Annotated in this window: 52 protein-coding genes and 3 tRNA genes (2 of these 55 only partly in view); 20 read left to right on the forward strand and 35 right to left on the reverse strand. The window is 61.2% G+C overall.

Annotated features, from left to right (window positions below; genetic code table 11):
• The 7 genes in view from NAT49_RS05600 to ccmA are tightly spaced (at most 37 nt apart) and all read right to left on the reverse strand, a layout consistent with a single transcriptional unit that may run on beyond the window.
• Positions 1-174: the beginning of a DsbE family thiol:disulfide interchange protein gene (locus tag NAT49_RS05600; RefSeq protein ID WP_251591609.1), read on the reverse strand. Its footprint begins 360 nt before the window's first position; 174 of the gene's 534 nt are visible here — the first part of the coding sequence; it begins with the start codon at positions 172-174; the stop codon falls past the left edge of the window.
• Complete coding sequence (locus NAT49_RS05605; protein ID WP_251591611.1) at positions 171-2,138, reverse strand: heme lyase CcmF/NrfE family subunit; 1,968 nt, start codon at positions 2,136-2,138, stop codon at positions 171-173. The genes NAT49_RS05600 and NAT49_RS05605 overlap by 4 nt, the downstream gene beginning before the upstream one ends.
• 31 nt (positions 2,139-2,169) lie before the next feature.
• A complete protein-coding gene (gene ccmE / locus NAT49_RS05610; RefSeq protein WP_251591613.1) occupies positions 2,170-2,664 on the reverse strand; it encodes a cytochrome c maturation protein CcmE in 495 nt (164 codons plus the stop codon).
• The gene (ccmD, locus tag NAT49_RS05615; RefSeq protein ID WP_251591614.1) at positions 2,661-2,837 is read right to left on the reverse strand and encodes a heme exporter protein CcmD; all 177 of its coding nucleotides are present in this window, start codon (positions 2,835-2,837) and stop codon (positions 2,661-2,663) included. The genes ccmE and ccmD overlap by 4 nt, the downstream gene beginning before the upstream one ends.
• A gap of 2 nt (positions 2,838-2,839) precedes the next feature.
• Positions 2,840-3,592 carry a heme ABC transporter permease gene (locus NAT49_RS05620; protein ID WP_251591616.1) on the reverse strand — a complete coding sequence of 251 codons (753 nt, stop codon included), beginning with the start codon at positions 3,590-3,592 and terminating at the stop codon, positions 2,840-2,842.
• A 37-nt stretch (positions 3,593-3,629) separates the two neighbouring features.
• The gene (gene ccmB, locus NAT49_RS05625) at positions 3,630-4,325 is read right to left on the reverse strand and encodes a heme exporter protein CcmB (RefSeq protein WP_251591618.1); all 696 of its coding nucleotides are present in this window, start codon (positions 4,323-4,325) and stop codon (positions 3,630-3,632) included.
• Positions 4,315-4,965 (reverse strand): cytochrome c biogenesis heme-transporting ATPase CcmA, encoded by a 651-nt coding sequence (gene ccmA, locus NAT49_RS05630; RefSeq protein WP_251591620.1) that lies wholly within the window; start codon positions 4,963-4,965, stop codon positions 4,315-4,317. The genes ccmB and ccmA overlap by 11 nt, the downstream gene beginning before the upstream one ends.
• A 185-nt stretch (positions 4,966-5,150) precedes the next feature.
• Here ccmA and lexA point away from each other — a divergent pair, with 185 nt between their 5' ends.
• The 3 genes from lexA to NAT49_RS05645 all read left to right on the forward strand — a co-directional run bounded on the left by lexA (position 5,151) and on the right by NAT49_RS05645 (position 7,352).
• Entirely contained in the window at positions 5,151-5,627 is a 477-nt protein-coding gene (lexA, locus tag NAT49_RS05635; RefSeq protein WP_251591627.1) for a transcriptional repressor LexA, read from the forward strand.
• Between the two features lie 3 nt (positions 5,628-5,630).
• Positions 5,631-6,248: an IMPACT family protein gene (locus NAT49_RS05640; RefSeq protein WP_251591629.1), complete on the forward strand. Its 618-nt coding sequence runs from the start codon at positions 5,631-5,633 to the stop codon at positions 6,246-6,248.
• A gap of 123 nt (positions 6,249-6,371) precedes the next feature.
• Positions 6,372-7,352, forward strand: a complete 981-nt coding sequence (locus NAT49_RS05645; RefSeq protein WP_374708790.1) for a tRNA dihydrouridine synthase — start codon at positions 6,372-6,374, stop codon at positions 7,350-7,352.
• A 111-nt stretch (positions 7,353-7,463) separates the two neighbouring features.
• On the opposite strand, the gene NAT49_RS05650 is transcribed toward NAT49_RS05645, so the two are convergent.
• From NAT49_RS05650 to NAT49_RS05690, 9 genes are all read right to left on the reverse strand, one after another.
• A tRNA-Arg gene (locus tag NAT49_RS05650) sits at positions 7,464-7,540 on the reverse strand.
• Between the two features lie 58 nt (positions 7,541-7,598).
• Positions 7,599-7,675: transfer RNA gene (locus NAT49_RS05655), tRNA-Arg, on the reverse strand.
• 23 nt (positions 7,676-7,698) lie between these two features.
• Positions 7,699-7,791, reverse strand: a tRNA-Ser gene (locus tag NAT49_RS05660).
• 136 nt (positions 7,792-7,927) lie between these two features.
• The gene (gene csrA, locus NAT49_RS05665; protein WP_251591631.1) at positions 7,928-8,113 is read right to left on the reverse strand and encodes a carbon storage regulator CsrA; all 186 of its coding nucleotides are present in this window, start codon (positions 8,111-8,113) and stop codon (positions 7,928-7,930) included.
• Positions 8,114-8,273: 160 nt separating this feature from the next.
• Entirely contained in the window at positions 8,274-9,530 is a 1,257-nt protein-coding gene (locus tag NAT49_RS05670) for an aspartate kinase (RefSeq protein WP_251591632.1), read from the reverse strand.
• A 60-nt stretch (positions 9,531-9,590) separates the two neighbouring features.
• The gene (gene alaS / locus NAT49_RS05675) at positions 9,591-12,197 is read right to left on the reverse strand and encodes an alanine--tRNA ligase (RefSeq protein ID WP_251591634.1); all 2,607 of its coding nucleotides are present in this window, start codon (positions 12,195-12,197) and stop codon (positions 9,591-9,593) included.
• 194 nt (positions 12,198-12,391) lie between these two features.
• Positions 12,392-12,871: a regulatory protein RecX gene (locus NAT49_RS05680; protein ID WP_251591636.1), complete on the reverse strand. Its 480-nt coding sequence runs from the start codon at positions 12,869-12,871 to the stop codon at positions 12,392-12,394.
• 54 nt (positions 12,872-12,925) lie between these two features.
• Positions 12,926-13,987: a recombinase RecA gene (gene recA, locus NAT49_RS05685; protein WP_251591644.1), complete on the reverse strand. Its 1,062-nt coding sequence runs from the start codon at positions 13,985-13,987 to the stop codon at positions 12,926-12,928.
• A gap of 143 nt (positions 13,988-14,130) precedes the next feature.
• Entirely contained in the window at positions 14,131-14,646 is a 516-nt protein-coding gene (locus NAT49_RS05690; RefSeq protein WP_251591652.1) for a CinA family protein, read from the reverse strand.
• A gap of 95 nt (positions 14,647-14,741) precedes the next feature.
• Between NAT49_RS05690 and mutS the strand changes: the two genes are divergently transcribed.
• Both mutS and fdxA read left to right on the forward strand, forming a co-directional pair.
• Positions 14,742-17,342 carry a DNA mismatch repair protein MutS gene (mutS, locus tag NAT49_RS05695; RefSeq protein WP_251591660.1) on the forward strand — a complete coding sequence of 867 codons (2,601 nt, stop codon included), beginning with the start codon at positions 14,742-14,744 and terminating at the stop codon, positions 17,340-17,342.
• 158 nt (positions 17,343-17,500) lie between these two features.
• Positions 17,501-17,824, forward strand: coding sequence for a ferredoxin FdxA (gene fdxA, locus NAT49_RS05700; RefSeq protein WP_251591663.1), 324 nt, complete (start codon positions 17,501-17,503; stop codon positions 17,822-17,824).
• A 1,239-nt stretch (positions 17,825-19,063) separates the two neighbouring features.
• Here fdxA and eno read toward each other — a convergent pair.
• From eno to doeA, 5 genes are all read right to left on the reverse strand, one after another.
• Positions 19,064-20,356, reverse strand: a complete 1,293-nt coding sequence (gene eno / locus NAT49_RS05705; protein WP_251591671.1) for a phosphopyruvate hydratase — start codon at positions 20,354-20,356, stop codon at positions 19,064-19,066.
• A gap of 212 nt (positions 20,357-20,568) precedes the next feature.
• On the reverse strand, positions 20,569-22,230 hold the full coding sequence (gene pyrG, locus NAT49_RS05710) for a CTP synthase (RefSeq protein WP_251591681.1): 1,662 nt from the start codon (positions 22,228-22,230) through the stop codon (positions 20,569-20,571).
• Positions 22,231-22,359: 129 nt separating this feature from the next.
• Complete coding sequence (locus tag NAT49_RS05715; protein ID WP_251591950.1) at positions 22,360-22,833, reverse strand: Lrp/AsnC family transcriptional regulator; 474 nt, start codon at positions 22,831-22,833, stop codon at positions 22,360-22,362.
• 13 nt (positions 22,834-22,846) lie between these two features.
• Positions 22,847-23,854 (reverse strand): N(2)-acetyl-L-2,4-diaminobutanoate deacetylase DoeB, encoded by a 1,008-nt coding sequence (doeB, locus tag NAT49_RS05720; RefSeq protein WP_251591690.1) that lies wholly within the window; start codon positions 23,852-23,854, stop codon positions 22,847-22,849.
• Positions 23,855-23,901: 47 nt separating this feature from the next.
• A complete protein-coding gene (doeA, locus tag NAT49_RS05725) occupies positions 23,902-25,107 on the reverse strand; it encodes an ectoine hydrolase DoeA (RefSeq protein ID WP_251591700.1) in 1,206 nt (401 codons plus the stop codon).
• A gap of 192 nt (positions 25,108-25,299) precedes the next feature.
• Between doeA and NAT49_RS05730 the strand changes: the two genes are divergently transcribed.
• The 5 genes from NAT49_RS05730 (at position 25,300) to NAT49_RS05750 (ending at position 29,983) form a co-directional block, all read left to right on the forward strand.
• Positions 25,300-26,220 (forward strand): 2-hydroxyacid dehydrogenase, encoded by a 921-nt coding sequence (locus NAT49_RS05730; protein ID WP_251591701.1) that lies wholly within the window; start codon positions 25,300-25,302, stop codon positions 26,218-26,220.
• A 17-nt stretch (positions 26,221-26,237) separates the two neighbouring features.
• A complete protein-coding gene (locus NAT49_RS05735; protein WP_251591702.1) occupies positions 26,238-26,891 on the forward strand; it encodes a hypothetical protein in 654 nt (217 codons plus the stop codon).
• 90 nt (positions 26,892-26,981) lie between these two features.
• Positions 26,982-27,908, forward strand: a complete 927-nt coding sequence (locus NAT49_RS05740; RefSeq protein ID WP_251591703.1) for a LysO family transporter — start codon at positions 26,982-26,984, stop codon at positions 27,906-27,908.
• Positions 27,909-27,982: 74 nt separating this feature from the next.
• A complete protein-coding gene (locus NAT49_RS05745; protein ID WP_251591704.1) occupies positions 27,983-28,918 on the forward strand; it encodes a Gfo/Idh/MocA family protein in 936 nt (311 codons plus the stop codon).
• Positions 28,919-28,951: 33 nt separating this feature from the next.
• Positions 28,952-29,983: a LacI family DNA-binding transcriptional regulator gene (locus NAT49_RS05750; protein WP_251591706.1), complete on the forward strand. Its 1,032-nt coding sequence runs from the start codon at positions 28,952-28,954 to the stop codon at positions 29,981-29,983.
• 19 nt (positions 29,984-30,002) lie between these two features.
• Here NAT49_RS05750 and NAT49_RS05755 read toward each other — a convergent pair whose 3' ends face one another.
• The gene (locus NAT49_RS05755; RefSeq protein ID WP_251591707.1) at positions 30,003-30,536 is read right to left on the reverse strand and encodes a gluconokinase; all 534 of its coding nucleotides are present in this window, start codon (positions 30,534-30,536) and stop codon (positions 30,003-30,005) included.
• A 239-nt stretch (positions 30,537-30,775) separates the two neighbouring features.
• On the opposite strand from NAT49_RS05755, the gene NAT49_RS05760 reads away from it, so the two are divergent.
• The 4 genes from NAT49_RS05760 (at position 30,776) to betT (ending at position 36,498) form a co-directional block, all read left to right on the forward strand.
• A complete protein-coding gene (locus NAT49_RS05760; protein ID WP_251591709.1) occupies positions 30,776-31,789 on the forward strand; it encodes an NAD(P)H-dependent flavin oxidoreductase in 1,014 nt (337 codons plus the stop codon).
• A 76-nt stretch (positions 31,790-31,865) separates the two neighbouring features.
• Entirely contained in the window at positions 31,866-33,332 is a 1,467-nt protein-coding gene (locus NAT49_RS05765; RefSeq protein ID WP_251591717.1) for an ATP-binding protein, read from the forward strand.
• Positions 33,329-34,036 (forward strand): response regulator, encoded by a 708-nt coding sequence (locus tag NAT49_RS05770; protein ID WP_251591719.1) that lies wholly within the window; start codon positions 33,329-33,331, stop codon positions 34,034-34,036. Before NAT49_RS05765 ends, NAT49_RS05770 begins: the two co-directional genes overlap by 4 nt.
• 383 nt (positions 34,037-34,419) lie before the next feature.
• Positions 34,420-36,498, forward strand: a complete 2,079-nt coding sequence (gene betT / locus NAT49_RS05775) for a choline BCCT transporter BetT (RefSeq protein WP_251591726.1) — start codon at positions 34,420-34,422, stop codon at positions 36,496-36,498.
• Positions 36,499-36,711: 213 nt separating this feature from the next.
• Here betT and NAT49_RS05780 read toward each other — a convergent pair whose 3' ends face one another.
• Genes NAT49_RS05780 through ptsP form a run of 3 tightly spaced genes read right to left on the reverse strand, consistent with a single transcriptional unit; the run spans position 36,712 to position 42,307 of the window.
• Positions 36,712-38,493, reverse strand: a complete 1,782-nt coding sequence (locus NAT49_RS05780) for a PTS fructose-like transporter subunit IIB (protein WP_251591733.1) — start codon at positions 38,491-38,493, stop codon at positions 36,712-36,714.
• Positions 38,490-39,455 carry a 1-phosphofructokinase gene (gene pfkB / locus NAT49_RS05785; protein ID WP_251591735.1) on the reverse strand — a complete coding sequence of 322 codons (966 nt, stop codon included), beginning with the start codon at positions 39,453-39,455 and terminating at the stop codon, positions 38,490-38,492. Before pfkB ends, NAT49_RS05780 begins: the two co-directional genes overlap by 4 nt.
• A complete protein-coding gene (gene ptsP / locus NAT49_RS05790; RefSeq protein ID WP_251591737.1) occupies positions 39,455-42,307 on the reverse strand; it encodes a phosphoenolpyruvate--protein phosphotransferase in 2,853 nt (950 codons plus the stop codon). Before ptsP ends, pfkB begins: the two co-directional genes overlap by 1 nt.
• Before the next feature lie 172 nt (positions 42,308-42,479).
• Here ptsP and cra point away from each other — a divergent pair, with 172 nt between their 5' ends.
• Entirely contained in the window at positions 42,480-43,457 is a 978-nt protein-coding gene (cra, locus tag NAT49_RS05795; protein ID WP_251591952.1) for a catabolite repressor/activator, read from the forward strand.
• 7 nt (positions 43,458-43,464) lie between these two features.
• On the opposite strand, the gene NAT49_RS05800 is transcribed toward cra, so the two are convergent.
• A complete protein-coding gene (locus NAT49_RS05800) occupies positions 43,465-43,953 on the reverse strand; it encodes a GNAT family N-acetyltransferase (protein ID WP_251591739.1) in 489 nt (162 codons plus the stop codon).
• A 144-nt stretch (positions 43,954-44,097) separates the two neighbouring features.
• Between NAT49_RS05800 and NAT49_RS05805 the strand changes: the two genes are divergently transcribed.
• Both NAT49_RS05805 and NAT49_RS05810 read left to right on the forward strand, forming a co-directional pair.
• Complete coding sequence (locus tag NAT49_RS05805) at positions 44,098-45,048, forward strand: alpha/beta fold hydrolase (protein WP_251591741.1); 951 nt, start codon at positions 44,098-44,100, stop codon at positions 45,046-45,048.
• A gap of 68 nt (positions 45,049-45,116) precedes the next feature.
• On the forward strand, positions 45,117-46,643 hold the full coding sequence (locus NAT49_RS05810) for a sensor domain-containing diguanylate cyclase (protein ID WP_251591751.1): 1,527 nt from the start codon (positions 45,117-45,119) through the stop codon (positions 46,641-46,643).
• A 50-nt stretch (positions 46,644-46,693) separates the two neighbouring features.
• Here the strand turns inward: NAT49_RS05810 and NAT49_RS05815 are convergent, their stop codons facing one another.
• The 6 genes from NAT49_RS05815 to NAT49_RS05840 all read right to left on the reverse strand — a co-directional run bounded on the left by NAT49_RS05815 (position 46,694) and on the right by NAT49_RS05840 (position 51,407).
• The gene (locus NAT49_RS05815) at positions 46,694-46,948 is read right to left on the reverse strand and encodes a YciI family protein (protein WP_251591753.1); all 255 of its coding nucleotides are present in this window, start codon (positions 46,946-46,948) and stop codon (positions 46,694-46,696) included.
• 25 nt (positions 46,949-46,973) lie between these two features.
• A complete protein-coding gene (locus tag NAT49_RS05820) occupies positions 46,974-47,477 on the reverse strand; it encodes a GNAT family N-acetyltransferase (protein WP_251591755.1) in 504 nt (167 codons plus the stop codon).
• On the reverse strand, positions 47,477-48,586 hold the full coding sequence (gene modC, locus NAT49_RS05825) for a molybdenum ABC transporter ATP-binding protein (RefSeq protein WP_251591762.1): 1,110 nt from the start codon (positions 48,584-48,586) through the stop codon (positions 47,477-47,479). The genes NAT49_RS05820 and modC overlap by 1 nt, the downstream gene beginning before the upstream one ends.
• Positions 48,579-49,271 carry a molybdate ABC transporter permease subunit gene (gene modB, locus NAT49_RS05830; protein ID WP_251591772.1) on the reverse strand — a complete coding sequence of 231 codons (693 nt, stop codon included), beginning with the start codon at positions 49,269-49,271 and terminating at the stop codon, positions 48,579-48,581. The genes modC and modB overlap by 8 nt, the downstream gene beginning before the upstream one ends.
• Positions 49,272-49,281: 10 nt before the next feature.
• Positions 49,282-50,067, reverse strand: coding sequence for a molybdate ABC transporter substrate-binding protein (gene modA, locus NAT49_RS05835; RefSeq protein ID WP_251591774.1), 786 nt, complete (start codon positions 50,065-50,067; stop codon positions 49,282-49,284).
• A 179-nt stretch (positions 50,068-50,246) separates the two neighbouring features.
• Positions 50,247-51,407 carry a YncE family protein gene (locus NAT49_RS05840; RefSeq protein WP_251591776.1) on the reverse strand — a complete coding sequence of 387 codons (1,161 nt, stop codon included), beginning with the start codon at positions 51,405-51,407 and terminating at the stop codon, positions 50,247-50,249.
• A gap of 155 nt (positions 51,408-51,562) precedes the next feature.
• Here NAT49_RS05840 and NAT49_RS05845 point away from each other — a divergent pair, with 155 nt between their 5' ends.
• Complete coding sequence (locus NAT49_RS05845) at positions 51,563-52,519, forward strand: alpha/beta hydrolase (protein WP_251591786.1); 957 nt, start codon at positions 51,563-51,565, stop codon at positions 52,517-52,519.
• On the opposite strand, the gene NAT49_RS05850 is transcribed toward NAT49_RS05845, so the two are convergent.
• Together NAT49_RS05850 and NAT49_RS05855 are read right to left on the reverse strand one after the other, a co-directional pair.
• A complete protein-coding gene (locus NAT49_RS05850) occupies positions 52,516-53,247 on the reverse strand; it encodes a glutathione S-transferase N-terminal domain-containing protein (RefSeq protein WP_251591793.1) in 732 nt (243 codons plus the stop codon). The two genes, NAT49_RS05845 and NAT49_RS05850, sit on opposite strands and share 4 nt — an antisense overlap.
• Positions 53,248-53,313: 66 nt before the next feature.
• A complete protein-coding gene (locus NAT49_RS05855) occupies positions 53,314-54,702 on the reverse strand; it encodes a Na+/H+ antiporter family protein (RefSeq protein WP_251591794.1) in 1,389 nt (462 codons plus the stop codon).
• A gap of 235 nt (positions 54,703-54,937) precedes the next feature.
• On the opposite strand from NAT49_RS05855, the gene NAT49_RS05860 reads away from it, so the two are divergent.
• Positions 54,938-56,482 (forward strand): bifunctional GNAT family N-acetyltransferase/carbon-nitrogen hydrolase family protein, encoded by a 1,545-nt coding sequence (locus tag NAT49_RS05860; RefSeq protein WP_251591796.1) that lies wholly within the window; start codon positions 54,938-54,940, stop codon positions 56,480-56,482.
• Positions 56,483-56,495: 13 nt separating this feature from the next.
• The gene (locus NAT49_RS05865) at positions 56,496-57,287 is read left to right on the forward strand and encodes a M90 family metallopeptidase (protein WP_251591798.1); all 792 of its coding nucleotides are present in this window, start codon (positions 56,496-56,498) and stop codon (positions 57,285-57,287) included.
• A gap of 23 nt (positions 57,288-57,310) precedes the next feature.
• Here NAT49_RS05865 and NAT49_RS05870 read toward each other — a convergent pair whose 3' ends face one another.
• Positions 57,311-57,391: the end of a hypothetical protein gene (locus NAT49_RS05870; protein WP_374708791.1), read on the reverse strand. Its footprint extends 324 nt past the window's final position; the window shows 81 of its 405 coding nt (coding positions 325-405); its start codon lies beyond the right edge, outside the window; its stop codon occupies positions 57,311-57,313.

Raw genomic sequence — 57,391 nt, forward strand, 5'->3', positions numbered from 1 at the left:
ACGCTCGATGGTGACCGTGGGGTCATCGAGCGCCGTCAGTGAAAACTCAGGCATCGGCTGATCGATCAGTGCCGAATCCCGCGAGGACGGATCCTTGCCAAGCCCGACCCAGAGCATGACAGCCAGCACGAGAAAGCCTGCCAGAGGAATGAACAACAGCCAGCGACGGTTCATGACGGTTTTTCTCCTAAACGTCGTATGGGGCGGCGGTAGCGCTTGTCCCAGACGGCAAGCCCGCCGCCGAGCGCCATCAGCACACCACCCAGCCAGATCCAGCGTACAAAGGGTTTGACCTGCACCCGAAGGGCCCAGTCACCGTTGTCGAGCTCCTCGCCGAGGGCGACGTACAGGTCCCGCGTAAGTCCCGCATCCAGCGCCGTTTCGGTCAACGCCTGACGGCGCGCGGTGTAGAACCGTTTTTCGGGGTGCATCAGATCGATCAGTGCGCCGTCTCGGGTGACTTGAAGCGTGGCGCGGGTGGCCTGGTAGTTCGGCCCCGGCACATCGGCCAGGTTGGTCATCTTGAACCGATAGCCACCGACCTCGACCGCCTGCCCCACGTTCAAGCGCACGTTGCGCTCCACGTGATAGTTCGACACCAGCGTGATGCCAACGATCGACACCGCAAGCCCGAGGTGGCCAAGCACCATGCCGTAATGGCTTCGAGAGAATCGCGCCGGCCCCTTGAGGCCGTGACGCCCAAGGCTTGCCGCAACGTCTCGAAGCGAGGTCATCGCGACCCACAGCGCCAACACCAGCCCAAGCGCCACGCTCACATGCCAGGGCCGCTCACCCACCATCAAGGGCGCGCCGATGCCGACCACCAGCGCCACCAGCGCGCCTAATGCACAGCGCTTGATAAGCTCGCCTTTGGGCATGCGCTTCCAGCGCGACAGTGGCCCAAGCCCCATGAACAGACACAACACGGTGGCAAGCGGCACGAAGAGTGCATTGAAGTACGGCGGGCCGACCGAAATGGAGCCAAGCCCGAGCGAGGACAGAATCAGCGGATAGAGCGTGCCCAAAAGCACGGTGATCGCCATCACCAGAAGAATGATGTTGTTGAACAGCAGGAACGCATCGCGCGACAGCCAGCCAAACGACACCGGGCTTTTGACCTGCGGCGCCCTGAGCGCGAACACCAGAAGCGCGCCGCCGACGGTAAGCCCCAAAAGCGCCAGAATGAAGATGCCGCGGGAGGGGTCGCTTGCAAAGGAATGCACCGAGGTCAGTACGCCTGAGCGCACCAGAAACGTGCCCAGAAGCGACAGCGAAAAGGTGCAGATCGCAAGCAGGACGGTCCAGCTCTTGAAGGTGCCGCGTTTTTCGGTGGCCGCGAGCGAATGCATCAGCGCCGTACCCACGAGCCAGGGCATCAGAGAGGCGTTTTCGACCGGGTCCCAGAACCACCAGCCGCCCCAGCCCAGCTCGTAGTAGGCCCACCAGCTGCCAAGTGCGATACCAAGACTCAGAAACGCCCAGGCAACCGTTGTCCACGGCCGCGCCCATCGCGTCCAGGCGGCGTCCAGCCGACCGCCAAGGAGCGCGGCCATCGCGAAGGCAAACGCCACCGAGAAGCCAACGTAGCCCATGTAGAGCATTGGCGGATGCACGATCAGCCCCGGGTCCTGAAGCAGCGGATTGAGATCGGCGCCCTCGGACGGCGCCGCCGGGAGCGTGCGGGTGAACGGGTTGGAGGTCAGCAGGATAAAAAGCAGAAACCCGCTCGAAATGATGCCCAGGATGCCAAGCACCCGAGCGAGCATGTCCCGCGGGAGTGATCTTGAAAAGATACTGACCAGAAGCCCCCAAAGCGACAGGAGCAGCGACCACAGAAGCATCGAACCTTCGTGGCTGCCCCACACCGCACAGAGCCGGTAATACCAGGGCAGCGCCGAGTTCGAATTATTGGCAACGTAATCGACGCTGAAATCGTTGAACAGAAAACCGAGCGCCAGGGCCACGAAGGCAAGGCTCAAAAACAGACACTGCCCCCAGGCCATGGGCTGGGCAAACGCCATCCAAAGCGGACGGCGCTGCCAGGCGCCGATCAGGGGCACCACGGCCTGAAGCAGTGACAGCGCCAGTGCCAGTATCAGCGCGTAGACGCCGTATTCGGGCAATACATCAATCAACATGATCCATCTCTATCTCGGCGCGACCATCCCGTCATGGCCGGTCGGCCTCGGGGTAGGAGAGCTTGCCCTCGGCCCGGGCCGCGCGGTAATCCTCGGGCGAAAGCCCTTCCTTGTCGAGCACGTCCGCCACTTCCTTGGGCATGTAGTTTTCATCGTGCTTGGCAAGCACCTGCGACGCATCAAGCGTGCCCGAGGCGTCAAGCGTTCCGATCACGACAATGCCCTGCCCTTCCCGGAAAAGATCCGGCAGGATGCCGTCAAAGCGCACCGGCACCCGGGCCTTGAAGTCGGTGACCGTGAACGTGACCACAAGCGAGTCCTGATTGCGATCAACACTTCCTTTTTCGACGATGCCACCGGCACGGATCTGTCGCCCTGTCGGGGCCTCCTGGCCAACGATCTGCTCGGGGCTATAGAACAGGTTGATGTTCTGGCGCAGCGCAAAGAGCATCAGCGTGACAGTCACGGCGACCAGCGCCACCAGCCCCAGCACGATCATGAGCCGGCGTTTTCGAACCGCGTTCATGAGCGCGCCTCACGGCGAATCTGGCGCAGGATACCGGCGCGCACGCGGCGGTACTCGAGGTGCACCCAGACGGCCTGAACACCCCAGGCGCCCACGACCATCGCCCACGCCGACCAGACGTAGACGCCATAGCCGTTCATGCTCAGAAATTCGTTGAGTGTTTGAAATGCCACGATCAGTGTTCCTTGTCGCAGGTGTCGGTAATCAGCGCCCGAACCCAGCGGGCGCGATGCTCCCGGCGAAGAATCTCGTTGCGCGTTCGTGACAGCACCACGGCGCCGAACAGCGCATAGGCGCCAAGCATCATCAGAAGAAGCGGCACCCACATGCTTTCAGGCATCGACGGCGCCTTGGTCAGGCTGAATGAGGCTGTCTGGTGCAGGGTATTCCACCACTCGACCGAGTACTTGATGATCGGCAGATTGACCACGCCCACCAGCGACAGCACCGCCGCGGCGCGGCCGCCGCTGTGTTCACGGGCAAAGGCGTAGCGTAGCGCGATGATGCCGAAGTACAGAAACAGCAGAATCAGCATCGAGGTCAGGCGCGCGTCCCACACCCACCAGGTCCCCCAGGTGGGGATGCCCCACACGGCGCCTGAAAAGAGCGCGGCAAACGTCATGCTGGCGCCGAAGGGCGCAGCGACCTTGGCAACGATGTCGGCAAGCTTGATCTTCCAGACCAAAAAGACCACGGCGCACACGGCCATGAGTGCAAAACACGACTCGGCAAGCATCGCGCTCGGCACGTGTACGTAGATAATGCGAAAGCTGTCGTGCTGCTGGTAATCGGCCGGTGCAAACGCAAGGCCCCACAGCGCCCCGACCGGCAGCAAGATCAGGGCAAGCCCCCAGAGCCAGGGCGCGCCCCGCGTACTCACGCGGTAGAAGTGCTTTGGCGAGGCCCATTTATGTATCCATTGCCACATCGGTCGTTTGCTCAACTAGACAAGAGAGAGTGTGAGTTCAGCCACTATGGGCAAGACGCAGGGCCGCGGCACTTGCCCACGGCGACAGCGCAAGCGCCGCGGCAAACATCGCGCCGAGAATCGCCAGGTACGGCGTGACGTCAACGCCGTCGAGCGCAAGGCGCACCACGCCCGCACCGAAGATCAACACCGGGATGTAGAGCGGCAGAATCATCAGCGCAAGCAAAAGCCCGCCGCGGCGCACACCCACCGTCAACGCTGCGCCAATGGCCCCGATCAGAATCAACGTGGCGCTTCCAAGTGCAAGCGAAAGCGCCGTCACCCAGAATACCGACGACGGCAAGGCCAGCATCAGGCCCAGCACCGGCGACATCAGCGCCAGCGGCAGCCCGGCCATGACCCAGTGGGCGCACATCTTGGCAAGCACCAGTAGCCAGGCCGGCACCGGCGAGAGCAACATCTGCTCGAGCGTGCCGTCGTCGTGGTCCTCACGAAACAGCGCATCCAGCGACAAGAGCACGGCCAGAAGCGCGGCGACCCACAAGATACCGGGCGCGAACGTGACAAGCACCGTGCGATCCGGCGTGGTCGCCAGCGGAAAGAGCGTCACGATCAGCGCGAAAAAGATCAAGGGACTGCCCCACTCACTGCCATGGCGAATGCGAAGCCGCAGGTCCCGAACAAAGGTGTACCGAAAGGCGCGCGCCCAGCTGTGGCCGCCCTCAGAGGACATGATGACCTCCGTGACCATCAAGGCCAATGCGGCGAGTAAACGCAACGCTTGAAAAGGCGTGGTGTGTGGTCACGATAGCCGCGCCACCTTTGTGACAGTGCTCAGCCACCAAATGTTCAAGCGCAGCAACCCCCTCACGGTCGATGGCGGTGAACGGCTCATCGAGAATCCAGAGCGGCCGGTTCAATAGATGAAGCCGGGCCAGACCAACCCGTCGCCGCTGACCGGCAGAGAGCTGCGCGACCGGAATATCCTCGAACCCCTTGAGCCCGACGGCGTCGAGCGCCTGCCAGCACGCCGCCACCGAGCGGGCATCGTCATCGATGCCAATCGCCTGATACCAGCTCAGGTTCTCCAGTGGCGTCAGCGCCTCTTTCACACCTGACAGGTGGCCGCTGTAGACCAGTGCGCCATGAAATGCAGCGCGGGCTTTTGGAAGCGGTTTTCCCTGCCACAGCACCGCGCCTTCGCTCGGCTCGAGCTGACCGGTCAGCATCTTGATCAGGCTGGTCTTGCCGCTGCCGTTCGGACCTTCGACGCGGCAGAGATCGCCGTCTTCGATCGAAAACTCGAGCGCCTGAAACAACCACCGTTCATCGCGCTCACAGCCAAGCTGCCGCCCTTCGAGTTGAACCCTCAAACCTACCTGCCTTTCGTTGTCACGCGCGGGATCATCACGGCGCGCCCTTCGTTCACGAGCGCGACACTTTACTACGAACGTCCAATACGGGCCACACGCCATGGCTTATCCAGGAGATGATAATCCCGACCGCTCCCTGCTATGATGCCCCCTCCCTCCAGGATCGCCCGAAGGAGTCTCCTGTCATGTCGACTGCCGAACCGCACTTCCTGCACCGCCTGCCCAACCTGCCGCTGGACGCCAACGCCTGGGAAGATGTCCAATCCGATCAGTTCACGGATGTTCCCCTGCTTGGTTATGTGTCTGCCGGCATGCCCATCGAGGCCTGTAGCGTCAACGACACCGTTCGCATTCCAAGCCAGATGGTGCGTCGCAACACCTACGCACTGAAGGTGCGCGGTGACTCCATGATCGATTGCAATATCTTCGACGGTGACATCATCATCATCGAGCGCCTTGAGTCGGCGGAAAACGGCGAGACAGCGGTCATCCTGATCAACAATCAGGAAGTGACGCTCAAAAAGCTCTACATCGAAAAACACGGTGTGCGACTTCAGCCCGCCAACGACACCATGCCGCCGATTTATCTTAAAAACGACGACATCCAGGTGCTCGGTCTGGTCATGGGCGTGGCCCGCCACCCAACCGACCAGGTCGCGTAAGCGATGCCCTACCCGATTCCCACACCGAGTGTCGATGCCCCGCATGAGGCGGAGTTCGATGTTCAAAAAAGCCGATTCATCAGCTGGGTCGCACAGGTAAATACCCCCGATGACGCCCAACGGCTGCTGGCCCGGGCGCGAGCGCACCATCCGAGCGCACGCCATCACTGCCTGGCCTTCATTGCCGGCGCGCCGGGCGAGCAGCAGGCCATCGGTTTTTCCGATGACGGTGAACCCGGCGGCACGGCCGGTCGACCCATGTATCAGGCGCTCGAGGGCAGCCAGATCGGCCAGATCGCCTGCGTGGCGATTCGCTACTTCGGCGGCATCAAGCTCGGCACCGGCGGTCTGGCTCGGGCCTACGCCAAGTGCGTAACGCTTGCGCTGGAGACACTCCCAACCTCGAATTTCATGCCAAGAACGCCCATACAGCTCGAAATTCCCTTTGCTGGCGAACAAGGCGCCCGCCAATGGGCCGACCAGCACGACGCACTGATCGAGCAGGTCGAGTATTCCGCGACCGGGGTGCGCCTGACCCTTGCCTGGCCGATGGATCACACGCTTGATCTGAGCGCCCTCAATGCCCGGTTGGCCGGTAGCGTACACCTGATCGATCCCTGAGCGCTGCGCACTACCCTGGCGCCTACGCGCTACCCTGGCGCCTACGCGCAACCTCTCTTGCTATTCGACCACGCGCTTCTTACTATCAGCGCCCCCGTGCCATTCCAACCAAGTGATCGCTTCGTGTCTACCTTGCCAGACCTTCCTGCCGGCGCGCTCGGCCTTGCCCCCATGGAGGGCGTCATCGACGCCACCACACGCGCCATGCTCTGTGAACAGGGCGGCCTTGACTGGGTCGTGACCGAATTCGTGCGCGTAACCAACACAGTCTTGCCACCGCGCACATTCTATCGGCTCTGCCCTGAACTCAAGACGGCCTCGCGCACCACGGATGGCACACCGGTGCACGTGCAGCTTCTGGGTTCGGACCCCGTGATGATGGCGAACAACGCCGCCCAGGCCGCGCGGCTTGGCGCAGCCTGTATCGACATCAACTTCGGCTGCCCGGCAAAGCTTGTCAATCGACACGACGGCGGCGCCTCGCTCCTGCGACGACCTGCGCACATGAACGCGCTGATTCAGGCCGTGGGCGATGCGCTCGCGCCGTTCAATATTCCGGTCACGGCCAAGATTCGGCTTGGCTTTGATGACAAGCAGCTCGCGCTTGCCTGCGCACGCGCCTGCGAGGACGCCGGCGCCCGATGGCTCACGGTGCACGCGCGCACCAAAAAGGAAGGGTATCGACCGCCTGCGCATTGGGAGTGGGTCAGCCGAATACGGCATACCGTACAAATGCCGGTGGTCGTCAATGGCGACATTCATCGCCTGCCCGACTACTGGCGTGCAACGTCGCTGTCTGGCTGCTCACAGGCGATGATCGGGCGTGGCCTTCTGGCCGACCCCTGGCTCGCCCGGCGCATTAAAACCTGGCAGGCAACCGGTGAGACGCTTCCGGCAACGCCCTGGTCCGTCAACGCACAAACGCTTTTGAACTACTTTGAACGCACGCACCAGGATTTGCCCGCCAAGGTGGTACTGTCGCTTCTGAAGCAGTGGCTCAACATGATGCGCTTAAACAATCCCGTGGCCGAGGCGCACTTTCATGCGTTGAAGCGTGAAAAGGAACTGCCGCGCCTTGTTGATGGCCTGGCCGCAACACTTTGACCCGAAACCTGGCGTCGTCGGCCAAGAACACCCTTTTTAAAAGTGACCGACATTTAAATGTGACCGACATAAAAAAAGGCTTCCTGTTTAAAGGAAGCCTTTTTCGTATTCTGGCGCGCCCGGGAGGATTCGAACCTCCGACCCTCTGATTCGTAGTCAGATACTCTATCCAGCTGAGCTACGGGCGCATAACTATGATAATCACTGAATCGGTGCACCCAGTTGCTCATCATAAAACAAGCAGTTTGGCGCGCCCGGGAGGATTCGAACCTCCGACCCTCTGATTCGTAGTCAGATACTCTATCCAGCTGAGCTACGGGCGCTTTCAAACAGCTTTGTGCCGATGTGGCGGAGAGAGAGGGATTCGAACCCTCGATAGGGCTATAAACCCTATACTCCCTTAGCAGGGGAGCGCCTTCAGCCACTCGGCCACCTCTCCCTCATCGGTACGGCGCGCATATTACCGATTTTAAAAGACATTGTCTAGAGCGGTTTTTAAATCGGTCCAAAAAAGTTTGTCGGCAAGATCGGTTACGCTATAACTGGCGCCTGCAACGCGCCATGTGGCCATGCATTCACGACGGTGTGTCGTCGTCTTTTTCCTGCTGAATTCGTTGATAGATTTCTTCGCGGTGAACGGACACATCTTTCGGTGCATTGACGCCCAGGCGAACCTGGTTGCCTTTGACACCCAGCACGGTCACCGTTATTTCATCCCCAATCATGAGCGTCTCACCGACCCTCCTGGTAAGTATCAGCATTATAAAGAACTCCCTTTCAGCTACAGCGTCCAGTAATTGAAACGCGGCATTATGGGGGAAGATAACGCCGCGTTCCAACAACACAAGACTTTAAACTAGTTTAAATAAACGTAAAACGCCGCGGTACACGCAAGAAATCGTTTCCCGTGCTCCGCTTCGATTAAGCTTCTTCTTTTACATCATCCCGATCGAGTCCGAATGCCGTGTGCAGTGAACGCACGGCAAGCTCCATGAACTTCTCATCGATCACGACCGAAATCTTGATCTCTGAAGTGGACACCATGCGGATATTGATGCCTTCCTCAGCCAGCACACGAAACATCTTTGAGGCAACGCCTGCGTGAGAGCGCATGCCGACACCTACAAGTGACACTTTCGCGATCTGATCGTCGCCGCGCACTTCGCCGCCTCCGAGAGACGGCAACACCGTGTTCTCCAGGATCTTCTGGGTCTGGCGGTAGTCCGCCTTCGAAACGGTGAAGGTGAAATCCGTGTGATCGCCGATCGGTGCAACGTTTTGAACGATCATATCGACTTCGATATTGGCGTCCGAAATCGGGCCGAGAATCTTGGAAGCCACGCCGGGTACGTCAGGCGTACTCAATACCGTCAGTTTGGCTTCGTTGGTATTAAACGCGATGCCTGAGATGAGCGGCTCTTCCATGGTGGTATCACTCTCCTGGTGTTCAGCAACGATCAGCGTGCCCTCGCCTTCTTCATCGAAGGACGACAGGACCCGCAGTGGCACATTGTATTTTCCGGCAAACTCGACAGCGCGAATCTGAAGTACTTTCGAGCCAAGGCTTGCCATTTCAAGCATTTCCTCGACCGTGACCGTTTTCAGTCGGCGCGCCCGCGAACAGACGCGCGGATCGGTGGTGTAGACGCCATCGACATCGGTGTAGATCTGGCATTCATCGGCATTGAGTGCGGCAGCGAGCGCTACACCGGTCGTGTCCGAACCACCCCGTCCAAGCGTTGTGATGTTGCCTTCATCATCGACCCCCTGAAAGCCTGCCACCACGATCACCTGACCGTCATCGAGGTCCTGCTGGAGATCGTTGGTCTCGATGTTCTGGATCCGCGCCTTGGTGTGCGCGCTGTCGGTTCGAATACCGACCTGCGCCCCTGTATAGGAGGTCGCCGGAACGCCGAGTCGGTGAAGCGCCATCGCCAGCAGCGAAATGGTGACCTGCTCACCGGTCGAGACCAGCATGTCCATTTCGCGAGGCGTCGGCTCCTCGTTGATCTCTTCGGCAAGTCCAATCAGGCGGTTGGTCTCACCGCTCATCGCCGAGACCACCACCACGACCTGATGGCCCTGATCGCGGAACCGCTTGACGCGCTCCGCGACCGACTTGATGCGCTCGACCGACCCGACGGAAGTACCGCCAAATTTTTGTACGTATAAGGCCATGCGATTCCTATTTAACCTATGTTATGAATTGTAGGTTCTCTCCGGAACTTTGTCGCCCGTTCAATCCAGTTTTTGAGACGTCCAGGCAAAGACACTTTCCAGTGCGCCAGGCAGTGCGGCTGCGTCCTTTCCGCCGGCTTGCGCCATGTCGGCACGGCCGCCACCCTTGCCGCCAACCTGCTCGGCCACGACGTTGATCAGCTCACCCGCCTTGACCCGATCGGTCAGATCGCTGGTGACGCCCGCAATCAGGCTAACCTTACCTTCCTGAGCGGTACCGAGCACCACTACGCCGGAGGCCAGCTTGCTCTTGAGCTGATCCATCAATGTGCGCAGATCCTTGCCACTTACGCCATCGACCTGGCGGGCAATGACCTTGGCACCATTGATATCACGCGCCTCGGACAGCAGATCGTTGCCGGCACTGCTTGCCAACTTGGCCTTGAGCGCTTCGAGCGTTTTCTCAAGCTCACGCTGATGACCAAGCAGGCCCTCGATGCGGCTTTCAAGCTGATCCGGACGCGCCTTGAGCATCGAGGCGATGCGCTCGAGGCTATCTTCCTGCTCACGGTAAAAGGCCAGCGCCCGCGTGCCGGTGACCGCCTCGATGCGACGAACGCCTGCGGCAACGCCTGCTTCGGTCACGATGTGGCAAGTGCCGATATCACCGGTGCGCGACACGTGGATGCCACCGCAAAGCTCGATGGAAAACGCCTCACTCCCCATGGTCAACACGCGCACGTTTTCACCGTATTTGGCTTCGAACAACGCCTGCGCGCCCTTGCGCTTGGCGTCATCAAGGCTCATGTGATCGACACTCACCGGTGCGTTGGCAAGAATCTGCTCATTGACGATGGCCTCGATCCGCTCGAGCTGCTCAGGTGAGACGGCCTCGAAATGACTGAAGTCGAAGCGAAGACGCTCTTCATTGACCAGCGAGCCTTTCTGCTGGACATGCTCGCCCAGCACGCGGCGAAGCGCTTCGTGCAAAAGGTGGGTGGCCGAGTGGTTTCGCTGAATGGCGGCGCGGCGTTCGGCATCGACATCAGCACGTACCGTTTCGCCCCGCGTCAACGCACCCCGCGTGACCCGGCCGTAATGAAAGTGGTGTGCACCCTTTTTCTGGGTATCTCGTACCTCGAACACGGTATCGCCACTGACCAGCGCACCGGTGTCACCGACCTGACCGCCGGACTCGGCGTAAAAAGGCGTTTCCGCAAGAACTACGACCGCAGTTTGCCCTTCGTCGATGCGCTCCTGAACATTGCCATCGTCATCGACCAGCCCGATGACCGCTACGCTGTCGCCGGAGGTCGCTTCATAGCCGGTAAACTGTGTCGTGCCCTCAAGCTCGACGCTCGGAGTGTAATCGGCGCCGAACTGGCTGGCAGCACGAGCACGGTCGCGCTGCGCCTGAAGGGCGCGCTGGAAGCCGAGCTCATCGAGTCCAATACCGCGCTCACGCGCCACATCGGCGGTCAAATCAAACGGGAAGCCATAGGTGTCGTACAGCTTGAAGATGGTATCGCCGTCAAGCGTGTCACCCTCGAGCGTCTCGATGGCGTCTGTCAGAAGCTTCATGCCGTGATCGAGCGTGCGAGCGAACTGCTCCTCTTCCTTGAGCAGTACGCGCTCAATCTGCGCCCGTGCCTTGTGAAGCTCAGGATGCGCCTCGCCCATTTCCTGATCGAGCGCCTCGACCAGCGTATGGAAAAATGGTTCATCCTGACCGAGCTTGTGGCCATGGCGCACTGCCCGACGGATGATACGACGAAGCACATAGCCGCGACCTTCATTGGAAGGCAGTACACCATCGGCAATCAGGAAGGAGCACGAGCGGATGTGGTCTGCGATGACGCGCAGCGACGGCTGCTGAATGTCGGTCTGACCGGTGGCTGAAGCCGCTGCCTTGAGCAGGCGCTCAAACAGATCGATCTCGTAGTTGGAATGCACGCCCTGAAGCACGGCCGCCATGCGCTCAAGCCCCATGCCGGTATCGATTGACGGCTTGGGCAGCGGGTTCATGGTGCCTTCGCTGTCGCGGTCATACTGCATGAAGACCAGGTTCCAGATTTCGATGTAGCGGTCGCCGTCTTCATCAGGGCTTCCCGGCGGGCCGCCTGCCACCTCCGGGCCATGATCGAAAAAGATTTCCGAGCTCGGCCCGCACGGGCCGGTTTCGCCCATCTGCCAGAAGTTGTCTTCATCGAGCCGCGAGAACCGGTCCGGGCTCACCCCAACCTCATCAAGCCAGATCGAAGCCGCCTCATCGTCACTGACGTGCACCGTGATCCAGAGCTTTTCCTTGGGCAGGCCAAGCTCTTCGGTCAGAAACCGCCAGGCAAAATCAATGGCTTCGCGTTTGAAGTAATCGCCGAAACTGAAATTGCCGAGCATTTCGAAAAAGGTATGGTGACGCGCGGTGTAACCGACGTTGTCCAGGTCATTGTGCTTGCCGCCGGCACGTACGCAGCGCTGCGCGCTCGCCGCGCGCGTATAAGGGCGCTGCTCACGCCCAAGAAAGACATCCTTGAACGGCGCCATACCGGCAACGGTAAACAGAACGGTAGGATCGTTCTCGGGGACAAGTGAGCCGGAAGGCACCTTGGTATGCCCTTCGCGCTCGAAAAAATCAAGAAACGCCTGTCGTAGTGCTGCGCTTTTCATAATGCTCCCGTGGTGGTGCCGCCGTTGTGCACCAAAATCATCGACGTCGACGGGCCGGGAGTTAAAAAACGCCTCCCCAAGCCGCTTGTATGACGATCTAGTATAACGCCTTCACGCTGCGACTAAAGGGCAATCATGCCGAGAACCGGCGATCGAAAATCAGGCTGGGAGCTTACTCGGTAGGAATCGGAGACTTATTCGTCTGAAAACGCAACCTCTATGGCGTGGTAGGCGTGTGCACTTTCATACCCGCGCGAGGCGAGAAAACGAAGTCGCTTGGCCTTTTCAGGCGCACTGTCGCCAGGGCCTGAAAAACGTTTCTGAAGCGCCTCGCAGGCCGCTGAGTACCAGTCAACCCCGCTTGCGGCCAATGCCTCCTTGGCAAGTGTTTTATCGATGCCGCGGCTTCGAAGCCCCGACAGGATCTTCAAGGGGCCATTGCCACGCAGCACGTGCCCGCGCACGAAATGCTCGGCAAAGCGCTCATCGCTTTGAAGCCCCTCCTCGATCAAGGCATCAAGAACGGGGGCGATGTCGTCAAACGCATGCCCCTTTCGCGTCAAACGTTCTTCGAGCTCATGACGGCTGTATTCGCGGCGCGCAAGCAACATGATCGCGGCGTCGCGCGGGGAGATTTTGGGAGTGTCGCTTGAAGGGGGAGCGTTAAAGGCCATGGCGGTATCCAACAAAAAGACCCCGCATCGCGGGGTCCGTTTCAGTGCATTCGATCAGATTGTCTCGTCCGGGTCGGTGTCGGCAGCGACACCTTCCTGCTCGGTATCAGACTCCGGGGCAGGCGTATCGAGAAGCTGGCCGCGAATCTGGTCTTCGATTTCCTTCATGACGGCCGGGTTCTCTTCCAGATACTGGGACGCATTGGCCTTGCCCTGGCCGATCTTGTTGCCTTTATAGCTGTACCAGGCACCGGCCTTGTCGACCAGCCCACACTGCACGCCAAGATCGACCACTTCACCTGCGTGGTGAATGCCCTTGCCGTACATGATCTGGAACTCGGCCTGACGGAACGGGGGCGCCACCTTGTTCTTGACGACCTTGACGCGGGTTTCGTTACCGACCACCTCGTCGCCCTGCTTGACCGAGCCGGTACGGCGAATATCAAGCCGCACGCTCGAATAGAACTTCAGCGCGTTACCGCCGGTGGTGGTCTCGGGGCTTCCGAACATCACACCGATCTTCATGCGGATCTGGTTGACGAACATCACCATGCAATTGGCGTTCTTGATGTGGCCGGTCACCTTGCGAAGCGCCTGTGACATCAAACGCGCCTGAAGACCAACGTGGGAATCGCCCATCTCGCCTTCGATCTCGGCGCGCGGCGTCAGTGCCGCAACCGAGTCGACGATGATGACGTCAACGCCGCCGGAGCGCACCAGCATGTCGCAGATCTCAAGTGCCTGCTCACCGGTGTCGGGCTGGGAGACCAGCATGTCGTCGAGATTGACGCCGAGCTTTTCAGCGTAGCTCGGGTCGAGCGCGTGCTCGGCATCGATAAAGGCGCACACCTTGCCCTGCTTCTGGGCCTGAGCGATCACCGACAGCGTGATCGTGGTCTTGCCCGAGGATTCCGGCCCGAAGATCTCGACGATCCGACCGTACGGCAGCCCGCCGATGCCAAGCGCCACATCGAGGCCAAGCGAGCCGGTGGATACTGACGGCAGCGACACCCGGGGCGTATCGCCCATCCGCATGACCGCACCCTTGCCGAACTGACGCTCGATCTGGGAAAGCGCGGCGTTGAGTGCCTTGCTGCGATTGTCGTCCTGTGCCATTAAGGCCTCCTTCGAAAATCAGGGGAATCAGCGGCTCGAGCCTGCGACGTCATACGCGCGTTTCTTTCGGGGCCGGCCGATCATTTCTCATGGGGTGGCAGTATAATGGATCGCCAAAACCATGTACAGATATACAGCTCTATTTACAGTATCGGTGGATCATTGGGGTCAGGCACACCACTCAAGCGCTCGATCAACCCCGCGAGCGCCTGCTCGATAGCCTCCGTTCGCACCGCATGACGATCACCGTCGAAACGATAGCATAGCGCGTCCGACGCATTGGGCGACCCAAATCCGATCCATACCGTACCGACAGGCTTCTCGACGCTGCCCCCACCCGGGCCTGCAACGCCGCTCAGGGCGACCGCGTAGTGCGCCCCGCTTGCCCGGCACGCACCGGCCACCATCGCCTTCACCACGGCCGCGCTTACCGCGCCGTGCTCGGCAAGCTCGCTTTCGCTGACCCCGAGCTGCTGCGTCTTGGCAGTGTTTGAGTAGGTGATAAAGCCGGTCTCGAAATATTCGGAGCTGCCGGAAACCGCCGTGATCGCGCAGCCCACCCCGCCACCGGTGCAGGATTCGGCCGTTGTAATCGTGATCCCGCGCGCGCGGCAGATTTCGCCAAGACGCGCCGATAGCGCCAGAATGTCCTCGTTCATGTTCACTCCCTTCGATGGTGTGATACGCCCCTGTCTCTACATCCGATCAAGGGGCCATGCTACCCTTGCGCCTTCCTATCGATGACCCAACGCAGATGAGCACGATCGTGACGCAAACGGCCCCAACGCACACCCCCATGATGGCCCAATACCTCAAGATCAAGCGAGAGCATCCGGACATCCTGTTGTTCTATCGTATGGGCGATTTCTACGAGCTGTTTCATGAAGATGCCCGGCGCGCGGCCAAGCTTCTGGACATCACACTGACTGCGCGCGGCCAATCCGCCGGCCAGCCAATCCCGATGGCCGGTGTGCCCTACCACAGCGCCGAGGCGTATCTGGCCCGTCTGGTCAAGGCCGGTGAATCGGTCGCCATCTGCGAGCAGATCGGCGACCCGGCAACCAGCAAGGGCCCGGTCGAGCGCCAGGTCGTTCGTATCGTCACGCCAGGCACCCTGTATGACGAGGCACTGCTCGAAGCCCATCACGACAATCTGCTGCTGGCGATTCACGCCGCCAACGGTGGCTGGGGCATGGCCTGGCTCGAGCTCTCGAGCGGCCGATTTGCAGTCCTTGAGGCCACAAGCGATGACGACATGCTCGCAGAAGTGCATCGCCTCGCCCCGGCCGAGCTTCTGGTACGCGATTCGTTGACGCTCCCGGGCCAGCTTGCCGAGCGCACCGGCCTTCGCCGACTGAACGACTGGCAGTTCGATTACGACACGTCCGAGCGGCTTTTGTGCGATCAGTTCAAGGTCAAGGACCTCACAGGCTTTGGCTGTGCCCATCTGCCCCATGCGATTACCGCAGCCGGCGCCTTATTCGATTACGTGCGCGACACCCAGCGAACCCAGCTCCCTCACATCACCTCGCTCGGGGTCGAGCAACGCGACGACGCCATCGTGATCGACGCCGCAAGCCGTCGCAACCTCGAAATCGATCGCAACCTGGCCGGCGGCAGCGACAATACGCTTGCAGGCATCTGGGACACGACCTGTACCGCCATGGGCGCTCGCCTTCTAAGACGCTGGCTGAACCGCCCCCTCAGGGACCAGTCCCGAGTGGCGGCGCGTCAAAACGCCGTACAGCTATTGCTGCAGGACGCGCAGAGCGAGGCGCTCAGAACGCTTTTGAGCCCGATTGGCGATATCGAGCGCATTCTTGCCCGGGTGGCACTCAAGAGCGCGCGCCCAAGAGATCTTGCGCGCCTGAGAGACGCCCTTCTTCAACTGCCCTCACTTCAAAACGCGCTCGATGCGCTGCCCGAAGGCACCGCGCTCGACGATTTGATCCCACACATCGCGCCCTATCCCGAGCTTGCCGATACGCTTTATCGGGCACTGGTCGAGAACCCGCCGGTCGTCGTCCGCGACGGTGGCGTCATTGCCGAAGGCTTTGACAGCGAACTTGATGAACTGCGTGGCCTGCACGAACACGCAGGCGAGTATCTGGTCGAGCTGGAGCGGCGCGAAAAGGAGCGCACGGGCCTGTCGAGCTTGAAGGTCGGTTATAACCGCGTGCACGGCTATTACATCGAGCTGTCTCGCGCCCAGTCCGGTGAGGCACCTGCTGATTACATCCGCCGCCAAACGCTCAAGAACGCCGAACGCTTCATCCTGCCCGAGCTCAAGGAATTCGAGGACAAGGCGCTGTCTGCCAAGAGCAAGGCGCTGACGCGCGAGAAGTGGATTTATGATCAACTGATCGAGACCTTGAACGAGGTACTGACCGCGCTTCAGTCCACCGCCCAGGCACTTGCCTCACTGGATGTACTGGCCTGCTTCGCCGAGCGGGCCGAGACGCTCGCGCTTGCGCGCCCGGCGCTTCAGGAGACGCCGGGCATTCGAATTGAGGGGGGGCGCCATCCGGTGGTGGAGCGGGTTTCCGATCACCCGTTCGTGCCCAATGACATGGGCCTTGACGGCGACACCCGCATGCTGGTCATTACCGGGCCGAACATGGGCGGTAAATCGACCTTCATGCGTCAAAACGCCCTGATCGTGCTTTTAGCGCATACCGGCAGTTTCGTACCGGCCGATGCCGCTCTGATCGGGCCAATCGATCGCATCTTTACCCGCATCGGCTCCTCGGACGACCTGGCCGGCGGACGCTCGACCTTTATGGTCGAGATGACCGAAACCGCCAACATCCTGCACAACGCAACGCATGAAAGTCTGGTTCTGATGGATGAGATCGGCCGCGGCACCAGCACGTTCGACGGCCTATCGCTTGCCTGGGCCAGCGCCGAGCACCTGACTCAGGTCGGCGCGTACACGCTCTTTGCCACGCACTACTTCGAGATGACCGCTCTGGCCGACCAGCACGAAGGCGTGGCCAACGTTCACTTGAACGCAGTCGAGCATGGCGAGCGGATCGTTTTCATGCACAAGGTCGAACCCGGCGCGGCCAATCAGAGCTACGGGCTTCAGGTTGCCCAGCTCGCGGGCGTGCCTCGCCCGGTCATCGAACGAGCAAGACTTCGTCTCGAGCGCCTTGAGGGCACACCGACGTCTACCCCCTCACCGCACGACGCCCTTGAACCTTCACCGCAAGGTGGCCCGGCATCACCCTCACAGGGCGACATGTTCGAAACGCTTTCGCATCCGGTGCTCGAGGCGCTCGAGCGCCTTGATCCTGATACACTTTCGCCGCGCGACGCGCTGGATGCGATCTACCGGTTAAAGAGCACGCTTTAAAGCTGCGTCACTCTAAGCCGATCAGGCTATTCACCATTATTGATAAAGGGACGCGCGCGCTTGGCTTGCTGCCACGCGCTCGCCCCACCTAGAATACCGACCTATAACGGCACACAGGTCCAAGAACCGTGCCGATCCGTGACCGAGGAGTAACAACAATGACGTTTGTCGTCACCGAAAACTGTATCCAGTGCAAATACACCGACTGCGTCGAAGTCTGCCCGGTGGACTGCTTCTATGAAGGGCCGAACTTTCTCGTCATCCATCCGGATGAATGCATTGATTGCGCCCTGTGTGAACCAGAATGCCCGGCGGAGGCCATCTTCTCCGAAGACGAGCTGCCGGAAGGTCAGGAGAAGTTTATCGAAATCAACGCAGACCTTGCCGAAACCTGGCCCAACATCAGTGAACGCAAGGACGCGCTGGATAATGCCGATGAAATGAACGGCAAGGAAGGCAAGGCAGAAATGCTCGAACGCTAAGAGCTGCGCCCTTTCTTCAAAAAAACGCCGGATTGTCCGGCGTTTTTTTATGCCTGAAGGCCCGCGCCAACAGCGCGTTTACCGGCACAAGCGATCACACGACGCTTGAGCACTGTTCTATGAACAACGAGCACTGCCCTTGAGACAGCGAACATCGATCTGACAACAAAAAGGGCGGCTCGATGAGCCGCCCATTCCTTCTTTCCTCGGGCTGATCCATCAGCCCAGCATCCATTGACATCGTCCCTGTGCGGAAACCCCATCCATGGGGCACCGAACGTGTCATGTTCATAGCGATGGCCGTAGTGCACGGCTACCGGTGTTCATTCTCATCGACGGCTGTGATCGAACACATGACCGCCGAGCGTTGAAATGGGGCGGCCCATCAAGAGCCGCCGACTCCCTTCGTCCTCGGGTCGATCCATCGACCCTCTCTCCAATGACAACGTCCCTGTTCGAAATCCCCATCCTTGAGGCATCAAACGTGTCATATTCGTTGTAGCTCGCCGATCAGACGGCATCGACGTAGCGTGAATAATGGGGTAGCCCCAAAGGCCACCAGACTCCCTTCGTCCTCGGGCCGATCCATCGACCCTTTCTCCAATGACAACGTCCCTGTTCGGAAATCTCATCCATGAGATACCGAACGTGTCATGTTCACTGTGTTCGTTGATGACTGATCGTGTATTGCCGTACGGCCAGGGCTTGAGCCCTTAAAGGCCGAACACGCGTAATGAAGAGCGCACCTGAATCCATTCGTCCTCGGATCATTCCGTTGACCCTTGTTCCAATGACACGATCCTTGTTTGGAAACCCCATCCTGGCGCACCAAACGTGTCATGACTTTTTTCAGCATCCAGCCGAGCCAAACCAGCTCGCCGAACCTGCCTCAAAATGTCGAAAGGTTCAGGTAAATGTGTGAGCAGAGGGTCGATCTTTCTCGCGAGATCGCCTATCTGAATGCAAGAGCGTATTTAGAAGAAAATTTTGAAAAATAGTCTTTCGCTTAAAAAACTCTTATTACCTCGCGGCAAGTGATACTCATGGTGGGTGCTCACCGAGACTGGGTCAAGCAAATAGTCTAAAGACTGTCTAAAAAAAACAAAGCCCCTTTAAATCAGGGTGTTGAAAAAAGCCCTTTTATTAATTTAATTAATAGCAGGGTATGCATCCACTTTTTTTGATACGCATAAAAAAAGCCGGCGCAGTGCTGCGCCGGCTTTCATAACATGGATCAACTTACTGACCCTTGATTTCCTTTCGCCCGTTGTAGGCGACGTTGCCATTCAGCTCGTTCTCGATGATCAAGAGACGGTTGTACTTGGCCACGCGGTCACTGCGAGACAGTGAGCCGGTCTTGATCTGGCCGGCACAGGTGCCTACCGCCAGGTCAGCGATGGTCGCGTCTTCGGTTTCACCACTGCGGTGTGAAATCACGGCGGTGTAACCGGCGTCGTGCGCCATCTGGATGGCGTCGAGGGTTTCGGACAACGACCCGATCTGGTTGAACTTGATCAGGATCGAGTTGCCGATGCCCTTGTCGATGCCTTCCTTGAGAATGCGGGTATTGGTCACGAACAGGTCATCACCGACAAGTTGAACCTTGTCGCCGAGCTTGTCGGTAAGCACCTTCCAGCCATCCCAGTCGGATTCGTCCAGACCGTCTTCAATAGACACGATCGGGTACTGTTCGCTGAGCTCGGACAGGTAATCGACAAAGCCGGCCGCATCGAAGGACTTGTTCTCACCGGAGAGAACGTACTGGCCGTCCTTGTAGAACTCGGACGCGGCGCAGTCGAGCGCCAGGGTCACGTCCTTGCCAAGCTCATAGCCTGCGTCGCTGACGGCCTGCTTGATCGCGGCAAGCGCATCGGCGTTGGACTCGAGATCCGGCGCGAAGCCGCCTTCATCACCAACGGAGGTGGAAAGCCCCTTGTTGGACAATACCTTCTTCAGCGCATGAAAGACTTCCGCACCCACACGAAGCGCTTCGCGGAAGGAAGTCACGCCGACGGGCTGGATCATGAATTCCTGGATGTCGACGTTGTTACTGGCGTGCTCGCCGCCGTTCATGATGTTCATCATCGGAAGCGGCATGGAGTAGGTGCCAGGCTGACCAAACAGCTCAGCGATGTGGGCATAAAGCGGCTGCCCCTTGCTGACTGCGGCGGCCTTGGCGGCAGCGAGTGACACCGCGAGAATGGCGTTGGCGCCAAGATTTGACTTGTTGTCGGTGCCGTCGAGCTCGAGCATCGCCTTGTCCAGCGCGCGCTGGTCGGTCGCGTCCATACCCAGAAGCGCTTCACGAATGCGGGTGTTGATCGCCTCGACCGCCTTCAGCACACCCTTGCCCAAATAGCGGGACTTGTCGCCATCGCGCAGTTCAAGCGCTTCGCGTGACCCGGTGGAGGCGCCCGACGGCGCACAGGCGTTACCCCGAGCATCATCGTCCAGCACGACTTCAGCATAGACCGTGGGGTTACCACGGGAATCAAGCACTTCCAGCGCATGAATATCGACAATCTTTGCCATTTTGAAGCTTCCTTTTCCGGGGCGCCTTTGCTGCCCCTTGTCGCAAGTGGAGGGCCTTTCCCTTCAAAAGCACCGCGGGAGCGCGGCGCCTCGCCTCTCTCTCGCAGCGTATCAATTCTGCGAGGATGGGCAGCCCGAAAGGTCTGCCCGTTATGATTTCGAGTCACCCGACAAAAAAATTGCCGACCCGAGGGTCGGCAATGTAGCACGTCTTACTCTTGCTGCTCACGCTCGCTTTGCTTTCTAAGCCGCTCGTTCTTGTGCGAAAGCGCGGCGTTGACGAAGCCGGTAAACAGCGGATGCCCGTCACGGGGCGTCGAGGTGAATTCCGGGTGGAACTGACACGCCACGTACCAGGGATGATCCTTGAGTTCGATCATCTCGACCAATGAGTTATCGACGCTCTTGCCGGAGAACACCAGACCGGCCTCTTCAAGCGCGTCCACGAACTGATTGTTGACCTCATAGCGGTGGCGATGACGCTCGACGATGGTGTCGGCGCCGTAGACTTCCGCCGCTTTCGACCTCGGTGCCAGGCGGCAGCTCTGGCCACCCAGGCGCATGGTGCCGCCGAGATCGGAGGATTCATCACGCACCTCGATCTTGCCTTCGCTGTTGATCCACTCGGTGATCAGGCCCACAACCGGGTGCTTGGTCTCGAAGCTGAACTCGGTTGAGGTGGCGTCTTCCCAGCCGACGACGTGACGTGCGAATTCGATGATCGCAACCTGCATACCCAGGCAGATTCCCAGATAGGGAATACCGCGTTCGCGGGCAAAGCGTGCAGTCGCGATCTTGCCCTCGACGCCGCGTGATCCGAAGCCGCCCGGCACCAGAATCGCGTCCTTGCCTTCAAGTCGCGCCGTGCCGTCGCGTTCGATCTCCTCGGAATCGACGTAATCGATGTTGACCTTGATTCGAGTCTGGATGCCGGCATGGATGAGCGCTTCATTCAGGGACTTGTAGGCGTCCAGAAGCTCCATGTACTTGCCGACCATCGCGATGTTGATCGATTTGAGCGGATTGAGCTTGGCATCGAGCACACGCACCCACTCGGACAGATCCGCCTCACCGGCCTCCAGACGCAACCGGTCGCAGACGAACTGGTCAAGACCGTGCTCATGGAGCATCAGCGGGATGCGGTAGATGGTGTCGGCGTCCTGCATCGGAATGACCGCGCGCTCCTCGACGTTGGTGAACAGCGCGATCTTGCGGCGCTCACCTTCCTCGAGCTCGACTTCGCTGCGACACAGCAGTACATCGGGCTGGATACCGATCGAGCGCAGCTCCTTGACGCTGTGCTGGGTCGGTTTGGTCTTGGTCTCGCCGGCGGTCTTGATGTAGGGCACCAGCGTCAGGTGCATGAACATCGCGCGCTGGCTGCCAAGCTCGGAGCGCATCTGGCGGATGGACTCGAGAAACGGCAGTGATTCGATATCGCCGACGGTACCGCCGATTTCCACCAGCGCGACGTCGTAGCCTTCACCGCCTTTCTTGACGCGTTCCTTGATCTCGTCGGTGATGTGCGGGATGACCTGAACGGTGCCGCCCAGATAATCGCCCCGACGCTCTTTTTTCAGAACGTGCTCGTAGACACGCCCGGTGGTGAAGTTATTGCCCTGGGTCATCTTGGAGCGAATGAAGCGCTCGTAGTGGCCAAGGTCAAGGTCGGTTTCGGCGCCATCCTCGGTCACGAACACTTCCCCATGCTGGAAAGGGCTCATCGTGCCGGGGTCGACGTTGATGTAGGGGTCCAGTTTGAGAATGGTGACCTTGAGACCACGGGACTCCAGAATGGCGGCCAGTGAGGCTGAGGCAATGCCCTTCCCGAGCGAGGACACAACACCGCCCGTCACGAAGATATATCGTGTCATGAAAAACCTGTCAGAAGCATGGGTCGAGAGAGGCCCGTATAAGGAATAAAACGGATCGGGCCAGGATGGGACGTCAGTCTACCAGAGTCCGAGGCGGCCCTCAATTTTAAGCCACGCCTTCGCAGGCGCTCAGGCCGGATCGATGCGTGCAGGCCCCTTGGGGCCCTGCTTGATAGTCTTGGTCACGATGTAGGAGCGGTAGCGCTTGATGCCGATATCACTGATAAGCCAGTCGTCGATCAGCCGCTGGTAGTGATCGATGCTTGGCGCCTCGATCTTCAAGAGATAATCGACACCGCCTCCCACAGCGACGCACTCGCTGACCTCGGCCACGTCCTGAACCATGGCCTCGAACCGCCCGGCGTGGGCCAGATCGTGCTGCTCGAGCTCGATCTGAACCCAGACCGGCGTACACTCAAGCGTCGCCGCCGTCGAGATGAATGCGCCGTAGCCGGTAATGATCCCCGCGTCCTCAAGCCGGCGGACCCGCGCCCAACAGGGGCTGACCGACAGATTGATCGCCTCGGCGAGCCTTGACTTGGTAATCCGGCCATCGCGGGCAAGGATCGAAAGAATCTTCAGATCAAAGCGATCGAGACTCAACGATTCGGTGCGCTTAGCGCTCAAGCGTCGCGACCTCCTCCCCAAGCACCACCAGCGTATCGCCCATCGCCACCTTCGCTGGGAAGCGCCGCGCCAGCACGATGCCGTCGCGCCGCGCGCGGTAGTCAACCGGCTCGGCACCGGTTCGGGTCATGTCATAGATTCGCGCGACCACCTCGCCCTTGCGCACCTGTCCTCCAAGCGCACAGGTCATTTCCAGAAGCCCTGCATGCTCGCTTTGCACGTAACAGCTCGCATCCGGCATTTCCACAAAACGCCGATGCGTGGGCTCGGTCAGTTCGCCTTCAAGAAGCCCTGTGTGAATCAGGAAGTTGCGTACCCCACGCTCGGTAAGCTCGATGCTGCCCGGGGTCGAGGTGCCCCCTCCACCAAGCTCGGTAGTCACAAGCGTCTTGCCCTGCGCCTCGACGACCGTGTCATAAAGCGCGGCGGCATCGAGCTCGAACATCATGATCGTGGTCTGCACCCCGAACGCGAGCGCGGCATTCATGCACGCACGCTCGTGCTCAAGATCCTCGAGGCGGTGGGCGGCCGCGAACGGCAGGATATCAAGGGTGCGCCCGCCCGAATGCAAATCGAGGGCAACGTCGCACATCGGCACCAGATAACGGGTGAAGTAATCGGCGATCTGTCGGGTCGGGCCGCCATCGGGGTCGCCTGGAAACGAGCGATTGAGGTTGCCCTTGTCCATCGGCGAGGTGCGCCGGCCGGCCTCGGCCGCCGGCGGGTTCATCATCGGCACGATAATTACCCGCCCGCTCACCTCCTCGGCCGTGAGCCGATTGGCAAGCTTCATGAGCGCAGTGATGCCCTCGTACTCATCGCCGTGATTACCGCCGGTCAGAAGCGCGGTCGGGCCATCGCCGCGCTTGACCACGGTGATCGGAATCATGATCGCCCCCCACGCGGATTCGTCGTGGGATACGGGCAGCTTCAGAAATCCGTGCTGAACGCCGTCGGCGTCGAAATCGACGGTGGCTGAAATCGGGCTCTCGCGCATGGTGCGCTCCTCTGGCTGGCGAGCGCCTTGTGCGCCCGCACACGTGATTATTTGACGAACAACTGACGCGGAAATGAACACAGCGGCTCGGCGCCGTGCGGTGTGATCAGAATCGACTCGGTGATCTCGAGCCCCCAGTTATCCATCCACATCCCGGGCATGAAGTGAAAGGTCATGCCGGGCTGAAGCTCGGTGGTGTCGGTCGGGCGCAGACTCATGGTGCGCTCGCCCCAGTCCGGGGGGTAACTGATGCCGATCGGGTAGCCGCAGCGCGCCCCGCCTCGATCAAATCCGTACTTGTCCATCGCCGCCCCAAGCGCCATCGCGATATCGCAGCAGCGCGCCCCGGGGCGGGCGATCGCAAGCCCATTATCGATTCCCTCGAGCAGCGCCGCCTCGCCGCGAATGAAATCCCGCGGCGGCCGCCCCAGAAATATCGTTCTTGAAAGCGGGGCGTGATAGCGCTTGTAGACACCGGCAATTTCGAAAAACGTGCCCTCGCCGCGCTTGAACGGCGAATCGTCCCAGGTCAGATGCGGGGCCGCCGCGTCTTCACCGGTCGGCAGCAGCGGCACGATGGCTGGGTAATCTCCGCCAAACCCATCGATGCCCTCAATGCCGGCCCGATAGATTTCAGACACCAGCGTGCTTTTGGGAAGCCCCGGCTCGATCATCTCGAGAATGCTTGCGTGCATGTTGTCGACGATGCGCGCCGCCACCCGCATGTACTCGATTTCGGTGGGTGACTTGATCGCACGACACCAGTTCACCAGCGCCGTGGCGTCCTCGAACCGAGCGTGAGGCAAGTGAGCAAGCAGGCTGGTGTAGGCCTTGGCGGAAAAATAGTAATTGTCCATTTCCACACCGATCACGCAGCGGTCCCACCCCCACTCCGGCAATACGGATTCAGCCAGAAATGCCATGGGGTGCATGTCGGGGTTTTGCACATAGTAATCGGGGTAATACAGCACCCGGGTGTCCGGGTCCATGTAGCAGGTACGCACAGCGCCGTTGGCGTCCTGTCGCCGCCCGAACCAGATCGGCTCGCCATCGAGGCCCACCAGCACGCATTGATGGACGTAGAAGGACCAGCCGTCGTAGCCGGTCAGCCAGGCCATGTTGGACGGGTCGTAGACGATCAGAAGATCAAGCCCGCGCTGCGCCATCGAGGCCCGCACCCGGCGAAGCCGCTCTTTGTACTCGCCCCGCTCGAAAGGAAGCGTCACACGGGGGTTCGAATCAGTCGTTGTCATGAGGTTCCCAGCCAACCCTTTACTTAACCCTTAGCAGAGTCTCGCACCGGCCGACAACCTGACGCGCGCGCAAGACTGCGCTCAAATCACCGCCAAGACCACGTGGTCAGGCGCCCATCCATCAAGGAAGCCCTGCCGAGGCGCGCTCAAACGCGCTAAGGTGACAGCGTCCTCTCGCCTTCAGGAGCGCCCATGCACGTTCTCATCCACACCGATAACGACAGCGCCCGCTGGCAGCGCGTTCTGGCCAACGCCCTGCCGGGGGCTCGAATCGACACCACGGCCGAGGTCGGCTTTATTCCGGCGACCTATCTGGTGGTCTGGCAGCCGCCGACGGCGCTCCTTGACGCCCAGACCGAGACGCTGAAGGCGATTTTAAATCTCGGCGCCGGCGTGGATGCCCTGCTTTCGAACCCGGCACTGCCGGACGTTCCGCTCTACAAGATCGAAGGCGGCGGCATGGAAGCCTATATGGCCGACTACATGCTCTACGCCGTACTGCACTTCTATCGCGGCTTCGACCTCTACCGGGCGCATCAATCGGCGCGGCAGTGGCAGCCTCAGCCGCTTGAAGAAAAGCGTGACTGGCCGGTCACCGTGCTGGGGCTTGGCACCATCGGCGCACACGTTGCCACGTTGCTTTGCGAGCACGGCTTTACCGTGGCCGGCTGGAGCCGAAGCCCCAAGGCACTTGAGGGGATCGACTGCCACGCAGGCATGGACACACTCGAGCCGCTTCTTGGAAGGACACGACTTCTGGTCAATCTACTGCCTACCACCGAGGCAACCACCGGCCTTTTGAATCACGAACGGCTCGCCCGTCTGCCCGAAGGTGCCGTCGTGATCAACGCCGGTCGCGGCGCTACGCTCGAGCTTACCGCGCTTGCGAGTCTGCTCGAGCGCGGTCACCTCCGTGGCGCGATGCTCGATGTGTTTCCGAACGAGCCGTTGGCGCCGGACCACCCGATCTACACCGCGCCGAATGTGACGCTGACACCCCATATTGCCGCCCCCACCCCGATCGATGACGCCGCCGTCCAGCTGGCCGAGCGGCTTGAGCGGCTCGAACAAGGCGAATGCGTGCCAGGCGTCGACCGGCGGGCGGGCTATTGACCCCCGCACGACGCTACGTGTCTGCGCTGCTTTTCGCGCTGGCGCTTCCGTCAGAAGCCGCACCGGCACTGACGCCGTTCAAGGCGCAGTACGCGTTAAGCGTTGACGGCGTCGGCTCCGGCCAACTAACCCACTGGCTCACCCGCCGAGACGGCCAGCTCGAAAGCCACATGCGCGCCCGCATCAACGCCATCACCGGTGAGGAAACCGGTGTGTTCACCTTAGACGGCCAGCAGGGTGTAACCGCCCAACGCTACCGGGGCGGCTATCATCTGATGGGGCTCAGCCGCTACTTTCAACTCGACGCCGAGGACCTGGCCAGGGCACCGGACCGCCAGAGCGCACTGATCGCGTTCGGGCGCTCAATAGGGCCTGCGAAAAAACACTGCACGCCGAAGACCCCGTGTACGCTCGACTACACCGATCAGTCGGGCACCGTGCGTACGCTCGACTACACACTGTCACCCCACGCCCCGATCAAAACCCCCGTTGGCAAGGTAGCCACGCTCGAACTGACGCTTACCGCTCACGGTGCGGCGCTACCCCGGCTTCACGCGCTGGTAAGTCCGGCGCTTCCAGGCGTGCTGCTGCGGGCAACCCTTGATGCGAGTGCCTCGATCACGGCACGCATCGAGCTTGAATCGCTCACGCTTGACCACAAGACACCTTGAACGGGCTTCGATACACTAGACACTCTTGGTTATCGTCCTCGTTTCAACGACTTATACGACGACTTGTTACACCGCCCACAAGGAACCCTCATGTCAGGACTGTGGTGGATGGCGCTGCCCTTGATCGTGGGGTATGGGTGGCCGTTCAAACGCCAAACGATCAAGCCGCTGGTCGATGCGCTGGTCATGCCGACCATCTTTCTGCTGCTGTTTCTTATGGGCTTCGGTTTTGCAGGTCTTGAGAACCTGAGCCGCGATCTTTCCCGCATTGCTTATGGCGCAGCGGTACTGCTTTGCTCAACCGCGCTTTTGAACATTGCCGCACTCCTGCTGCTTGACCGCGCCTACCGCTTCCGCCAGCGCAAACAGGTAGAGCTTGGCGCCGAAAGCGATGCCGCGCAGGCCTCACTTTGGAGCTCGCTCAAGGACGGCGCCCTGATGATCGGGCTTGTCGCGCTCGGCACCCTCTGCGGGTATCTGTTTCCGGTGATTCTGCCCTTCAGCGACGCCACCGCGGAAGCGGTGCTTTATCTGCTGCTTGCACTGGTCGGGCTCCAGCTTCGCAACTCAGGCATTCCGCTCAAGCAGCTCCTCCTGAACCGTCGTGGTCTTCTGATCGCGCTGTCGGTGGCGCTGACCTCACAGCTTGCAGGCCTTGTAAGCGCCGCCGTACTGAGCCTACCGCTGACGCAAGGGCTGGCGCTGGCTTCCGGGTTCGGCTGGTATTCGCTGTCCGGTATTTTAATGACCGACCAACTTGGCCCGCTGCTTGGCGGAGTGGCGCTCTTGAACGACCTTGGGCGCGAGCTTGTCGCCCTGTTGATCGTGCCCCTGATCGCGGCCACGCGCCCGGGCACCGCGGTCGGCTACTGCGGCGCTACCTCCATGGATGTCACTCTTCCTGTGCTTAGCCGCAGCGGCGGACTCGCCTGTGTGCCGTTGGCATTGGTCAGCGGTTTTCTGTTATCACTGCTGTCACCGCCTCTGATGATGCTCTGGCTCTCCATGGGCACATGAACATGCGCAATTCCCGCACCAGAGGCCCTGGCAACATTCCCTTGAGACGCCACCAACAACAAAAGGACACGTCAATGACACCGCTGTCACTCGCCATCGTGGGTTATGGCAAGATCGCCCGCGACCAGCACCACCCGGCCATCGACCAGCATGACGGCTTCACACTCAGCGCGATTGCAAGCCGCAATGGCCACGTTGACGGCCTGCCTCATTTCGAGTCGCTCGAGGCCCTGCTTGAAAGCGATGAGGCGATCGATGCGGTTTCGCTGTGCGCGCCGCCGAGCGTGCGCTTCGAGCAGGCCATGGCCGCGATGCGTGCCGGCAAGCATGTAATGCTCGAGAAGCCGCCCGGTGCCACCCTGAGCGAAATCGAGATCTTGAAGGCCTTTGCCGAGCGCCAGGGCGTGACGCTCTTTGCCAGCTGGCACTCCCGTGAGGCACCGGGCGTTGCCCGGGCGCGTGCGTGGCTTGCCGACAAGACCGTGACCGGCATGCACATTGAGTGGAAAGAGGATGTGACCAAGTGGCACCCGGGCCAGAGCTGGATCTGGCAGGCAGGCGGTCTCGGGGTGTTCGACCCCGGCATCAATGCGCTCTCCATCATGACCGAAATTCTGCCGATGGACGTCTATCTGCACGCCTCGACCCTGGTGTTCCCGGCCAACACCCAGGCGCCGATCGCCGCCTCGCTCACGTTCAAGGACTTAGGCGAACATACGCTTTCGGCGGAGTTTGACTGGCGCCAGCAAGGCGATGAGCTCTGGAACATCACCATCGAGACCGATCACGGAACCCTTGCGCTTTCCAAGGGTGGCAGCCAGCTCCACATTGACGGTGAACAAATGCTCGAGCAGGACGAGCGCGAATACCCCGGCCTCTATCAGCGCTTTTTCGAACTGATCGAGCGCGGCGAGTGCGATGTGGACGTTCGCCCGCTCAGACACGTGGCCGATGCCTTCATGCTCGGCGAACGCACCACTGTCGAGGCCTTTCATGACCCGGCCGTCTGAGCCCATGGCGCACGACGTTACCGGAGCGCGCGCATGAGCCGCCGCTCCCGTCGAAACTCGGGGCGCGTAACGCTTGACGATGTGGCACGGCATGTCGGCGTCAGCAAGATCACGATCTCCCGCGCGTTGCGCCAGCCCGACAAGGTCTCGGCCCCGCTCAAGACGAAGATCGAGCACGCCATCGAACTGCTTGGTTACATTCCCAACCGACAGGCGGGTTCACTGGCAAGCGCGCGGAGTCACGCCATTGCGCTGATCGTCCCGTCGCTCTCCAACGGCGTCTTTTCCGAAGTGCTTCGAGGCGTTGACGAGGTCTTCCAGCAAAGCGGCTATCAGGTGCTGCTTGGCCACTCGGGGTACTCCATCCACGAGGAGGAGCGCCTGGTCAACACCTACCTGAGCTACGGCGTGGAAGGCTTTATCGTTTCAAGCGGTCAGCACACCGAGCGGACGCTTGCGCTTCTAAAGCGCTCGGGGCTTCCGGTGGTGGAGATGATGGGTATTCCGAAAGCGCCGCTCGACATGGCGGTCGGCCTCGATCATGAGGCTGCCGGCCATGCGATCACCTCGGCGTTGATCGAGCTGGGCTATCGCAACATCGGTTTTGGCGGAGCGCGCATGGATTTTCGCGCCCAGGAACGCCTTAATGGGTGGCGGCGAGCGCTCAGGGAGCACGGCCTAGACGATACGGCGTGTCTGACCACCTTCAGCCCGTCCACCTACCACCTCGGCGGCGCGCTCTTGAACGACATCGTCGGGCGATTTCCCGCCACAGAGGCCATCTTCTTCTGCAACGACGACCTCGCCGCCGGGGCCTTGTTCGAGTGTCAGCGCCAGGGCCTTCGCGTGCCGACCGACATGGCCGTGGCGGGCTTCAATGGCATGGACATCACCGACGTGGTCTCACCGCGACTGACCACCGTGGTCACGCCGCGCCGACCGATCGGCGAGCGCGCCGCCCAACTGCTCCTCAAGCGCCTGAACGCAGAGCCTGTGGAAGCCCGCGTCGTCGATCTGGGATTCACCCTCGCGCTCAGAGACAGTACCTCGATCGAGCGCGCGTAGGCGCTCGCTCGAACGCGTCTTAACCGACCCGGCTGTTATCGATCACCCGCAGGCACTGATCCACCACCCCTTCCGGGCTCAGACTGATGTCGATGGCGTAGGCCTCACCCTGGTGAGGCGGCTCCAGCGTCTTGAACTGGCTGGCAAGCATGTCGGAGGCAAAGAAGTGGCCTTCTCGCTGGCTCATGCGCTTGTGAATGAGGGCATAACTGCCATCGAGGTAGAGCGCGATCAGGTGCTCATCGCCCTTTCTGAGAAGCTCGCGGTAGCGGGCCTTTAGCGCTGAACAGGCAATGATCACACTTTCATCCTGAGTCAGGCGCTCGTTCAAGAGCGCTTTCAAGCGCTCGAGCCACTCGGCGCGGTCGTCGTCATTGAGCGCCTCGCCGCGGCTCATCTTGTCGATGTTGGCCTGGGGATGAAAGTCGTCGCCATCGAAGAAATCACACCCAAGTGTCTTGGCGAGCTGCTCGCCGATCATGGATTTGCCCGACCCCGAGACACCCATGACCAGGATGCGCCGCGACTCCAGTGCGGAAGCCGATTGCAGCATGATAGTACTCCTAGAGATTACCGATAATGGTGATGTTAGCGTTAACATCGCACGTTTTCAGGGCGCTACATAACGCCACCAAGGTCTGGGTTGACGTACATCGATTGCACCATTAGGGCTGCACACCCCTTGCAGACTGCGGTTCGTACCGCCATGCGATTTACCCTGTCAGTACCTACACTTGGACACAGCATGGCAGCCTGGCTGTCGATCGCCGCCCCTTGAAAAAGGACACCTGCATGGCTTCACCGCTTTTCATCGCCGATCTCGAGTTTTCCCGTGCCGTGATTCAGGCCCCAATGGCCGGCGGCATCACCACGCCCGAACTGGTTGCCGCCGTGTCGGAGGCAGGCGGGCTCGGAAGCCTGGGCGCCGGCTATCTCACGCCCGAGGCCATTATTGATGCGACCCACGCCATTCGCGCGCTGACGCCCACCCCATTTGCCATCAACCTCTTCGCCCCCACCCACGACGCCCCCGGCTGCGACACCGACCAGGCCCTAAACGCCCTCAAGGCCTGCTACGCCGACGCCGGGGTCGAGATGCCCACAACGTTTTCAACGATGCCTGATTTCGATGCCCAGTTCGAGGCCATGCTCTCGGTACAGCCGGCACTCTTATCGTTCACCTTCGGCCTGCTGGATCGCAAGTACATCGATGCCTGCCGTGCCCGACACATCGCACTCGTCGGGACCGCCACCACCGTGTTCGAAGCCAACGGCCTGGCCCGAAGCGGCGTCGATGCCATCGTACTTCAGGGTGAAGAAGCCGGCGGCCACTGCGGCAGCCACAATCCGGCCGGTGCCGGTCAGCCGCTGCTGCCGCTGATCAGCGAGTGCCGTGCGCACATCGCCCTGCCCTTGATCGCCGCCGGCGGGCTCATGAGCACCCTCGATATTCACCGCGCGCTTCAGGCCGGCGCCGACGCCGCCCAGTGCGGCACCGCCTTCCTGCTCGCCGACGAAGCTGGCACCTCCGACACTTGGCGCCGCGCCCTCAAGGACACCCACGAAAGCGACGCCACCGACATTACCTACGCCGTTTCAGGCCGCGCCGCGCGCGGGCTCAAGAACGCCTGGATGGGGCCTCAGGCGCCCCGCGATCTGGCCCCCTACCCGATGCAACATCAGCTGACCGCCCCGCTCAGGCGCCAAAGTACTGGCCCGAAATGGAAAAGCCTGTGGGCCGGCAAGCAGGTTCATCACATTCGATCGGGCTCCGCCGCCGACATTTTAGAGACGCTGACTCATTGATCGCTCAACGGCATGGGTAGCATTCAAAGCGGCAGACCGTACACTCGGATGGCCTTTCGTCCGGACCGACTCGATCATGTTCAAGCACTTCGGCGTCAAACTCTTTGCAAGCATCCTGCTGGTCAACATTCTGATCAGCGGGACCATTTACTGGACCATGGCGCGCAGCATCGACAGCGGCTTTATCGACTACATCCGAATCAGTCAGACCAAGCGCGTCGATAACCTGACTCAAGTCCTCGTGCAAAGCTTCCGCGAGCACGGCAACAGCTGGCAGTTCCTGAACGAACAACCCGGCACCTGGGACCATCTGCTGCGCTTCGGTTTCGGCGCCAGCATGGCACCAGCCCGCTACGATGTCGCCAACGATAACGCACCACCGAACGCATCGGATGACGACAGCGTTGACGAGGACGCCCCGCCCCGCCTGCCGCCGAAGCTCGGCGACCCGGCGTTCTACGCTTTGCTCGACCACAACCGCCGGCCGGTTGTACTGGCCCCGCATATTCGGCTCGACCGCCTCAATCAGCGGCGTTTGATGCTCGACGGGAACGTGATCGGCTATCTGCGCTACCCACGGGTCCAGGCCATCCTCAGTTCGATCGACCGCATTTTCGTGAGCCGTCAGCTGAGAAACCTGGGCATTACGATGAGCGGCACCCTGCTTGCCTCCCTGGTGCTGTCCGCGGGACTTGGTTGGTGGCTGAGCCGGCGCACCAAGCGCATGGCGGCGTTCACCCAGGACCTGACCCGTGGTGAATTTTCAAAACGCCTTTCAAGCAGCGGGCGAGATGAGCTTTCGCGTTTAAGTCAGGACCTCAACACGCTGGCCGTGACGCTTGATCACAACCGCAAGGCCCGTCAGTCCTGGGTGGCCGACATCGCCCATGAACTCAGAACGCCGCTTGCAGTGCTCAAGGGCGAACTCGAGGCCATCGCCGACGGTATCCGCCCGGCCAATGGCACCACCATCGCCTCGCTGACTCAGGAGGTCGATCAGCTCAACCGGCTGGTCGAGGATCTGCGGATTCTGGCGCAGTCCGACGCCAACGCGCTCAGCGCCCCGCTTGCCCCGCTGAATCTGAGCGCTCAGCTGCAAACGCGTCTGGAGGAGAGCCGCTACCGACTCGAGGCCCAGCGCATTGAATTGACGTATCATCTCGCCTCCGAGATTTACATCGACGGCGCCGAGCACCGACTGCGACAGCTTTGGAACAACCTACTGGAAAATACGCTGTTCTACACTGATGCGCCGGGCAGGCTCGAGGTGACGCTCACACAGCGCGGTCCATGCGCTCTCGTGACGTGGGAGGACTCCGCTCCGGGCGTACCGACCGAGGCGCACGAGCGGCTGACCGAGCGGCTGTACCGTGTCGAGACGTCGCGCAGTCGTCGCCTCGGCGGCAGCGGCCTCGGGCTATCGATCGCCGCCGCCCTGATCGATCTGCACCACGGGCGAATGTGGGCCGAACACAGTCCACTTGGCGGCCTTCGCTGGCGGCTCGAATTTCCATTGACCGATTCCGACCGGAACGACGCATGACCCGACGCATCCTGATCGTTGAAGACGAGCCGAAAATCGCGGCGCTTTTAACCGATTACCTGACAGCGAACGGCTTCGAGGCTCACCACCTTGACCACGGCGACCGGGTTCACCCCTGGCTTGCCGACCATCACGTCGACCTGATCCTGATGGACGTGATGCTGCCGGGCAAGGATGGGCTGACGCTCTGTCGCGAACTGCTGCGCGGCGGGCAGCCCCCGCCGATCATCCTGCTGACCGCCAAGGTGGAAGAAATCGACCGTCTGCTCGGCCTCGAACTTGGCGCCGACGACTATATCTGCAAGCCCTTCAGCCCTCGGGAAGTGGTCGCCCGGGTTCGCACGATACTTCGCCGTGTGGCACGGGAACACGAGACGACACGCGTCCGCACGCAGGACATCGAGCTCGATGAGCACGGCTGGCGTGCCTTTGCCCGTGGTCAGGACCTTCAGCTCACCGCCGTGGAATTTCAGCTGCTTCGCGTGATGATGATGGCACCCGGTCGCATTTTTTCGCGCAATCAACTGATGGATCACATGTATCAGGATCACCGGATCGTCTCGGAGCGCACCGTTGACAGCCACGTCAAGAAGCTGCGCCACAAGCTCAGTGAGGTCTGGCCACGCCGGACCATCGTTCATTCAGTCTATAGCGTGGGCTACAAGTACGAACCGACGCCCCTTGATGACGACGACTGCCTCTAGCCCCATACGACGTTCGAACGGGCGCACTTAATACGTGTGTCCATCGCGCCTCTGCTTGACCACGACCTTGGCGTCAACCCTCTGATTTTCTGCGATTAACCATTCAGCGATGCCCGTAACTCGCCGATCGAGTCTGGGTCGGCGCCGCGCGCGCGCAGTCCGCCCCAATGTTGACAGCAAAGCCAAACGTTGTATTTTAATTGAACGGCGATTCAATAAAATTGCGTTTTACCTGCGACGTCCGGTCGCAGGCATGTTGATGCCGGGCAAAAACCCGAACATCAACGCGCACGATCTACCGATCATCAAAACGTCGCTCACCTTCGCATCATCGAGGCCTCGACGGCTCTCAATAACAAAACAAGACTTTCAAAGGAACGCTCATGACACATCATGATTCAGACATACCGGCCAAGGGGCGGCTGAATACGGCCGTCTTCTTCGGCTCAGCGGTTTGTATCGTTCTATTTGCCTTTTGGGCCATGTTTTTTACCGACAGCGCCAACACCGTCATCTTTGCGATGCTTGGCTGGATTGCCGACACCTTCGGCTGGTATTACTTTCTTGCAGGCACCCTGTATCTGGCATTCGTCGTCTTCATCGCCTGCTCGCGGTTTGGAAGCATTCGACTGGGGCCGAAGCACTCGAAGCCCGAATTCAGTCTGATGTCCTGGGCATCGATGCTGTTCGCGGCCGGCATCGGCATCGATCTGCTGTTTTTCTGTGTGGCCGAACCCGTCACCCAGTTCCTCGCCCCGCCCACCGGCACGCCCGAAACCATGGCCGCGGCGCGCCAGGCAACCGTCTGGTCGCTGTTTCACTACGGCATCACCGGCTGGGCGATGTATGCGCTCATGGGCATGGTGCTTGCCTATTTCAGCTTCCGCTATAACCTGCCACTGACCATTCGCAGCGCGCTCTACCCCATTTTCGGCAAGCGGGTTGAAGGCGCCATCGGTCACACCGTCGATATTGCCGCGGTACTTGGGACCGTGTTCGGTATCGCAACGAGCCTTGGCATCGGGGTGGTGCAGCTCAACTACGGTCTGACGTTTTTGTTCGATATCCCAAGCAGCCTTGTGGTCCAGGGCGGTCTGATCGTTTTGTCGATCGTACTGGCGACCATTTCGGTCGTGGCCGGGGTCGACAAGGGCATTCGCCGCATTTCGGAATTCAACGTTCTGCTGGCGCTGGCGCTTTTGCTGTTCGTACTGGTGGAAGGCAAGACCCTGTTTCTGCTCAACGCGCTTGTGCTCAACATCGGGGACTACCTGAGTCAGTTCATGAGCATGACCATGGACACCATGGCGTTCCAGCAGGTCATGCCTGAAACCGCGCAGCAAACCTCCGACTGGCTCAACGCCTGGACCCTGTTCTTCTGGGCCTGGTGGGTCGCCTGGGCGCCGTTCGTCGGCCTATTCCTTGCCCGCATCTCGCGCGGCCGAACCATTCGTGAATTCGTGGTCGGCACCCTGACCATTCCGTTCATCTTCACCCTTTTGTGGATGTCGATCTTCGGCAACAGCGCGATCGAGATGATTCTGAGCGGCAACGCCGACTTCGGCGTACTCGCCATGAACAATCCCGAACAGGGCTTCTATGCGCTGTTGAGCCAGTATCCGGCCATCACCTGGACGGCAAGCCTTGCAACGCTTCTCGGCATGCTGTTCTACGTCACCTCCGCCGACTCCGGCGCCCTGGTGCTTGGCAACTTCACCTCGATCCTGCCGGACCCGCACACCGACGCGCCGACCTGGCTTCGGGTGTTCTGGTCGATCGTGATTGGCCTTTTGACCTTCGCCCTGCTTCTGACCAACGGCGTATCCGCCCTGCAAAGCATGGTGGTAGTCATGGGGCTGCCGTTCTCGTTCGTGATGTTTTTCGTGATCGCAGGGCTCTGGAAGTCCCTTCGCATGGAAGGCTTTCGTGAAGACAGCCGCATGGGCAGTCTGGCCGGCCACCTCTCGAGCCGCTCCGACAGCGCCCATGGCGCCCACCTTGACTGGCGCAAGCGTCTGGGCCGCGCCATGAACTTCTCGACGCTTTCGCAGGTATCGACCTTTCAAAACGAGGTCTGCCGGCCGGCCATGGACGAGGTGTGCAAGGAACTCTCCGATCAGGGCGTGCCCGCCGAGATCATCGAAGGCGACGAGAAGGTGCCGCATCTGGCCCTGAACGTGGTGCTCGACGACGAGCAGAACTTCACCTATCAGACCTGGCCGCGTCAGTTCGAAACGCCCGAGTTCGCTCGCCGGGCCAAGACCGAACAGGCCAACTATTACCGCATGGAGGTCTATCTGCAGGAAGGCAGCCAGGGCTATGACCTGATGGGCTACAGCAAGGAACAGGTGATCGACGACATTCTCGATCAGTACGAGCGTCATCTCCACTTCCTGCACATGAGCCGTGACGCACCGGGTACCCCGGCAACGCTTCCGGACGACCCGGAACTGCCAGCCTGATTACCCATGGTACACACGCTCTTCGGAGCACCCGTCAAAACGCCGGCCACGCGCCGGCGTTTTTTATGACACCTGCCTGACCGTCAAAAAACCACCGTCCTGATCAACAGAAAACCACCGCCAAACACCGCACAAAAAAAGAGCGCCCCGTGGGGCGCTCCGTGCGGTTAAGTCGATTAACGGCAATGCCAATCAACGGTGAGGCCAACCGAATCAGCTGGCCTTGGCCCCTTCGAGGGCGTCTGAGCTGACCTGACCGGGTTTGATCAGTGCGTACAGACCGCCAACAATCACCGAGCCAACCGTGATCGACAAGAGGTACAAGAGCGCGTGGTTGACCGCGTTCGGAATCAGCAGCACAAACAGGCCGCCGTGCGGCGCTCGAAGCTCGATGTGAAAGAACATCGACAAAGCGCCGGTGACTGCGCCGCCGATGATGCAGATCGGGATCACGCGCAGCGGATCCTTGGCGGCAAAGGGAATCGCGCCTTCACTGATGAAGCACAGCCCCAGCACGAACGAAGCCTTGCCCGCCTCCTGCTCGGCCTGGGCGAATTTTTTCTTCGCAAGCATGCTGGCGATGCCCATGCCAATGGCCGGCACCATGCCTGCCGCCATGATCGCAGCCATAGGTCCATTCGTATCCGAGGACAAAAGACCAACGCCGAAGGTGTAGGCCGCCTTGTTGACCGGGCCGCCCATGTCGACGCACATCATGCCGCCAAGCAGCAGGCCGAGCAGAATCGCGTTGGCGGTGCCCATCGACTTCAGGAAGTCAGTCAGCGCACTCATGATCGCGGCCACCGGCGTGCCGATAACGTAGATCATCACCAGCCCGGTAAAGAGGCTCGCCAGCAGCGGAATGATCAGAATCGGCTTGAGCGACTCAACGCTTGCCGGCAGTTTCACGTAGCGCGTGATCGCCTTGGCCGCATAGCCTGCCAAGAAACCGGCGAGAATACCGCCAATGAAACCGGCGCCGAGGCTCGAGGCCAGCCACCCCCCGATCATGCCGGGCGCGATACCGGGTCGGTCTGCAATGGAATAGGCGATGTAGCCTGCAAGTACCGGCACCATCAGCTTGAAGGCACTGCCGCCGCCGATCTGCATCAGCGCGGCCGCAAGCGTGCCTTCTTCCTTGAACGCCTCGATCCCGAACACGAACGACAGCGCAATACAAAGGCCCCCGGCCACGACCATCGGCAGCATGAAGGACACGCCGGTCAGAAGGTGTTTGTAGACCCCCCGTTCCTTGGCACTCTTGCCACCGCCCGACGCCTGGGACGCCTCACCGGCCGCTTCCACACGGGCCTCGGCAAGCGCGGCCTCGATGGTCTGCTTCGATTTCTTGAGCGCGCTGCCCGTGGACGTGCGGTAAATCGGCTTGCCCTGGAACCGTTCGACATCGACTTCGATGTCACAGGCCAGAATGACCACATCCGCCTGCTCGATTTCAGACGCCGTCAGCTGATCCTGCGCGCCGACCGAGCCCTGGGTTTCCACTCGAATTGAATGGCCCAGATTGCGCCCGGCCTCGCTCAACGCCTCGGCCGCCATGAACGTGTGCGCGACTCCGGTCGGGCAGGCAGTCACGGCGACGATGGTCTTTGCGCCCTTGGCAGACGCCACGCTGTCGCTCGACTCGGCCGGCGCCTTGGCGCCCTCGGTCGATGCCGCGCTCGCGGTATAGGTGTCGGCCTTTTCCTCGGCCATGGCCAAAAAGGCGTCCGGATTCGGCAGCGCGTCGTCGATCGCCCCCTGATACAGGCGCTTGCCGTCGAACCGGCTCAGGTCGATGGCGCGGCCGGCTGCGACCACCACCAGATCGGCCTCGCGGACCTGATCATCGCTTGCGGTCTGGGACTTACCGAGATCGCTCTGATTGTCGACGACCACCTCCCAGCCCCGGCGCACTGCCGCAAGCTCGAGGCGACGCGCCGCGAGAAATGTCGTTGCCATGCCACTTGGGCAGGCCGTAATGATGATGGCTTTCATGCAGGCCACTCCCCTGCTGGCTGACCGTCGGTCAGCTGTTGAAGAACACAGTTTGTTTTCAAAACCTCGAAATCGGCAGCGGTGGTTTCCCCCACTCCGACATGGCGCACGGCCTCGGCCGAAAGCGCGGTCGCAAACCGCAGCGTCTCGTCCACGGGCCACCCGCCAAGTTCCCCATGAAGCGCGGCGGCCACGAACGTATCGCCGGCGCACACCGTACTCACAACCGATACGCGAGGGGGTCTTGCGCGCCACTGCCCCTGAGACGTACTCAAGAGAACGCCGTCACCGCCGAGCGTGATGAACGCGTTTGCAACGCCTTCGTCATTCAGCGCCCGCGCGGCGCGACGAAGCGCCTCGATGCCCTCAAGCGGCGCACCGGCCCACTCGGAAAGCTCGTGCTCGTTGGGCTTGACCGCCGTCGGCGCGCACTTGAGCGCCGCAGCGAGCGCCGGCCCGCTGGTGTCGACCCAAAGCGCGACGCCACGCGCTTTGACGGCGCGCAGCAGCTCACCGAACCGGTCAGCGGAGACGCCCGGGGGTAGACTGCCCGAGACCACGACCGCATCGCAGCCGGCCGCCTCGTCCTTCAGGACCTGCTCGAGCTCGGCAAGCGCCTGCGCACTGACCTCCGCACCTCGGCCGTTGAGGTCGGTCACGCGGCCATCCTGTTCGGAAACCTTGACGTTGACCCGTGTTTCCCCAGGCACTCGAACGAACGCATCGCGTACGCCCCAGGCGGCAAAGGCGCGCTCGAACGCGCCCTGATTGGCCTCGCCGAGAAAGCCAGTTACCGCCACATCGTGGCCGAGCGCGGCCAGCACGCGCGCCACGTTATTGCCTTTTCCCGCCGCATCGAGGCGCGAGGCATGGCTACGATTGACCTCTCCGAGCGCAAGCGCCTCAACCCCGATCGACAGATCCAGAGCTGGATTGAGCGATACCGCAACGACTCTGGCCATTACAACGCCTCCAGAGCGTCACGAACCGCCGTCGAGGTCGGCAGCGCCAGCATCTGGTTGGCCAGGGTCTTGCTGTCGGCGAGCGTCAGCTCACGCACCCGAGACTTGACCAGCGCGACCTGACGGGCCGCTACCGACAGCTCGTCGACGCCCAGTCCGACCAGAACCGGCACTGCCTGAGCATCTGATGCAAGCTCACCGCAGACCCCGACCCAGCGGCCTTCGGCGTGGGCGGCATCGACCGTCATCTTGATCAGACGCAGTACGGCCGGATGCAGGCCATCGGCCTGACTCGAAAGCTGCGAGTGGCCCCGGTCGATCGCCAGCGTGTACTGGGTCAGATCGTTGGTGCCAATCGAGAAGAAATCGACGTGAGGCGCAAGCGAGGGCGCAAGCAGCGCGCACGAGGGAATCTCGATCATTACCCCGACCTGAACGTCGCTTGCCTGTACGTCTTCACGCACGCGATCGACAATCGCCTTGGCTGCGTGGAACTCCGCCACGTCCTTGACCATCGGGAACATGATGCGAAGCGGCCGGTCGCCGGCGGCCATCAGCAGCGCACGAATCTGGGTTTCGAGAATGTCGGGCTTGGTCAACGCCAGGCGGATGCCGCGAAGGCCCAGAAACGGGTTGTCTTCCTGCGGAACCGGCCAGTAATCGAGCGGCTTGTCACCGCCGACATCCAGCGTTCGCGCCACCAGCGGACGCGTGGTGCCAAGCGCGTCGAACGCCTCGCTGTACTCGCTGATCTGGGTCTCCAGATCCGGCGCATCCGGGTGGGCCATGAACACGAACTCGGTTCGAAGCAGACCGACACCTTCGGCGCCCCGCTCGACCGCGTCTGCCGCGTGAGCGGTGTTGCCGAGGTTGGCGCAGACTTCGATGCGATGGCCGTCCTGCGTGGTGGCGTCTTCGAAACGGGCATCGAACGCTTCCTTGACCCGCTGCTCGCGCTCCTTGATCGAGAGCTCGGCCCGGTCACGGCGTTCCTGACTCGGCTCGGGGATGACTCGACCGCGTTCACCGTCGAGGATCATCTCGATGCCGCTCTTGAGCGCCAGCACCGTATCGCCGGCCCCGACCACGGCCGGAATGCCAAGCGCCCGCGCGAGAATCGCGCTGTGCGAGGTGGCCCCGCCCTTGGCGGTCAACAGGCCTTTCACCTTGCTGGTATCAAGCTGGGCCACATCCGAGGGGCCCACGTCTTCCATCACCAGAATATAGGGGTGCTCCGGCGGCTGCGGCATTTCGGCGCCACAGAGGATGCCGAGCACACGTCGGCCGACGTCGCGAAGGTCCGCGGCCCGCTCGGCCAGAAGCCGGTCAGCCAGTGCCTCCTGAGCGCGCGCGGAGGTGTCGATCGCCTTCCACCAGCCCGCCTCGGCCGAAAGCCCTTCGGAAATGGCCTCGAACGCCGCCTCCTTGAGCTCGGGGTCCTGCACCATCTCTTCGTGCATCGAGAGGATTTCAGCCACCTCACCGCCCGGCGCCTGATCGATCAGCGTCTCGAGCTGATGATGGGCCTGACCGATGGCCGTTTCGAGGCGCGCGCGTTCACCGGCCTGATCGGAGGCGTATTCCTCGTACTTGAAGTCCGGCAGGCGCATGACGAACAGCGGCGCTATCGCCATGCCGGGCGAGGCGCTGACCGCAACGAGCGCGGTGTCGGCCGCGGGCGGCTCGACCTGGGTGTACTTGGTCTTGTTGCGAGACGGCCGGGCGGCGGCGGTGTCATCAAGCGGGGTCACCACCTCCCCAAGCCCGTCACGTACGGCGTTGACCATGGCCTCGAGCGCGGCACTGGCGCCCTGGCCCTGAGCGGAAAACACCAGCATCTGACCGCGACGCGCCCCAAGGCCGATGACCTTGGTAAGGCTCGTGGCCGAGACTGCCGGCTGCTCGCCTTCCATCAGGCGCACCTTGATGTCGAGTGCCTGCTCGCGGGCCACCTGAACCAGCTGCTTGGCCGGTCGCGCATGCAGACCGTGGGCGTTGCGCACGCGCACCTTGGCGGTTTCGGCGTCCGAGCTTTCACCGGAAAGCCGCGCCAGAATCTGCTGCGGGCTGACGCGGGCAAGCTCCTCGCCCTTACCGTCTTCCAAAAGCCCGATCAGCCGCTCCATCAATGACACATGGCCATCGCCAAGCTCGGCCAGACAGAACACGCCTGCCGTTTCGTTAAGCGCCGGCTGGGGCGTCGCAAAGCCGAGGGCAGGCTGCTTGACGCCGTGGCGCGAACGCACCAGCCAGAGCTTCTGACCGAGCGATACCGGCGTCTGATCGAGAATATCGGTGACGAACATTTCATCGGCGCAGCCGAGCTGGCGAAGGCGCGCGGCGGCGGCGGTCGCGAGCTCCAGCCGGTCACGCGCGGGCACGCCCACCATCAGCGTCTCTTCGTCGAGCTTGGTCGGCGGCGCGGGGGACCTCGACAAGAGGTTGATGACCTCTTCGGCATTGCCGGCGCGGGAAAGCTGGTCGGCCACGCCGTCGCGGTCGAGCACGTGCGTCAGCGCGCGCAGGATATCCAGGTGCTCGTCGGATTGAGCGGCGATGGTGATGACCAGCGTCACGTGGGCGCCGTCATGCCAGGTCACGCCGTCTGGGAACTGAAGTACGCGAACGCCAGTCTTTTTGACGAACTGACGGCTGTCCGGCGTGCCATGAGGAATGGCAATGCCGTTGCCGAGAAACGTCGAGGACTGGGATTCACGGTCGAACAAGGCCTGACGATAGCCGTCCTCGGCAAGGCCCGCCTCGCATAATGATTGCCCGGCCTGGTCCAGCGCGTCGCGCCAATCACTGGCGGTCCGGCCAAGGGATACCGAATCTTGGGTGAGCGTGAGCATAACCAAATCTCTAATGGGGAAAACGTTAGCTGAATCGTTTCACTGTGCTATGGTAGCCATGCTGAAACGTTTCAGCTCGCAAATCAAGCCAAATCGGGTGCGACTTTCGGTGCACGCTGTAAACTCCATGAATTCGAAGGACAACGGGATTGAGGCAGCTTAGATGAAATCCATGACATTGGCTGAAATCGCTCGATTGGCCGGCGTCTCGCGGACGACGGCAAGCTACGTCGTCAATGGCAAATCCAGGGAACATCGCATCAGCGATGAGACCGTCAAGCGCGTGATGAGCGTGGTCGATACGCATCACTACCGAGTCGATGCTCAGGCCGCCGCACTTCGCCGCGGCGCCAGTCGCACACTGGGCTTCATTCTGCCCGATCTTGAAAACGCAAGTTATGCGCGTCTTGCCAAACGACTTGAACAGGGTGCTCGGGAACGCGGCTATCAGCTCCTGATCGTGGGTTCGGACGACCGGCCCGACACCGAAAAGGAGCTGGCCCGCGGCCTCAAGGCACGGCGCTGCGACGCCTTGATCGTCGCCTCGAGCCTTGCGCCCGATGATCCGTTCTATCGAGAGATCATGAGCGAGGACATGCCGGTGATTGCGGTCGACCGCGCCCTCGACCCCGACTTTTTTACCTGCGTCGTAAGCAACAACGGCAGCGCGGCCGAGGCCTTGACCCGCTCGGTCATCGATGAACGCACCCGTCACATTGTATGGCTCGACGCCGTGCCCGAACTCAGCATCAGTGCGTCTCGGCGCGCAGGCTTTCGACGCGCCCTGCCGGACTCGGTCACCCGGATCAGCGAGCGCAGCGGCTCGCACTATACTCGCCAGGTCGGCGCCGAACTGATGCAGGAGGTGCTCGACACCGATGGGTTGCCGGACGCCTTGATCACGGCCTCCTACACGCTGCTCGATGGCGTACTCGATGTTTTGCTCGCGCACAGCGCCCGTCCCGACATTCGCATTGCCACCTTCGGCGATGACCGGCTTTTGGACTTCCTGCCGCTTCCGGTCAATGCGCTGCCCCAGCAGTACGACCGCATCGCACAGATGACGCTTGAATGTGCGTTTCAGGCCATCGAGGGCAATTACCGTCCGGGCCTCAACGTGGTCGAACGGACCCTGAAGCTCAGGCAGTGAGTGTGCGTTAAAGGCGCTGGTACATGACCAGCGCATCGACCTCGCCCATCTCCGGGTGACTGAAGGCGCCGGGCAGCCGCCCGACCGTCTGGAACCCGAAGCGCTCCCACAAGGCGATGGCGCGCGTATTGGTCGACACCACGCAATTGAACTGAAGCGCCTTGAACCCCTGGGCACGCGCGCGTTCAAGCGAATGTGCGCACAGGGCCGAAGCAATGCCACGGCCCTGTGCGTGGTCGGCGACAATGTAGCCGCAGTTGCCCACGTGGGCGCCGCCGCCAAGCGCGTTGGCCTTGAGGTAATAGCTTCCAAGCACGCTTCCCTGATCTTCGGCGACCCAGGTTTCAAGCGGGGCCTCGCTCCAGTAGGCCCAGGCGCGCGCCGGCTGCATGTCCCGCGGCAGGGCGTAGGTCGTGCCCGCCCGCAGAATCGGTTTGAACATGTGCCAGAAGGCGTCTCTGTCTTCCGGACGCACCGGGCGCAGCGTTAACGTCATGGAAATCATCCTCGAGGAAAAGCGAGACCATCAGTGAGCAACCAAAAGCGCAGGTCGCCGTGGTACGCAGAGCGTACCGAAAAGACTACAGTGATACTCGACCACCAAGGGTTTCATCGTAATAAACAACCGCATGAGGGTGCCATGGCCGGCTTTACCGATCGTCTTTCGAGCCTTTTTGACAACACGGCGCTGGTCAAGGCCTCCGACATCGATCAGTCGACGCTGATCACACGCTATGGCCTGCCGGAAAGCCAGTGGCTTGCGCTTTCAAATGAGCTGAACCTGCATTATCTCGACTACGGCGACCCCGAGCACCCCACCCTGCTTCTGGTTCATGGGCTGCTGATGGACAGTCACGTCTGGCACAAGTGGGTACAGACACTGAGTCGAACGCACCGCGTCATCGCGCTTGATTTGCCAGGCCATGGTCTGTCGCGCGCGCCCTCGAACTGGACGGCCTCGATCGATAATTTCGTGGAGGTGCTGCACCAGGCCGTCACAAAGCTCGCGCTTGGAGATATCACGCTGATCGGCCACTCGATGGGCGGCTACATCGGCTGGCGCTACGCCACGGCCCATGGCGCCTCGCTTCACCGGCTCGGACTGATTGCCGCCGCCGGCTGGCCGGATCAACGCCGTCAGGCCAAGAACGCCCATCACTTCATGAGCTTTGCAGGCAGCACCATTGGGCGCACCGTGCTTCGTTACGCCAATGGCGACCGATTCGTTTCCGAGGGCATGGCTGCAACCTTTGCACCGGCCTGTGCGCCGGAAGCCATCATCACCCGCTATCAGGATATGTTGCACGGCCCCGGCCACCGGGAAGTCCTGTTATCGCTTGCGCATGAATGGGCCGACAATCCCGCTGCAGAAGCGCATCAACTGGGTCGGTTGACCTGCCCGGTGCTGATCATGGGCGGCGACTGTGACCGGGTAATTCCTGCCGAGCACGCCTATCGCTTCGATCAGGCCTTCGCCCAGAACCGGTTTCATCTCTACCCCCGCTGCGGCCATGTCCCCATGCTTTCCTGCCCTGAAAAAGCGCTGGAAGACATCCTGTCGTGGCTGGCCGTAACACCCTCGCACGCGTAGGCATCGTTCAACCCAGCGCGTAGCTTGCCGATACTCCGACTCTAGAAGACTCTTGATCGGACGCCGCCATGAACCGCTGGGCCCACCAGTTACGCCGAAACTATCTGCTGCTGTTTATCACGCTCATGGCGAGCGGCATGCTTGCGCTTTATATCCTCTACGCAACGCTGGTCCGGCCAATATTGCTCGAGCTTTCGACCGAGCACCTGGAGCGGGCGCAGGGACACGTCGAGCAGATGGTGGACATGACGCACCGCCATTTGAGCGACATCACCGCCGACTGGTCGACCTGGGAGCAAACCTGGCACTACCTTCGAGGCGATGACCCGACGTTTTTCGACAAGCAGCTCGGCCCGACCACGTTCACGCACCTCTCGATCAGCGCACTCGGCTTTGCAACGCCGGACGGACAGATCAAGCGCATCCTGGTTCATTTGCCGGGGTCCGAGTCGATCTGCACCGATGAGTCCACGGCCTGCACTCCTGCCAGTTCGATTTTCAAACGGCTTGACGCGGTAAAGTCACATTATCTGGGGCGGCTCAAGGGACGGTTCATTCTCGATGGCACCCCACGCTATATGCTGAGCTTCCAGCAGGTTCAGGACAGCTACCAACAGCGCGAGAGCGCGGGGTATCTGTTCATGTTGAAACCGCTCGATCACGCCTGGGCCAGTGCGCTATCAGCCCAGCTCGGTGTCGAGCTTCGCTTGATCGACCACCAAAGCGTCACCCCCGTCACACATGAGTTCACCCTGCCGACCGTGCCGGAGACCGCCTCGCCCTGGCTGGACATCAATGACTCGACCACCGACTGGCATCGCAACATCGACACCTTCAATCTGGCACTTTGGCTGCTCATGGGGCTCGTTGCAGTGCTGCTGACCCTGATGGCAACGATCACCCATGCCACCCTCCTGCGGCCTCTTCTGAACACCCTAGCCTTTCTTGACCGAAGCGACACCCAGACCCCCTGGTCGGTGACGCCACCACAACGAATGGATGCACTGACCCAGGACATTACACGCCGAGTCTCGACGCTTGCCGAGCAGGAATACAACCGGGGCAAACATAGAAGCGCCGACGAGATGGTCGATCCAACCACCCGGCTATTGACCCGAAGTAGCCTGCTCGACCGCCTGCCGACGCTGCTGTCGATCAGCGAGCAGTATTACCAGTCGGTTACCTGTATTTTGGTGGAGGTCGATTTCTTTGACGCGTTTCAGGCGAAATTCGGCGCCGAGCGCACCGAGACGCTCTTGAAGGCGCTGGCGGCAAGCCTTTCCGAGGTCGCCCGCTCTCGTAATGACCTGATGGCCCGGATGGGGCAGCATCAGTTCGCGCTGGTTCTGCCCGGCACACTGCACTCCGAGGCGCACGACGTCGCCGCACGGCTCACCTCAAGCATCAAGAGAAAAGACCTTGCCAATCCCTTGTCCCCCCTGTCAGAACGTCTGACCATCAGCCAGGGTGTGGCGATCTCGACCCCGCAGCATCCGCTTCCGGCACGTGCCCTTGTGCAGCGTGCAGAAGACGCACTGACGCGGGCGCAGCATCAGGGCCGAGACATGACGTGCGGTTTCGAACAACGCTCATGAACGCATGAGTATCAGTCAAGCACGCGAGACGCATCGCACTTGCCTTGCACTCAGTGCGCTGCCCATTCATGAACCACGAACGAAGCGATGCCCGAGTCGATCAGCGGGTCCTGCTCGGCGAGCGCACGGGCATCGGCGAGAGTGTCTGCCTTTAATACGTACGCACCGCCCTTGATGTCCTTGAACGGGCCGGCAAGCATAAGACGATCCTGCGCCTTGAGCGTTTGCAGGTACTCACGATGCGCCGTGATCAGTTCGTGACTGACCTCCTGGTCGCGGCTTAATAAAACGAGAAACAGCGTCATGGGATTTCCTGTGGGTGGTTTGAAATCACGTCGTTGATGTGTGATAAAGCGCCGCGTCGCGAGGCCCTTGAATCGCCGAGGCAGCGAAACGCTCGATCTCTCCGACAGGTGTCCAGCCCGCGTTTTTCATCACGGCATGCTCGAATCCGCTGGCGGCCCAGCTCGTCAAATGGCGCGTACCGTCCATGCGCGCAAAGGTGCTCGCGGCCGCCAGAAGCTCCTGCGCGATGCGCGTCGTATCACATTCTGGATGAACAAAAATGCCCTCGATCCAACTGCAGTGGCGCGCCTCCGGTGCCCCATCGCGGCGAAGACGCAGACAGCCAACCAGCTCGCGGTTGAGGCGCGCCTCCCAAAGCCAGAGGTCCTGGCCCAGCCGAGGGCCGATATCATCCTTCCAAAAGCGCGGATAGCACCAGGCAGAGTCGGGCGCCTGCTTGCCCGGGTCACTCGCGACCGCCTCGGCCAGAAGCGTAAGCTCGGCACTTCGTACATCGTCTAACTGCGTAATCGGTAAGCACAGCGCCATCACGGCACCTCCTGATCGGCAAGCGCCGGCGCTGCGGCCGGCCTTGCAAGGCTAACGGCCCGTATAAGAGCCTGAACGGTCATACCGGGTGCAAGGCCGAGCGCCTCACAGGAAGCTGTGGAAATCAGAGCCCTGAGCGTTTGCTGACCGGCGTCAAGCATCACCAGTGTGACACTGGCCATATCGTCCAGCGGCTGACAGGCTGTAATGGTGGCCTTGAGAGTATTGCGAATACTGGTGCCACTCACCGGCTCGAGCGCGATGGCAACGTCGCGGGCGCGCACCTGAATCTTGAGCCATTGGCCTGGCTCGATATCAAGCGTGGGCAGCTCGAGCATCTGGCCATCCGAAAGACGCAGTTCACTCAGCTGACGCCTGACGTCGTGACGATGACACCGCGCCGCAAGCATTGCGCTGATGTCAAACCCCCCAAGCCGTGACATCAGCTCGGGGCGTGCCAGCACCTCGTTGAGGGCGCCGTGGGCAAGCACTTGCCCCTTTTCAAGCAACACCAGATCATCGGCTACGGCCAAAAGCTCCTGCGGGTCGTGGCTAACAAAAATCACCGGAATATCGATGTCTCTGACCAGCGCGGCCAGGTACTCGAGAAGCTCCTGCTTGCGGGCCCCATCAAGCCCGGTCAAAGGCTCGTCCAGCAAAAGAAGCCGCGGCGAGGACAACAGGGCGCGGCCGATCGCAACGCGCCTCGCCTCGCCCCCCGACAGCGTATTGGGCATGCGCGTCAGCAGGTGGTCGATACCAAGCAGCCCACTAATGCGCGCCACCGCCGCCGGGTCTTCGTCGCGCATGCCATAGCAGAGGTTGCCGCGCACACTGTAATGAGGGAAAAGCCGCGCCTCCTGGAACACGATGCCGAGCCTTCGCCGATGAACGGGAACGAATCGGCACGTGGCGGTGTCGCACAGCACGTAGCCCTCGAGGGCAATGCGCCCACGATCCGGCCGATCAAGCCCTGCAATCAGACGCAGAAGCGTTGTCTTGCCGCTGCCGGAGGGGCCAAACAGCGCCGTGACACCGCGGGAGGCCAGCCGAAGGTCGACCTCGAGCGTGAACTCCCCCTGCACACGCGTCACATCAAGCTCAAACATCGCGCCCTTCCATCCGTCGACGCGAGCGACGGGCAAGCCACTCGGACACAAGAAGCGAAAGCATCGCGACTGCAATTGAAATCAGGCACAGCCGTGCGGCGGCGGCCTCACGCCCGGGCGACTGGATCACGCTATAGAGGGCCAGCGGCAAGGTTCGAGTTTCACCGGGAATGTTGGAGGCAAAGGTCATGGTCGCCCCGAACTCGCTGAGTGCCCGCGCAAACGAAAGCATCATGCCCGTCAGCACGCCCGGCAACGCCAGCGGCAATGTAATGGTTACAAACACCCGAGCCCGAGTCGCGCCCAGAGTGCGCGCCGCGGCCTCGAGCCGAACATCCACGGCCTCAAGTGAAAGCCGGATGGCGCGCACCATCAGGGGAAACGCCATGACGCCGCCTGCAAGCGCCGCCCCCTGCCACGTGAACGGCAGCCCGATGTCGAATCGGGCAAGCCACTGCCCGATGACCCCCTGTCGACCGAACGCCAGCAGGAGCAAATAGCCAACGACCACCGGTGGCAGGACCAGCGGCAGGTGAATCAGCCCATCAAGCAGTGACTTGCCGGGAAACGTATGTCGCGCCAACACCCAGGCAAGCGCGATGCCCGGCACAAGGCTTGCGCCTACCGCAACGCCTGCCACCTTGAGGCTGAGTTGCAGGGCTTCCCACTCCAGAGGTGTCAGCACGAGTCAGCGCTTACTGCTTGAGCTTTGCAGGACCAAAGCCGTAGTCGGCAAAGACCTGCGCAGCGTCCTGCCCTTGCAGCCACTGATAGAAGGCCTCGGTGGTGCTGTCGGGCGAGCCGATCTCGGCGATGGGGTAAGTGATGGGCGGGTGCGAGCCGTCCGGAAAGGCACCGAGCGTCTTGACTCGATCGCTTGCCTTGGCATCGGTTGCGTAGACAATGCCAAGTGGCGCCTCACCGCGCTCGACCAGCGCCATGGCTGCGCGCACATCGCTTGCCCGCGCCAGACGCGGCTCGAGGGCCTGCCACTGATCAAGGGACGTGAGCGCTTGCTTTGCGTAGATGCCGGCCGGTACATGGTCCGGGTCGCCGACCGCCACGCGCTCGTTGCGCCCGAGGTAATTGTCGAGCCGGTGGTCCTTGTCCGGGATAAACGATTGAATCTGGCTGCCCTTTTGGGCGATCACGACCAGATGATTCTTGAGTAGATCCCGACGCTCGGTCAGGGTCACGCCCTGCTTGCCAAGCCAGTCCATCCATTGCTCGTTGGCCGAGAAATAGATGTCTGCAGGTGCGCCATTGGCAATCTGGCGTGCAACGGTCGAGGAAGAGGCGTACACGGGCACGATGTCGACCGAGGGGTGGGCGGCTTCATAGGTTTTAACCAGATCGTTCATGGCGTCGGTCAATGACGCGGCCGCATAGACATGAACAGTTGAATCGGCGTGCGCAAGCCCTGAAAGGCCAATGCTTGCAACGAGCGCAACATGCGCCGCAACGGTGCGGGGTAACGACATGGTAAGGTCTTCCTTGAGAAATCGAACGCCACACCTTAAGACATTCTGAAACAATATAAAATGCTCAGCTAATCTATGGCGCGATAGGCCATTTGAATCAAAAAGCCCCGTTAGGCTCGGCCACAGTGGCCGGGCCCATCCACGCCTCGCGTCTTATTTAAAACGCGAGGCGTCTTGGCTCAGGCGCCTTTCTGCCCCTTCGTATCGGAAGCGGCATGCGTGTTCTCGGACGCGCTGGCCTTGGATCGCTCAGGTGCCGTAAGCGCCGTTACCACATCGCCCTGAGTATTGGTCACGCCCTCGGCCGGGGCCGTTTCATGGCGTGACAGCGCCTTGCTGGTGACAAAGGCTCGATGCGCTGCGGTATCGACGGCGATCGTATTCGGATGAAGCCCCGGATGGAAGGTTTCCAGCACCTCGAACGACTCGGTATCAAACGCCTGAACCGTGCCATCACCACGGTTGGCCACGTACAAGCGCTTCGCGCCGGGGTCGACGTCAATGCCGAGCGGATGCTCGCCCACCTTGAGCGTCTTCACCGTGGTATTGCCGTGTGTATCGATCACACTGACCGTATTGTCACCGCTATTGGCCACGTAGAGGCGGTTGGCGTCGGCATCCACGGCCAGGTTGATCGGCTTTTTGCCGACGTCAATGCGCTCGACCGGCGTATCGGTCTTGAGGTCGATCACACTGACGCTGCCATCGCCCATGTTGGCGACATAAAGACGCTGGGAAGCGCTGTCGAGCACCATCCCGGTCGATACAGCGCCGACGTCGTGAATGGTCGATTCAAGCTCAAGGGTATCGCCATTGACCTTCCAGACCACCCCATTATCGCTGACGCCGCTGACGTAGACGGTGCCGGTGGCCGGATTGATCACGACATCACGCACCTGCGGTGGCTGCTGATCCTTGGGGACCGATTTATCCTTGACCGGCGCCAGCGACAACGTCCGGATAACTCGGCCTTTATTCAGGTCGACCGCCGTGATCGAGCCATCGAGCGTATTGGTGGTGTAAAGCCGACCGGCATCGTCATTGATGGCCACACCGAATGGGCGCTGCGCCAGATCGAGGGTGGTGGTCACCTTGAGCGGATCGGTCGAAAGCCCGATGAGCTGGCCGCCGCCGTCGCCGCCAAACGCACCGGCAGAGGCCACGTAAAGCCGATCGTTGGCACTGCTGTAGCCAAGTTCGTAGATATTCTTGCCGGTGCTGACCGGGGTCTGGTCAACCGCGAGGGGGTCAGCCTGCGCCGGGGAGCACAGCGTGCCCACGCCGAGTGCTACGCCAGCGGCAATGGCCATATGCGGAAGCCAACGAATTACCCTACTCATACCCTTGCCTCTTTTTCATGCTGTTTGAATGTCGTTTTAGTGAGACCGACGCGCATTCAAGCGCGCCTTACCGGCATCCTACCTGCAAACAATAACAATTCTCAAAAACATCGACGTATGCGACACTTTTGGCATTACCCCGCACCGGAGGACCGATGTCCCGATCTCGCTGTTCACTGTCGCGCCGTCATGTGCTCTCGACCGGCGCGCTTGCCCTCGCAGGATTGAGTCTGCCCGGTTGGGCATGGGCACGCCCGGACCTGAGCCGGTCCATCGAGCCGACGATCGCCAAACGTGGGCACCCCGACTACCGTTTCGAACAATTCACGCGCCACAAAGGCGACGGGCGCTACCGCATCTGGCTCGCCATTCCCAAAGGCACGCCGCCTGAAAAAGGCTTCCCCATCGTATACGCCCTCGATGGCAACGGCGCGCTCGATGATACGACGCCCACGCTTTTGAGTGCGCTTGCACGCGCCCATCCGCCGATCATCGTCTACCTCGGCTATGACACCGACAAACGCTTCGACGTTCGTCAGCGCCACCGGGACTATACGCCAGCGCGGCCGGGCGAATCCATGGTCGATAGAGATGGCGGACCGGCCGGAGGCGCGACCGCCTTTCTCACCCAGGTGCTCGATCACTGGCGGCCAGAGCTTGAACGAACGCTGCCGGTCAACGCAAACGACCGCACCTTCTGGGGGCACTCCTTTGGCGGTCTGTGCGTACTCAATGCCTTTCTGACCCGCCCGGAAACAATGGCCTCCTTTATCGCGGCAAGCCCGAGCCTTGGCTGGGGCGACGCCCTGATTCCGACCATGGCCCGTCAGTGGCATCCCCCGACGACAGCACGCCCATCGCTTTGGCTGCTGAAAGGCGGCAAGGAGCACACAAAAACGCCGCCGGGGGCACCGGCGGCGTCGGACAATGACGTCATGGACATTTTCGAACTGAAAGAGACGCTTTCCGAGCGGGCACCCGATGTCGCGGTCGAGACGACGCTACTGCCGGACTATGGCCACGGCCAGATGTTTACCGCCTCGCTCAGAATGGCGCTTGCCCGCGTGGCCGGGCTCGACCCGACGCCCTGGGGCACGCTTGAGTCCGCTTAGTGTTCGCCGGGGTGGGCGCCGAGTTCTCGAGCCAGGTCGCACGAGACGCCGGCGTCTTCGGCCCACTGCCTGAGACGCGCGAACCAGTCCGCGACAACCTGGTCCTCGCTCAACAGATCGACGCGACTGGTCGCCTGCCCCCACATCAGCATGGAAAACACCAGGTAATCGGCACCGCCCGGGCGCTCACCGTCAATAAACGCTGCCTCACCCAGAAGCGCACGCACCGGCGCCAGGGCCTGACCCAACTGCTTGAGCCCGGCGTCCCGGTCCTGAAACGCCTCGATCGTGCAGCCAAGCCGCGCCTCCCGACTTTCGCGGAAATAGGGTTGATCGGCGGGGTCGAGCAGGTCAAACAGATCCTTCGCCACCGTTTTAAGGATCGCCGGCGCCAGTGCGGTTTCGCTCCAGTGACGCACGAACATGAACCGCCCCCGCGCCGGGCCATCACCGATCAGGGTCGCACCTGGGTAGGTCCGATCGAGGTAGTCGAAAATAGCAAGACTGTCGCTGACGGCGGTGCCGTCGGTATCGAGCAATACCGGCACCTTGCGACTGGACTCGGGCTCCTGCCCGGTAAACGCCAGCCGGTCCTTTTCGGTAAAACGCCAGGCCAGGCGCTCGAATTCGAGGCCCTTGTGCACCAGCGCAAGCGTCACGCGCCAGCAAAAGGGAGAGAAGCGCAGACGCGCGTCGGCGCCTGCCAGATCGTACATGTAACGGCTCATGACACCCGCTCCTGGGTCGATAACTGTCGACACAGCATGGTGGCCCGAGCGGGGTTTATCAAACCGCTAAAGTAGCAGCGCAGCCGCCCAGCCAAACAGCAGCAGCGGGATGTTGTAGTGCAGGAAGGTCGGCACCACCGAATCCCAGATATGATCGTGCTGACCGTCGGCGTTGAGACCGGAAGTCGGCCCGAGCGTCGAGTCGGAGGCCGGCGAGCCGGCATCGCCAAGGGCTGCGGCCGTGCCCACCAGCGCAATCGTCGCCATGGGCGAGAACCCGAATTCGAGAGCCAGTGGCACGTAAATCGAGGCAATGATTGGAATGGTCGAAAACGACGAGCCGATGCCCATCGTGATGAAAAGCCCCACCACCAGCATCACCAGCGCCGCCAGCACCTGGCTATCGCCGATCACGGCGCGCGAGCTTTCAACCAGGGTATCAATCTGGCCGGTGGCCTGCATCACGCTTGCAAAGCCTGCCGCAGTAATCATGATGAAGCCGATCAGCGTCATCAAACGCATGCCCTCGGTGACGACGTCGTCCTGCTCCCGCCAGCGAAACACCCCGCTGACCGAGAGGATCGCAAAGCCGAGTAGCCCGCCAAGCACCATCGAGTCAGTCAGAAGCTGAGTGGTCAGCGCCGCCAGAATCGAGCCGCCAAGCACCAGATACTGCCAGGGCTTGAGCGGGTCAAGCTCGCGTTTTTCACGCTCGCTGACCACATCGTCGGCGCTGGCCACATGGCCGACCCCGACCGCCCTCATCGAGTACGTTCGCGGCCCCCGATAGCTTATAAACACCGCAATCAAAAGCCCCACCGCCATGCCACCGATCGGCATCGCCATCGCCATCGGCACCATATCGGCGGTGACCTGAAGCCCGAACGCCGCCCCGGCCTCGTTGATGTTTGAAAGCAGGATGTCGTTGAGAAAGATCGCGCCAAACCCCACTGGCAGCAGCATATAGGGGGCCGTGACTCCGAAGGTGATGACACAGGCCACCAGCCGACGGTCGAGATTCAAACGGTTCATCGCCATCAAAAGCGGCGGCACCATGATCGGGATAAACGCGATGTGGACCGGAATCAGGTTCTGAGAGCAGACCGCCGACACCAGAAGTACGCCGATAATTGACCACTTGACGGTCTTGCCGGCGCGAGAAGCCGCAACGCCGTGATCACTTTCATGGGAAAGCCGGCCGATCAGCTTGCGCGCGATCGCCTCGGTCAGCCCCGAGCGCGACAGCGCCACTGCAAACGCCCCAAGCGTTGCGTAGGAGAGCGCCACCTGCGCGCCACTGCCCAACCCGCCATTGAAGGCATCGAGAATGTCACCAAGCGGCATGCCGCTATAAAGCCCGCCGACCAGGGCGGCCACAACGAGCGCAAACACAACGGAGACACGAGCCAGGCTCAGCGTCACCATAACCAGGATAGAGAGGACAATGGCGTTCATGGGTCTACCAGACGAGGAAAATGAAACCGGACGCTCGGGCGCACACATCGAGCCTTGAAACCGCGGCGCACTCTACCATACCCGCCATTGACGCTCACCCTGCATCCACCCCTGCAAGGCGATTGCGCACCCGAACCTGCGCACCGGCGATGAATTGGTTATCCTTGGATCATCACACCACGCGCCCAATGCAAAAGCGCTCCAGGTAACAAGAAACACTCAAGGAATCACGTGCATGTCGATCGAGGATCTCCACCTCAACCTGACCAATCTGAGCCCCGATGATTATTCGGACCTAAAAAAGCTGATGGACGCCGTCTACGACGACATCGGCGGCGCCTGGCCCCAGGCCACCATCAGCAAGCTGATTCAGGAATTTCCCGATGGCCAGCTGGTCATCAAGGACGGCGACAGTATCGTCGGCGTTGCCCTGACCGTGCTGGTCGATTACGACACCTTCTCGAACCCGCACAAATACGATGACCTGATCGGCCATCGCGAGATCATTCTCAATAACCCCGATGGCGATGCCCTGTACGGGCTGGATGTACTGATCGATCCCACCTATCGCGGCTACCGTCTCGGCCGTCGACTGTATGAAGCCCGAAAGGATTTGTGCCGCTCGATGAACCTGCGGGCAATCCTTGCCGGCGGGCGAATTCCCAACTACTACCTTCACTCGGAAGAGCTTTCCCCGACCGAGTACCTCGACAAGGTCTCCAGAAAAGAGATCTACGATCCGATTCTCTCGTTCCAGCTTGCCAACGACTTTCTGGTCAAGCGCCTTTTGCAAAAGTACCTGCCCGAAGACGAACGCTCCGAGGGCTACGCCACGCTGCTTGAGTGGAACAATATTCTGTTTGAACCGGCCGAGCGCGTGATCGAAAGCCGCAAGACGCTCGTTCGCGTCGGCGCGGTGCAGTGGCAGATGCGTGAGTTTGCCTCGGTCGAGCAGGTGCTTCAGCAGGTCGAGTTCTATGTCGACGCCATCGCCGATTATCAAAGCGATTTCGCCGTGCTGCCGGAGCTTTTCAATACGCCGCTCATGGCACTGACCGACCAGTCCGACCAGGTCAAGGCCATCCAGTTTCTGGCCGAATTTACCGAGCGCTTCAAGACCGAAATCTCGCGCATGGCGGTGTCGTACAACATCAACATCGTGGCAGGCTCAATGGTCGAAATCGGCGACGATGGCCACCTCTATAACGTCGCCTACCTATGCCACCGCGATGGCAGCATCGAGCGTCAGGCCAAGCTCCACATCACCCCGCAGGAGCGTCGTGACTGGGTGGTCGATGGCGGTGACGAGCTGCAGGTGTTCGAGACCGACGCCGGCCGCGTCGGCATTCTGATCTGCTACGACGTTGAGTTCCCGGAACTTGCCCGACTGCTGGCGGATCAGGACATGGACATTCTGTTCGTGCCCTTCTGGACCGACACCAAGAACAGCTACCTGCGCGTGCGCCACTGTGCCCAGGCCCGTGCGATTGAAAACGAATGCTACGTGGTCGTGTGTGGAAGCGTCGGCAACGTGCCCTCGATCGAAAACCTCGACATCCAGTACGCCCAGTCTGCGGTGTTCTCACCGTCGGACTTCTCATTCCCCCACGACGCGGTGCTTTCAGAGACCACGCCCAATACCGAAATGGTGATGTTCTCGGATCTCGACCTGACCCGACTCAAGGTCGTGCGCAGTGAAGGCTCAGTGACCAACCTCAAGGACCGCCGCAAGGACTTGTTCGACCTGCGCTGGCGTGACTGGTCATGGAAATCAAGCTAAGGCGTGAGCCGCGATGAGCTGGCTGGACCGACTTCGCGGGCGTCGCCCGCGAGATGCCCAGCCGCCCGTTGAGCTGTGGCAACACGTGCTCGCTCGGGTGCCCATCGCGCACGGGCTGGCGGATGACTCGCGTGAGCGCCTTGCCGGTCGGGCCTGGGCGCTCATGCACAGGCTTCGCATCACGTCACCGGTGGAGTTGCCCTGGAGCGAGGCCCAGGCGCTTGCGCTTACGACGCAAGTCGCGCTGATGACGCTTGAATGGGACAAGGCCTTCTGGCCGGACGTGCGTGAGGTCGTGGTGGTGCCGGGGCCGTTTCGACGCCACCTCGTCGAGGAAGACGAAATGGGCGTCGTGCATGAGCTCGATGACGAGCGCATTGGTGAAACGTTTGACCACGGCCCGATCGTTTTGTCGCTCGAGGACATCAAAGCGAGCGGCGACTGGACGGGGCTCAACGTGATCATTCATGAATTCAGCCATAAGCTCGACATGCAGCACAACGGGCAGGCGGATGGCCGCCCGCCCCTGCCTTCAACGATTTCTCCAGCCGAGTGGTACCGCGTATTTACGGGTGTCTGGGAGGATCTTCAAGAACACCTGGAGCGCGATGACGTCACGCCGATCGACGAGTACGCTGCAACCCACCCGGGTGAATGCTTTGCCGTATGCTGCGAGATGTTCTTTACCGCCCCAAATCAACTCTCCAGGGCCTACCCCGAGCTTTATGGCTTATTGACGCATTACTTCAAACAGGACGTTCTGGCGCGCATGCCCGACCGCAGCCTGGATTCGACCCGGCCCTGACTCAAGAAAGCCCTTATTCACGATCACGGGCGCGCCCCGATAGCCTTCGCATATTCGTTTTCCCACGCCTCACGCTGCTTTTGTGGGTCAGCGGGAAATCGACC

The organism is Larsenimonas suaedae (assembly GCF_023712105.1).
Taxonomy (GTDB): domain Bacteria; phylum Pseudomonadota; class Gammaproteobacteria; order Pseudomonadales; family Halomonadaceae; genus Larsenimonas; species Larsenimonas suaedae.

Excerpts from the sequence above, each read along its gene's own strand:
- NAT49_RS05605 (WP_251591611.1), bottom strand. The coding sequence starts at position 2,138 with ATGTTGATTGATGTATTGCCCGAATACGGCGTCTACGCGCTGATACTG.
- ccmE (WP_251591613.1), bottom strand. The coding sequence starts at position 2,664 with ATGAACGCGGTTCGAAAACGCCGGCTCATGATCGTGCTGGGGCTGGTG.
- NAT49_RS05620 (WP_251591616.1), bottom strand. The coding sequence starts at position 3,592 with ATGTGGCAATGGATACATAAATGGGCCTCGCCAAAGCACTTCTACCGC.
- ccmB (WP_251591618.1), bottom strand. The coding sequence starts at position 4,325 with ATGTCCTCTGAGGGCGGCCACAGCTGGGCGCGCGCCTTTCGGTACACC.
- lexA (WP_251591627.1), top strand. The coding sequence starts at position 5,151 with ATGTCGACTGCCGAACCGCACTTCCTGCACCGCCTGCCCAACCTGCCG.
- NAT49_RS05640 (WP_251591629.1), top strand. The coding sequence starts at position 5,631 with ATGCCCTACCCGATTCCCACACCGAGTGTCGATGCCCCGCATGAGGCG.
- csrA (WP_251591631.1), bottom strand. The coding sequence starts at position 8,113 with ATGCTGATACTTACCAGGAGGGTCGGTGAGACGCTCATGATTGGGGAT.
- NAT49_RS05670 (WP_251591632.1), bottom strand. The coding sequence starts at position 9,530 with ATGGCCTTATACGTACAAAAATTTGGCGGTACTTCCGTCGGGTCGGTC.
- alaS (WP_251591634.1), bottom strand. The coding sequence starts at position 12,197 with ATGAAAAGCGCAGCACTACGACAGGCGTTTCTTGATTTTTTCGAGCGC.
- NAT49_RS05680 (WP_251591636.1), bottom strand. The coding sequence starts at position 12,871 with ATGGCCTTTAACGCTCCCCCTTCAAGCGACACTCCCAAAATCTCCCCG.
- recA (WP_251591644.1), bottom strand. The coding sequence starts at position 13,987 with ATGGCACAGGACGACAATCGCAGCAAGGCACTCAACGCCGCGCTTTCC.
- NAT49_RS05690 (WP_251591652.1), bottom strand. The coding sequence starts at position 14,646 with ATGAACGAGGACATTCTGGCGCTATCGGCGCGTCTTGGCGAAATCTGC.
- mutS (WP_251591660.1), top strand. The coding sequence starts at position 14,742 with ATGAGCACGATCGTGACGCAAACGGCCCCAACGCACACCCCCATGATG.
- fdxA (WP_251591663.1), top strand. The coding sequence starts at position 17,501 with ATGACGTTTGTCGTCACCGAAAACTGTATCCAGTGCAAATACACCGAC.
- eno (WP_251591671.1), bottom strand. The coding sequence starts at position 20,356 with ATGGCAAAGATTGTCGATATTCATGCGCTGGAAGTGCTTGATTCCCGT.
- pyrG (WP_251591681.1), bottom strand. The coding sequence starts at position 22,230 with ATGACACGATATATCTTCGTGACGGGCGGTGTTGTGTCCTCGCTCGGG.
- doeB (WP_251591690.1), bottom strand. The coding sequence starts at position 23,854 with ATGCGCGAGAGCCCGATTTCAGCCACCGTCGATTTCGACGCCGACGGC.
- doeA (WP_251591700.1), bottom strand. The coding sequence starts at position 25,107 with ATGACAACGACTGATTCGAACCCCCGTGTGACGCTTCCTTTCGAGCGG.
- NAT49_RS05730 (WP_251591701.1), top strand. The coding sequence starts at position 25,300 with ATGCACGTTCTCATCCACACCGATAACGACAGCGCCCGCTGGCAGCGC.
- NAT49_RS05740 (WP_251591703.1), top strand. The coding sequence starts at position 26,982 with ATGTCAGGACTGTGGTGGATGGCGCTGCCCTTGATCGTGGGGTATGGG.
- NAT49_RS05745 (WP_251591704.1), top strand. The coding sequence starts at position 27,983 with ATGACACCGCTGTCACTCGCCATCGTGGGTTATGGCAAGATCGCCCGC.
- NAT49_RS05750 (WP_251591706.1), top strand. The coding sequence starts at position 28,952 with ATGAGCCGCCGCTCCCGTCGAAACTCGGGGCGCGTAACGCTTGACGAT.
- NAT49_RS05755 (WP_251591707.1), bottom strand. The coding sequence starts at position 30,536 with ATGCTGCAATCGGCTTCCGCACTGGAGTCGCGGCGCATCCTGGTCATG.
- NAT49_RS05760 (WP_251591709.1), top strand. The coding sequence starts at position 30,776 with ATGGCTTCACCGCTTTTCATCGCCGATCTCGAGTTTTCCCGTGCCGTG.
- NAT49_RS05765 (WP_251591717.1), top strand. The coding sequence starts at position 31,866 with ATGTTCAAGCACTTCGGCGTCAAACTCTTTGCAAGCATCCTGCTGGTC.
- NAT49_RS05770 (WP_251591719.1), top strand. The coding sequence starts at position 33,329 with ATGACCCGACGCATCCTGATCGTTGAAGACGAGCCGAAAATCGCGGCG.
- betT (WP_251591726.1), top strand. The coding sequence starts at position 34,420 with ATGACACATCATGATTCAGACATACCGGCCAAGGGGCGGCTGAATACG.
- NAT49_RS05780 (WP_251591733.1), bottom strand. The coding sequence starts at position 38,493 with ATGAAAGCCATCATCATTACGGCCTGCCCAAGTGGCATGGCAACGACA.
- pfkB (WP_251591735.1), bottom strand. The coding sequence starts at position 39,455 with ATGGCCAGAGTCGTTGCGGTATCGCTCAATCCAGCTCTGGATCTGTCG.
- ptsP (WP_251591737.1), bottom strand. The coding sequence starts at position 42,307 with ATGCTCACGCTCACCCAAGATTCGGTATCCCTTGGCCGGACCGCCAGT.
- cra (WP_251591952.1), top strand. The coding sequence starts at position 42,480 with ATGACATTGGCTGAAATCGCTCGATTGGCCGGCGTCTCGCGGACGACG.
- NAT49_RS05800 (WP_251591739.1), bottom strand. The coding sequence starts at position 43,953 with ATGACGTTAACGCTGCGCCCGGTGCGTCCGGAAGACAGAGACGCCTTC.
- NAT49_RS05805 (WP_251591741.1), top strand. The coding sequence starts at position 44,098 with ATGGCCGGCTTTACCGATCGTCTTTCGAGCCTTTTTGACAACACGGCG.
- NAT49_RS05810 (WP_251591751.1), top strand. The coding sequence starts at position 45,117 with ATGAACCGCTGGGCCCACCAGTTACGCCGAAACTATCTGCTGCTGTTT.
- NAT49_RS05815 (WP_251591753.1), bottom strand. The coding sequence starts at position 46,948 with ATGACGCTGTTTCTCGTTTTATTAAGCCGCGACCAGGAGGTCAGTCAC.
- NAT49_RS05820 (WP_251591755.1), bottom strand. The coding sequence starts at position 47,477 with ATGGCGCTGTGCTTACCGATTACGCAGTTAGACGATGTACGAAGTGCC.
- modC (WP_251591762.1), bottom strand. The coding sequence starts at position 48,586 with ATGTTTGAGCTTGATGTGACGCGTGTGCAGGGGGAGTTCACGCTCGAG.
- modA (WP_251591774.1), bottom strand. The coding sequence starts at position 50,067 with ATGTCGTTACCCCGCACCGTTGCGGCGCATGTTGCGCTCGTTGCAAGC.
- NAT49_RS05840 (WP_251591776.1), bottom strand. The coding sequence starts at position 51,407 with ATGAGTAGGGTAATTCGTTGGCTTCCGCATATGGCCATTGCCGCTGGC.
- NAT49_RS05845 (WP_251591786.1), top strand. The coding sequence starts at position 51,563 with ATGTCCCGATCTCGCTGTTCACTGTCGCGCCGTCATGTGCTCTCGACC.
- NAT49_RS05850 (WP_251591793.1), bottom strand. The coding sequence starts at position 53,247 with ATGAGCCGTTACATGTACGATCTGGCAGGCGCCGACGCGCGTCTGCGC.
- NAT49_RS05855 (WP_251591794.1), bottom strand. The coding sequence starts at position 54,702 with ATGAACGCCATTGTCCTCTCTATCCTGGTTATGGTGACGCTGAGCCTG.
- NAT49_RS05860 (WP_251591796.1), top strand. The coding sequence starts at position 54,938 with ATGTCGATCGAGGATCTCCACCTCAACCTGACCAATCTGAGCCCCGAT.
- NAT49_RS05865 (WP_251591798.1), top strand. The coding sequence starts at position 56,496 with ATGAGCTGGCTGGACCGACTTCGCGGGCGTCGCCCGCGAGATGCCCAG.